We start from the raw sequence: 55,562 nt of genomic DNA on the forward strand, positions 1-55,562 counted from the left end.
TGCGATCTTGCGGTCCGACACGGAAGACGACGAGCGTAGCCTCGAGGCAGCGGAATGAACGGAGGCCATGATGGCCGACATTATGTGAGCATGGGGCTCGCGGGCATCCTCGGACTTGTGGTGATCGCGACTCTCCTTGTCGCGGTGGTCCTGCTGCTGCGGATGAAGGGAATAGTCTACGTCGCCGTTGCGTCGCTCGAGTCGGCCATGTCGAACAGCGACCTTCTCGATCTTCGGCCCTCGTTCGTCGTCCATGCCGCAGGCCTCGTCGTATTTCGTGACGACGGGACTGTCGGTGCACAAGCCGCAGGGAATGACCCGATACGGATGGCGCAGACACCACCCGCCGCGAGCGGGCCGCCATTTCGCGTCCTTGGTTTGAAGTCCTCCTCCCTAGAATCCCAGTGGCGGCGCATAGAAGCATCGCACCGTGTCTTCGTTGGGAAACAGGCAGAGGTGGTAGGCGCCGTCCGGCGACTCCCTTGTCTGCGCCTGTGGGATCAGGAAGACGTGTCTGCGCGTCGCCAACCGATGGTCGCCAGGCAGCAGCGTCACTTCGTATCCTTCCTTGCGTGGGCGGACGGTCTTCGACGAAATCCTCTGGCAATCCCCGCTGTCACCGTCTCCATTGCAGCAATAAGGCTCGTAGGTGAAGCCCGACGGCGCATGATGGGCGTGGGCCACGGTGGCGACCGCCATCCCGATCGCCGCAAGTATCATTCGCATGGCGTCCTCGCTTTCATATGCGTCGCGGAACATGGCAGCGCCCACGATCCCGACAGGACACGTCACTCCCTTCCGTCGAAAGGATCGGCCAGCGCCGCCACCGGGCGGCTGATCGGATACTTGATGACGGAGACCTTCTTCGCGAGCTTGACGTCGCCGTTTTGCTTGAGAAGCGCACGGAAGCTCGGGTGCATGCCTCCATCCTGATATGCGAGCGGCGTGAAGCTCTTGGCGGCAAGTTCCTGGTATTTCCGATCGTCGGCGGATGATTTGGCTACGACCGCCGGATCGGATTGATCAATGCGCTCCGGACATGCCGCAAGCGGATCGCCAGGATCGCCGTCCTTGAATTCGGCGTCGAAGACGTACTTCCTGCCGCATGCGGCGACCCTGGGTTCGTGTCGCCGAACCTCAAAGATGTCGTAGCCTTCCTTGAGGTTCCTCCAGAAGGCGAAATTCAAGTCGTCGCGATGTGCGGCCAGGTTCTGCGGCGTCATGCGAAACGGATAGGCCTGGACCTGGAACGCCTGCTGTCCACCCTTCAGGGCCGTCTCGACCACGGCGTAGATTTCGCCGACCCCCTGATCGGTCAGCGCAAAGCAACCCGACGACGAGCAGGCGCCGTGCACCATCAGTGCTTCGCCGGAATAACCAAGGGCAGTCTCCAATCGGTTCGGGTAGCCGAGATTGAAAGAAAGATAGAACTGCGATTTCGGATTGAGGCCTCCCGTGGAGACGCTGTAGAACCCCTCTGGCGCCTGTCGGTCCCCGGTCTTCGTCTTAGGGCCGAGCTTGCCGGACCAGCGACACATCGGATAGGTCTTGAGCAAGGCATAGCTGCCGCTGCCATCGACTTTCCAGACCTCCAGTTCGCTTTCCATCTTGAAGATGCGGACAAGGATCGGACTTTCCGGCTTCATGCCTTTTGCCCGCATGCTGGCCAGCAGCTTCGGCGGTATATCGTGCGAAGCCACGCCGAGATCGTCGAGCGACTGTACGCAGCCGCTCAGGACCACGGCCACGGCCGCAAGCGCTACCCCGCGAAGACGTCGCCGCCCCCAGTCTATTTGATAAAAGACATTCAACAACGAAGATAAGCCACTGACGTGGATTGCAAACATCGACATGCGCAAGGTCATGCCCTTCCCTTTGGTCTGGAATTCGAGCGAACGGAGATCAGACGGAAGCGATGGGGGGACGCTGCTCGACAGGCTCGAGAGCGCCCGCAAATGCAACGGAAGCGATGACGCCAAACACTACGGCGTCGGGCTGCGAATGAAGGTTTTCTGGAGCTTGTGCGACGATGCCGTCCTGCTGGCAGTGTGCCCCCGAAACAGATCGGCCGTCGCCGCGATGGTGTCCGTCGGAGGTCGCCTCGACACTGACGACAACCGGGTCTGCGTGGGCACGATCGACAGGTGCAGCTACGCAGGGTGCGGCAAGCGAACCCAGCAGCATCATGGTCGCGACAAGGACGTTGATCAGTAGGCGCATCGACTCGTTCTTGAGCAGGAGCATTCCTGCTTCAGCGGCGTCATCATGGTGAAGTTCGCGTTTCCGGTCAACGAGAAGGCCCATTTGTTCATCCTGCCCGTCGGCTATCCCATGGCTTGCGGCTTGCCAACACGCCAACCGTCTTCCAATGTCTGTCCGCTGGAGTGTTACACGTGAGGATCGGATTTTGGCTACCGGTACAGTAAAGTGGTTCAATCAGGACAAGGGTTTCGGCTTCATCCAACCGGACGACGGATCGACCGACGCATTCGTCCATATATCGGCTGTTCAGCGTTCGGGTCTGTCCGGATTGAAGGAAGGCCAGAAGGTCAGCTACGAGATCGTTCAGGACCGGCGGTCAGGAAAGTCTTCTGCTGAAAACCTCAAGGTCCTTTAGGCGAACGGCCGTCGACCAGCATGTTCGAACGGCCGACGTCTTTCGCGGGCCGCCACGGCCGGCAAAAAGAAGCGCGCCCGTGCCAATATCGCTCTTGTTCGAGAGCATCGTCTCCGCACGAAGCGAGGGGTGCGGTTCCGTGCCTAGGAAAGGGCCACGTCGGGTCGCAATGATTGCGTCGGTCGTCGTCGCCTTTCTCGCAGCGAACGCGCTACACGCGCTCTTCGATGGCTAGAAACGACGAGATGGTTCCGCCGTCATCGACCTTGGTGCGAAGACTGCACAGACCAAGCTTGACCCGTCAGCAATAAACGCGGCCATCGCGACTGCCGGATATCCCTCCAGTTTCAGGCAGATCTGACTGTTGCCAGACCTCGCGATCAAGGCGCAGCCTCACTCGAATCCTCGTCCTCAGTCCATCCTGAACCTGGCGTGGCAGGTCGTGCAGGTCTGGAGCATGAGGTGGAACGCATGTTCCGCCGGCATCGCCGACAGCTCCTGCTCGTTGCGTACGTGGGTGCCGAGTGGGCCGCCGCCCATGGCCTCTCCAGGCTTCATGCGCATGCCGGCGGGCATCGGTCCGGGGTTTTTCTCCGCCGCGGCGTCGAGCGCGACAGCGTAGTCGCGCAGGTCGTTCGCAATGCGGTCGAACCGGTCGCGCTCTTCGAGGATGCTCGGCCTGGCCTTCGACTGCGGGCTTGCGGTCTCGGACGCGAAATGTCCCGAGAGAACGACCCCCGACCTGTCGCGGATGGTGTCGGCCGCCCACCTGAACTCGGCGGCCTTGTAGATCGCCGGATCCTTGAACATGCCCGAGATCGTCTTCGCGGCCGCGGCCATGGCCTTCATGTCCGCCTGCCGAAGGGCGACGACGTCCTCGGCGGCAGGCGACGGGACAGCCGTCATCAGGGCCGCTCCCACGACGGAGAGCAGTCCGAACCTGTTCAGGTAAGTAGTCTGTCTCATAAAAGCTGCGTTCCGGATCGGCCCCATGCCACTTGCGACGGGTATCCGTTGCTTCACCGGATATCCGCTCTCATCTGGGCAGGAAGAGGGCGAGCGCCCTCCCCGATCAAGCCGCCATCTTGCGGCAGCTGTCGGCGCAGTGGTGGCAGGCGTCGACGCAGCTCTGCATGTCGCCGATCCGCTCGTACTCGTCGGCGCGACTTGCCGATGAGGAAGCGTTAACCGCTGCCGGTTAGTCTGCGCCTCTCGCTCGGAGAGGATCGATGAAAGGCGGCTATTCGCTGGCCCAGATAGGACTTCACTGGCTGGTCGCCCTCCTGGTGCCGGTCCAGTACCTGACGGGCGGCAGCATCGAGAGAACCCACCACGCCGTCCACATGGGCATGACGCCGTCGTACTGGGACGTCGTCCAGCACCACCTCCACAACTACGCGGGCATGGCGATCGGCCTGCTGATGGGCATACGGCTGGGTCTTCGCATACTTCAGCCGCCCGAGACCGACGCGCCCGGCTCATGGACCGGGCGGGCCGCCACGGCGCTTCATCACGCCTTCTACGCAGCAATCATCGGACAGGCCTGCATGGGGTTCGTCGCAAGCTACCTCTGGTTCGGGATCGCGCCGTACCACGTCGTGGGGTCGAGGATCATCCTGGCGATGGTCGCGCTGCATCTCACCGCGGCGGCCTGGCACACGCTAGTCGCCCGTGACGAGGCGGTCGATCGGATGGTGTTCCCGCGCCGAAAGCGGTCAGCCCAAGAACTCTAAAGTGGCCAGCGTCAACACGACGTAGCGGCCCGTCTTGGCCACGAACACGAGGATCGTGAACGGAAGCAGCGGCTCCCTGAGCACTCCGGCGACAACCGTGAGAGCGTCTCCAAACACCGGCATCCAGGACAAGAGCAGCGTCCATTTCCCGTATTTCCTGTACCAGCGGGACGAACGTTCGAGCACGTCCTCCCCGACCGGAAACCAGCGCCGGTCCCGAAACCTTTCGACGCCGCGGCCGAGGAACCAATTGACGATGCTTCCAAGCGTGTTTCCGACACTGGCGACGGCGAGCAGAACCGGGACGGAGAACTTGCCCGTGAGAAGAAGACCGACCAGTACGGGCTCCGACTGCATCGGCAATATCGTGGCCGCGTCCAACGCTGCGATGAAAAGGCCGAGGTAGGATGCGAGATCGATCATTGTCAGAAAGGAACAGCCCCTATTGACCTTACTACCGTTGGAAGCCCTAGCTGTGCACAACGTGATGTTCGCGCCACATAAAGGACTCGAACATCGACGAGACATAGGTCCTAATTGAAATCGCGCTGCTTTGCATGTAGCTCGTTGGGAATGGGCAAGATGTACCGAATCACAGTGAGCAGGCTGCTCGTGATGATGCGGCTGGTGATCATCGTATCACTGGCGGGGTACTCGCTGTCGAATGCCAACGCCGCGATGCACGGCTCTTCATTCCCCGATCTGAAAGCCGTCGTCGCGGACGTGTCACCCTCCCGCGAGGCTCACGACATGACGGAAGCGGCCCATCACGACCACTCGCTTGGCGACGTATCTGATGATGGCGATAGCGCTTCGAAGCTTGTCAAGCAGGAATGCTGCAAGGATTTCTGCGGCGGGCTTGGCATCATTTGTGAAGGCCCCGACGTCGGCGGACCGGTCGTGACGTCGATCCGGCAGTTCGTCGACGACCGGACGACCGTGGGCGAACTGCCGCCCCTCCACCGTCCCCCGAATATCTGAATAGAGACGCACCCGCTTGATCGGGTCCAGTCGGTCGCCTGCCTTTGCTTAGGCGAGCGCCCGTAGGCTATCTCTTATTCGGAAATTACATAATGAAACCCTCGCTTTTCGTGGTGGGGCTGCCGCTTGTCATCGGCGGCTGCGCATCCACGCTGCCTCCCGACGTGGTGGCATCCTCCGCTGCAGTCGAACAGCCGTTCGCGCGCCCGGCCGCATACCGCTCACCGATTGCGGGCTATGTCGCCAGGCAGCCCGTCGATCCCAAGCCATGGCGCAGACAGAACGACCTGCAGTCTCCAGCCAATGGAGACGCCCCATGATCGACCCTAGAAGAACCATGGTGGCACTGGCATTCCCGCTGGTGCTGAGCGGCTGCGTCACAGGCGCCGAGTATTCCAGCAAGGAGGCGGGCTTCACCTCCGTCTCAAACAAGACCACCACTGTCACGGCGAAAGAGACCGTCTGGATCCAGAACCAGAACCAGGCCCGGTCGGCCGCCGCGCAGGTCAGAAGCCTGCTCGCTCGAAAGAAGACCCTCGACGTCGAGACGGCCGTCCAGATCGCCCTGCTCAACAACAGGGGCCTTCAGGCGGCCTACGCCGATCTCGGCGATAGCGCGGCCGATGCCTGGCAGTCGACGATGTTCATCAATCCGACCGTCTCCATCGGCACGACGGGCATGGGGACGCCGGAACTGGGGGCGTTCAAGACCATCGAGGGGATGATCACGACGAACATCCTGGCGCTCGCGACGAGGAACCGGGACATAGCGATCGCCGACACCCGTTTCCGGCAGGCGCAGTTGAGCGCGGCCGTAAGAACGCTCCAGGTCGCCGCCGACACGCGACGTGCTTGGATCGGAGCGGCGGCGGCCTGGGAGAACGTCGGGCAGCTCCAGCGCGCCCAGGCGGCGGCCGACGCCGCTTCCGAGCTCGCGGAGAAGCTGGGCGAGACCGGCGCGATGACCAAGGGCGCCCAGGCACGCGAACATGTGTTCGTCGCCGAACTTGCCGGAGAAACCGCCAAGGCCCGCCTGGCGGCACGACTCACCAAGGAGGAACTGACGCGGCTCATGGGCCTTTGGGGCACCGACCTGGACTACCAGGTTCCAAACAGCCTGCCGCCGTTACCCAGGTCCGTCGTCAGACGCGACACCATCGAGGCCGAAGCACTCCGAAACCGGATAGACCTCCAGGTGGCGAAGCTCGAACTCGAAGCCACCGCCAGGTCGTACGGTCTGACTGAAGCGACCCGCTATGTCACCGACCTCGAGATCTTGACGGGCTTCGAAACGGAACGGGAAATCGAGGACGACGAGAGAAAGACGAGGACGACCGCCCAGGTCGAGCTGGAGTTCGCCATCCCGATCTTTGACACCGGCAAGGCCCGCATGCGCAAGGCCGAGGTGGCATACATGCGCGCGGCCAACCAGCTCGCAGAGAAGGCCGTCAACGTCCGCTCGGAAGCACGCTCCGCGTACGAGGCGTACCGCTCGAACTACGACATCGCGCGGCACTACCGCAACAGCGTCGTGCCGCTGCGCACCAAGGTCGAGGAGGAGTCCCTGCTGACCTACAACGGCATGATCACCAACACCTTCGAGCTGCTGACCGACACCCGCGAAAAGATCAACTCCCTCCTGCTCTCCGTCAACGCCAAGCGCGACTTCTGGCTGGCCGATGCCAACCTCGCGCCTGCGATCTACGGCGGCGGCGCGACGAACGCGTCGGCAGAGCCCGAGGTCGTCGCTGCTTCCGAAAGCAGCGGCGGCGGCCATTGAGAAAGGAACCCACCATGTTCAACAGACGACAACTGTTCGGTGCGAGCGCGGCCCTGCTGGCGGCGGGAGCCTGGACGAAGACGCAGGCGATGGGCCTGCCCGACGCCCCGACAATGGAATCGGCCGACATGCAGCCGCCGCTCCACCCGACCTCGGGTCCGGACTACCAGCCGGTCGTCACCCTCAACGGCTGGACCCTGCCCCACCGGATGAACAACGGCGTCAAGGAGTTTCATCTGCTCGCTGAACCAGTCGAGCGCGAGATGGCCGACGGCATGACAGCCTATCTCTGGGGCTACAACGGCCAGTCTCCGGGTCCAACGATCGAGGCAGTCGAAGGCGACCGCGTCCGCATCTTCGTCACCAACAAGCTCCCGGAGCACACGACGATCCACTGGCACGGCATGCTCGTGCCGTCGGGCATGGACGGCGTCGGCGGGCTGACGCAGCCGCACATTCCGGTCGGCAAGACCTATGTCTACGAGTTCGACCTCGTGAAGTCCGGCACCTTCATGTACCACCCGCATTCCGACGAGATGGTGCAGATGGCCATGGGCATGATGGGCTTCTTCGTCGTCCATCCCAAAGACCCGAAGTTCATGCCGGTCGACCGCGACTTCGTCTTCCTGCTCAACGCCTATGACATCGATCCCGGCTCCTACGTGCCTCGGATCATGGAGATGACCGACTTCAACATGTGGTGCTGGAACAGCCGCGTGTTTCCGGACATCAGCCCCCTCGTCGTTTCCAAGAACGACAGGGTGCGGGTCCGCGTCGGGAACCTGACGATGACGAACCATCCAATCCACATGCATGGCTACGACTTCGAAGTGACATGTACCGACGGCGGCTGGGTGCGGCCGGAAGCGCGGTGGCCCGAGGTGAGCATCGACATCCCGGTCGGCGCAATGCGCGCCTACGAGTTCGACGCCAAATACCTCGGCGACTGGGCGATCCACTGCCACAAGTCGCACCACACGATGAACGCGATGGGTCACGACATCCCGACCTTCATCGGCGCGGACAAGTCGAAGGTCGCCGAGAAGATCAAGAAGCTGCAGCCGGAATACATGCCCATGGGCACCAAGGGCATGGCCGACATGGGCGAAATGGAAATGCCCATCCCCGAGAACACCGTGCCCATGATGACCGGCTGGGGGCCGCACGGCCCGATCGAGATGGGCGGCATGTTCTCGGTCGTGAAGGTCCGCGAGGGCATCTCGGCGGACGATTACTCAGATCCCGGCTGGTACGAAAACCCGCCCGGAACGCAGGCCTGGGAGTGGACCGGCGAGCTGCCGGACGCGACCAAGGCCAAAGACGCGAAAACGCAAATCACGCCAAAGCCGACAAACGGCTGAGGCTCAATCTCAAATATTCAAAAAAGGATCTACGCATGAGGAACTATGTACTGGCACTGGCGCTCGTCGCTCTCGCAACCCCAGCACTCGCTTCCGGCAATCACGCTGGCGGCCACGGTGAGAAAATGGCAGTCGGCGAGCCTGGCGACAAGGCCAAGGCGACACAGACGATCCGCGTCACGATGAAGGAAACCGACGACGGCAAGATGGTATTCACTCCGCCCGTCCTCAACGTCCGCAAGGGGCAGACGGTCAAGATCGCGATCAAGAATGCCGGCACCGTCGACCACGAGTTCGTGCTCGATCAGGAAGACAAGATTCTCGAGCACAAGGCGGTCATGGAGAAGTTTCCCGAGATGGAACATGACGATCCAAACTCGATTCGCCTACCTGCCGGCCAATCCGGCGAGATCGTCTGGAAGTTCACCACCGACGGCGCATTCAAGTTCGCCTGCCTGATCCCCGGCCACTACGAAGCCGGCATGCACGGCGATGTCACCGTCGCTGGGAAGTAATCCTCAAATAAAAGGAGTCACGAAGATGAAATCCGCAATGATCAAAATCGGCGTAGCCACCCTGCTTTGTGCCAGCGCGGCATTCGGTGCGTTCGCCCAGGAATTCACCAAGGGCGTCGTCAACAAGGTCGACGCCAAGGCAAGGAAGGTCACCATCAAGCATGAAGACCTGAAGAACCTCGACATGCCTGCGATGACGATGGTCTTCCGCGTCGAGGACCCGGCTCTGCTCCAAAAGCTGAAGGAAGGCTCAAGCATCGAGTTCGTTGCCGAACGCGTGAATGGCAAGCTGACCGTCACCGAAGTAAAATAGCGAGACTCCTGCCGCCCGGATCCAACCGGGCGGCAGGACATCGAGGAGTTGAGACGATGCACAGGAGAAGCTTCATCGCAATGGCGGCATCCGCCCTGGCGTTCCTCGGCGGAGGGGCCCTCGCCGCCGCGCCGGCGAAGATGACGGTCTACAGGGATCCGAACTGCGGCTGCTGTCATGAATGGTCGAAGGCAATGGCCGCGGCAGGATTTTCCGTCGACGCCCGCGACACCGACAACCTTGCCGCGGTCAAGGCGCGGCTGGGCGTGCCTGCCGACTTGGAGGGCTGCCACACCGCCGTTGTCGAGGAATACTACCTCGAGGGACATGTGCCGCTCGAGGCCGTCCAGCGGCTGCTGCGGGAGCGGCCGCCAGTCCGAGGGCTGGCCGTACCGGGGATGCCGCCTGGTTCGTTGGGAATGGGCGACGACCCGCAGGCGCCCTATGACGTCTATGCTATTCCGTCAGGGACCGAAGCGCCATACGTGTTCATGGAGGTCCGCCCCCGAAAGGGCTGACGCCTCGATCGATCAAACCATGCCGTACGGCCGTTCAGGACACCTGAGCGGTGCAGAGCGCAGCCCAGAGATCATGCTTCCAGTCAGTTCCCGGCCGCGCCGAAACGTCGATCGCATAGTCGGCGGAATTGATCCGTACCATGGCGGGCGAAAGGCAGCGCACGCTCGCCTTGTGCCTTCCTCCGTCCCGATAGAGTACAGCCCCGCCACCGTCGAATTCCGACAGCGTGATGACGACGTCGTAATCGAAGGCCGGATCGCGGGAGGGACCGCCCTTCGCCAGACTGAGGCTGACCGACCGGCTGCCGCTAAGAGAAGCGGTGTGGAAGACGGCAAGCCCGGACGCCGCCGACATCGATGCGGACTGCGCGCAAAGGATCAGGGACAGAAGGACGCGACGCATCTCCCCCTCCCGTGGATGATGCACTTCGATCCTATCATATCAGCGGAGGCTACGCGACTATTCACAGAACCTGCGAAAACGGATCCGCCGGCTCCGCTAAGGCCGCATGAACGCGTGAATTTCCTCGGTCGTGACCTTGCCGTCCTTGTTCGCGTCCACGCTGTCGAATATCCGCTTATGGATCGCCGTCACCTCCTCGAAGGACAGCGCGCCGTCCCCGTCGGCGTCGGCGACCGCGAACATAATCTTCATCATGTGTCCGTGCATCGCCATCATCGGTCTGCCGCCCATCATGCCGGACATCATGCCGGTTCGACCGGGCATGGCTCCCGGGCCCTGCCCCGTCGTTCCATCGTCCGCGTCGGACGGCGGGGTTGCCTGTGCCGGCGTCGCAGGATGATGCGGGTCGGCATCCGTCTGCGCAAGCGTGAGACCAGTTCCGCCGGCCGCGATCAGCGCGGCCAGCACGGCCGCCTTTGGCAATCTTGTCATCGTCATGTCCGTTCTCCTCTTGCGTGGTCTTCTTCCACCTGCGTGAGCTTGCGCGCCCTGGCGATGCCCTGAAGGTCGCCCTTCAGCAGCGTGACACCCGCGCTCTCGATCGCCTCGTCGGTTCCCGTGCCCATGGCGGTACCGACGTCGGCGGCGGCGAGCGCCGGGGCGTCGTTGACCCCGTCGCCGGCCATCGCGACGACGCGGCCTGCCGCGGGCGCAAGCACAAGCGCGAGTGCGACCAGGAAGGCCAGCCCTGCGTTCATCCATGCGAACCTGCGGCGGTCGGCGGCTATGTGCGCGCGCTCCGCTCCCCTGCTCAGCCGAAACACCGGCTGATGAAATTGAAGATCGCGGCGATCGATGCTCCTGCATAGGCGCCGAAGATGACGCTTTGAAGGAGGCCCGGCGCCAGGCTTCGAAGATCGAAGCCCGTCAAGCACTGGGACCGAAACATGAGCAGGCGTCGCCGGGGATGTCTCGGACTGGACATGCAAGATTGTGTTCGCCATTGAACGACCCTCCGCCGGCTGCATATGCAGCCACCTTGACGAGCGAACAATGAGCCTGCCCGCATGCTTCTTTGATTTAAATCAAGAATGCGAAAACATCGCCGGGCTGCTGCATGAAGGTGCGCGGCCGGAGCCGCTTGCTGTCAGCCTGGCCTTCCTCGGATGGCCCGCGCAATCCTCAATTCGCCGAGCGGAGCTCCGACTATTAAGAGTTCGTTGACCATAACGTGGCTTTACTAAGCGCGATGGATGCGGACGTTCCCGCACGTCGTCGAGTGTTTTGTGTGGGACGGGATTGATCGTGTCGAAGTATCCAGTGAAAGGATTCTCGGGTGGAACCTTGGGCGGCGGGGTTGCGGCACTGCTGTCGCGTGTAGAACGGCTCGTCGCACAGACCATCCTGCCGGCTCTGTTCGCGCTGCCTGCGCTAGCCGGCTCTGCATCATTAGCCTCCGCGGAAGATCGTGCGCTGAAGCTGTTCTTCACCCATACGGGCGAGAAGGCCACGATTATCTATAAGCGCGACGGAAGGTTCGACCCAAAGGGCCTGTCTCAGATAAATCGGTTCCTGCGCGACTGGCGAAGGAACGAACCAACCCGGATGGATCCGCGGCTGCTTGACCTGGTCTGGGAGGTGTACAAGCGCAGCGGCGCGAAGGACTATATCCACATCGTCTCCGCCTACCGTTCTCCGGCAACCAACAACATGCTCCGCAACCGCTCGCGCACGACCGGTGTCGCCAAGAAGAGCCAGCACATGCTTGGCAAGGCCATGGACTTTTACGTTCCCGGCGTGAAGCTTTCGACGCTGCGTGCCCTTGCAATGCAGATGCAGGTCGGCGGTGTCGGATACTACCCAACCTCGGGTTCGCCCTTCGTGCATCTCGACGTCGGCAACGTCCGGGCTTGGCCCCGGATGTCTCGGCAAGAACTCGTTCGAATATTCCCGAGCGGGCAGACGATGCATCTTCCAGCGGATGGCCGCCCACTGCCGGGATATAACCAGGCAGTTGCGAACTACAAGAAGCGCGTCGGCCACGCCTCCATCCAGATCGCCAGCACTACCGGAGAAGAAGACGACGACGCAGGCGCGGCAGCCACGTCGAGCCGCGACTCCGCGGACAGAAGCCTCGTGACAGCGCTCCTGCCCACGCCTCGGAGCCGCGCATTGAATGGGCTGGCCCTGCAGGCCGACGCGTTCGGGCGGGACGACGAACGGTCCCCCGTGGATCTTTCATCACGACCGATTCCGATACCGGCGATGCGGCCGACCGCTCGGGGCGGCGACGCGGGTATCGATGCCAAGCTGGAGACTGCATCGATCGGCCCGATCGACGCGCCTCCGGATAGACGGACATCTGCATTGCCGACCTATTCCGGCTTCGAACCTTTCGCTGCCATGCGCGAGGCCTTGCAGAAGGGGGCGGACGTGATCGCTTCCCTGCCAATGACTGCTTCCTGGGAAGACACAGGTTCGTTCGGATCGACCTCAGGCGCGGCGCTGATGAAATGGGCGCTGCATACTCCTGGCGAGATGATTGGAATGAGAGCGCCTCGCGTGTCCCGCCGCACGGTTCAGCATTACCCGGATGCCGCGGCATCCGATGGGGCAATCATTCCTGTCGCCGCCACAGACCAGTTCGATGCCAACCGGTTTGCGTCGCCCCCAAAGGGCTGACCGCAACCTCTCGAACGGCAGCGTTATCTCAATTTTCCGCTATTCGGTAGCAACGGCCATCACCGTGGCCCGAGTGAGCGGTAGGAATCCCGCGACCTGGCGCCTCGCTCCTCGGACGTTTTGGCCGGAAGCAGGTGCACCTGTCGGCCGCCAACGACTTGCGTTGCCGCCATGTTCAAGATCTCTCGTCAAGCGGCACCGCATAAAGCTCTAGTCGCCTTCGAACGACTCGATATCCCATCTGCGCGGCTATTTTCTTCAAGAGCATTGAGGCGAGGTTCGGAAAACTCAATGATCTTGCCGGTCGAAATGTCGATGAGATGGTCGTGGGGCGTGGCGACTTCGTATCGCGCTTTTCCCGATCCAAAATGTTGCTCGGCAACGACGCCAGCCGCGACCAGATGGCCCAAATTCCTGTAGAGGGTCGCCAGGGACACGCGCCTCCCTCGTGCCCACAGGCGTTCATGCAGCGAACCGACATCCCGGTGATCCGGTCGGGTGATCAACGCTTCGAGGATTTCGCGCAAGTTCGCGGTCACTCGCAGTCCGCCCTGCTGGCATCGGTTCTCGAGTTCGGCTAGCGACAGATCGTCCATTCTCACACCACGAAGTCCATGATGCACTTTGCGTTGGGGTCCGCAATGATCAACGCAGTCAATACTTTAGCGGCCACCAGCCGCGCCCGGGCACCCAAGGCTCCCGTTTTCTGCTTGCTTGCTGTGCGTATGCTGGGCGCAGAGACCTCGGAAATTAAACGGCGATCATCTGAGGGATCGCTTTACAGGTGTCGCTTGGGCGTGAACCGCTTCATGGCCTCCAAAGTTTCAGGACTGACGTGATGCTCAATACCCTCCGCATCCATCCGCGCCGTCTCTATGCTGACGCCGATAGAGCAGAGAAACAATTCCACGATCTGATGCCTCTCGCGACTGACGCGCGCCAATTCCTTGCCGGTACCCGTCAGGAAAACACCCCGATACGGGCGCTGCTGGATATAACCTTCCGCAATCAGCCGCTTCAGCATCTTGGCGACCGTCGGCTGCGCAACGCCCAGGCGCTGGGCAATATCCACCTGCCGCGCCTCGCCGCAGTCGGCGAGAAGGTCGGCGATGAGCTCGACGTAATCTTCCACGAGTTCGCTGCGGCGGTTGTTCCGCGCCTGCCGGAAGCTTTCCATCTGGGTGTCGGCTGCGACAAGCGCAGTCTCAATTTCGATCGACTGACGAAGCTTCTCGTTCAATTCAATTCCGCCTGCTCATAATTTTTCTCGAGCATTACGCTAACATAGCAACGGCTATATTTCCAATCTTCATTTGCCTGCGGGCCGGGAAATATAGCTCTTGCTATATTCCTGTTATAATGCTTTATTTCATTTAAATTGCTAATTGGAGCTTCTTCTAAAATGTCGAAGTGGGCACAGACGGCCTTGAGCAGGAGAAGCCTCCTCGGAGGCGGGATCGCAACACTCGGTGCCACGAGCATCTGCACCGTCAACACGGCGGCTCAACAGGCCCATTCCGGCGATCATGGTGCCGCGGTGTCCGCCATGAAGAGCGGCGACATTGCTCCTGCCCACCATTCCGCGCACGGCGCGATGATCACCGTTGGAAATGTCGACAATGCCCGCAACGGGTTCGATCCGACGAGCATGCTCACCGACTGGTATACGGGCGAGTTGAGCGATCTGCCCGATGGGCGCAAGCTGCGCCGCTTCGAAATCACCGTCGAAGAAAAGGAAATCGAAATCGCACCCGGCGTCATGTTTCCCGCCTGGACCTATAACGGCCGCGTCCCCGGTCCCGCCCTTCGGGCGACTGAGGGGGAGCGGCTGAGCATCAAGCTCATCAATAACGGCTCGCATCCTCATTCCTTGCATTTCCACGGCATCCACTCGTCACGTATGGACGGCGTCCCTGGAGCCGGCGTCATCGGCCCTGGCGAGGAGTTCGTCTACGAGTTCGACGCCAAGCCCTTCGGCTGTCACCTCTATCACTGCCACGCCCTGCCGCTTGCCCGGCACATCCACAAGGGCATGTACGGCCTCTTCGTGATCGATCCCGATCCATCGCTCCACTCCGACAACGCCGAGGTGGCGAAGTCCCGCCTGCATGGCTCGCCGGAAAATGCCGAATGGCAGGAACTGGCGATGGTCATGAACGCCTTCGACACCAATTTCGACGGCGAGAACGAGTTCTATGCCTGCAACACCATCGCCCATTGCTACGCCAAGGAGCCGATCAGGATCGAAAAAGGCCGGCCGGTGCGCATCTATCTGGTGAACATCACGGAGTTCGACCCGATCAACTCGTTCCATCTCCATGGGAACTTCTTCGACTACTACGACACGGGAACGACGCTGACGCCGACGCTGCGGACGGTCGACCTCATCACGCAATGCCAGGCCCAGCGCGGCATCCTGGAGTTCACCTTCAAGGAGCATGAAGCCGGGCTTTACATGTTCCACGCCCACCAATCCGAATTCACCGAGCTCGGCTGGATGGGCATGTTCGATGTTGTGGAGACGCTGTCATGAATGAGACCCCGCGCAACTTCCTGCCCGTCTCCACGGTCGCGCCGAGCCGCCAGCATCTTCTGTGGCTTCTTTTACCGTTGGTCGTGTTGGCCGCCGCAGTGCTATGGCTGTTGCAGAGCGACCCGCTGCGAGGCTTCAACAACGGCGCACCGCCGGTCGAAACCCTGAGCGTCGAGCGCACCGTGCTCGATCAGGACGGCTTGCGGATGCTCGTCCGCGCCGGCGGATCGGAGCCGATGACGATCGCGCAGGTACAGGTCGACGCTGCCTACTGGCAGTTCAAGCAGCAACCTGCCGGAACGATCTCCCGCGGCGACACGGCCTGGGTGGCGCTCCCCTTCCCTTGGGTTCTCGGCGAAGCGCACAAGGTCACGTTCGTCACCAACACGGGCGCCACCTTCGATCATGAGATCCCGGTTGCCGTCCCGACGCCCAAGGCCAGCCAAGGCGCGTTGGTGTCTCAAGCCGTCCTTGGTGCCTTCGTCGGAATCCTGCCCGTCGCGATCGGATTGCTTTGCTACCCGGCGCTTCGTGGCGCCGGCCGTGGCACGATGACCTTTCTGCTGGCCATGACGGTCGGGCTGCTCGCCTTCCTGCTTGTCGACACGATGATCGAGGCGCTGGAATTTGCGAACCGGTCGGCTGCGATCTTCCAGGGAAGCGTCATGGTCGTCCTGGTTGCGGCAGCAAGTTTCCTGGCGCTGGTCGCGGTCGGCCGTCGCCACGGCTCTCCGACGGGCCTCGCGCTCGCGACATATATCGCCCTCGGTATCGGACTGCACAATTTCGGCGAAGGTCTCGCCATTGGCGCGGCTTTCGCGGCCGGCGCGGCGGGACTCGGAACGTTCCTGGTGCTCGGTTTCGCCCTCCACAATATCACCGAGGGCATCGGCATCGCCGTTCCTATCCTGAAGATCCGGCCAAAGCTCGTTCACTTTGTGGGCCTGACGCTGCTGGCCGGCGGTCCTGCTGTTCTCGGCATCTGGCTCGGCAGCTTGGCCGTCGCCCCGCACTGGACCGCAATCGCCCTGGCGATTGGCGCCGGCGCTATCGCGCAGGTTATCGTCGAAGTCACGGCGTTGCTCGCAAGGAACGGCAACCGTGGGGACTACGCGCAGGTCCTCAGCCCTACAGCGTTCGGCGGCATCGCGGCCGGACTGGCGTTCATGTATGTGACCGCCATGCTCGTCAAGATCTGACGCCAACCGCCAACAACTGCAGCACGCTTCTCAAAGGCGCGTGATGTCTTTGCCTGGCTAGGGGTGGTTGCGCGCCAAGACTCGACGGAGGCAAGCAGGATCTGTCTCCGACGCATGATCATCCACGGCAAGAGATCATGCTTGATGCACCTTGATCGCAGCAAGGACCGCCCTCGGACCTGGATTGATGTGCTTCGATCGCGTCTTCCGTTCGTTTCCCGGCGAGGAAAAATAACCGGAAAACTCTAACCAAAAACGGTCCAGTTTGAAGGGTTCGGATCAGGACTTGACTGCGCCCGCGGTCAAGCCGGCGATGATATGCTTCTGCGCCAGGAAGAAGACGATGATGGTCGGCATGATCGTCAAGGTGATGAAGGCGAGCACCAACTGCCAGGCGGTGCCAAACTCGCCGCGATAAACCATAATGCCGAGCGGCCAGGGATACATCGTTTCCGAGTTCAGCATGATCAGCGGCAGGATGTAGCTGTTCCAGCTGCCGACGAAGGAGATGATGCTGACGGTTGCGATGATCGGCCGCGAGAGGGGCAGCGAGATGTGCCAGAAAAACCGGATGTAGCCACATCCGTCGACGATGGCGGCCTGGAACAATTCTTCCGGAAGGTTGCGAAAATAATTCCGGAACAGGAGAATGCTCATGCCGAGGCCGAAGGAGACCTGCGGCAGGACAACACCCCAGTATGAATTCAACAGGCCAAGGTCACGGATCCGGATGAAGAGGGGCAGGATGGCAGTCGCAGCCGGGAACATCAGGCCAATCAGGAAATAGTTGAGCAGGAAGCCGGCGCCGAAGAACTTTACGTGCGCGAAGGTGAAGGCAGCCATGGCTGAGACCGAAACGGTCAGACAGACGCTCAATGTCGCGATGATCAGCGAATTCATCATCTGCCGCCAGTAGCGATCGCCGAAGAGAATGTCGGTGTAGTTCTCCGGATGCCATGCGACAGGCAACCCGAAGGGGTTGGTGCGCAGGTCGCCGAGATCCTTGAAGCCGCCAAGCGCTGTCGTCAGCAGCGGCACCAACACGATCGCGGCGATGATCGTCAGCGAGACGTAGAGGTAGATCTTTGTGCCGGTCGCAATCCGGGCGGTTGAGGCCATGTCAGTCATTGCGCATGAATATCCGTTTGTAACCGAAGGCAAGCGTCACGCAGATCACGAACAGGACGACGCCGACGGCACTGCCGAGGCCGACCTGCATGCGCGTGACGCCGAAGTTGAACAGGAAGGTGACCATGGTCTGCGTTGCGTTGAACGGCCCGCCGCCCGTCAGCGGCATGATGAGGTCGAAGAGCTGCAGCGAGCCGACGACTGCGAAGAAGACGGACAGGCGGACGGTCGAGCCAAGAAGCGGCAGTGTGATATAGCGGAACCGCTGCCAGCCGCTCGCGCCGTCGATTTCGGCAGCCTCCAGCACGCTCTTGTCAAGCGACTGCAGCCCTGCGATGAAGAGCATCATGTGGAAGCCGAAGTACTTCCAGACGACGACCGCCAGCACTGCATAAATCGCCAGGTCCTTGTCGGCCAGGACATAGGGGGTCTCGACGCCGATGAGGTGGGCAGCGGAGGCAAACAAGCCATAGTCGCCGTCATAGACGAAGCGCCAGATGAGGCCCGCTGCCACCTCAGCCAGGACGTAGGGCAGGAAGAAGATCAAGCGGAAGAGAACCACGCCGGCGATCCGGTGGGCCAGCATCATCGCCAGCCAGATGGCGAGCGGTATCTGGATCAGGATCGAAATAACGATGATCAGGGCATTGTTCTTCAACGCCGTCAGGAAGGCGCTGTTCTTGAATAGCACCTCGAAATTTCGCATTCCGACGAACTGCGTCGGCAGACCGTAACCATCCCACTTGTAAAGGCTGTACCAGGCCGCCTCCCCCATCGGCAGGATGACGAAGATCGTAAACAGCAGCAGTGCTGGCGGCAGGAACAGAAGCAGGACCGGCAGGCGCCGCGCCAGGCTGGGGTCCTTGCTGCGCGCCGACGACCTGACAGTCGGGCGCGCACGGACGAGGCTTGTCGCGCTGATGGTGGTCATGGAGGCCGATCCCCTTGATTCAGATTGAGGGCGGCGCGGATACTTGCTCCGCGCCGAGATAGTCTTGGTCAGAGTTGATCCTGCTCGAAGGCTTCCTGGATCTGCTGAGCGCCATCGGCAGGGCTCATCTGGCCAGATACGATGGCAACGGAGACATCGTTGACCACACGGCCAACGGACGGGCCGAGATCCTGATCGAAGAAGTTCTGGTGCCACGTCGAATGTGCGAGCTGTTCGGCGGCTTGATGCATCAACGGATTGGTCACTCCGTCCTCAGCGCCGACGGCGACCGGGATGAGCATGCCGGCCTTGGCCATTTCGCGCTCGTTTTCGGCGTTTGTCAGATAGGCAAGAAAATCAAGCGTTTCGGGTGGAGCCTTCTTCGTGACCGCCCAGCCGTTCAAGCCGCCGAGCGTGTCGGTTATAGCACCAGAACCGCCGGAGACGGCAGGGAACGCGAAGCGGCCGATATTGTCGGGATCGAGGCCCTTTGCGTCGCCGGAATTGGTGCGTTGGTTGGCAGCGGTGTTTTCGAAACCGAGGATCATCGCGGCCTTGCCGTCACCGAAGACGCCAAGCGCCTGCGGCCAGGTCGCACCGAGGTAGCCCGGCTGGAACGGCTCGAGCTTGCCGAGTTCAGCAAGTTGTTCGCCCGCCTTGATGATGGCCGGATCGTTGAAGCCTTCGCCCTGCCCGTTCTTGGCCGCATCGAAGACCTTCTGGCCACCGTCGCGCATGACCAGGTAGCTCCAGTAGAAATGGATCGGCCATTTTTCGCCGCCGCCACCTGCAATCGGCACGATGCCGGCATCCTTGAGCTTTTTGACGGCAGCGAGATAATCGTCCCACGACTTGATGGACGCTGCGTCGACGCCCGCCTTTGCAAACATCTGCTTGTTATAGAAGAAGGAAACCGTGCCCATCTTGTAGGGAACTGCACCGATCTTGCCCTCGAAGCTCAGGCCGTTGATCGATGCCGGATTATAGCTCTTCAGCCAGGCGCCATCCTTGGCCTTCATGGCTTCGGTCAAGTCCATCAGTGTACCGGTGGCAAGCTGCTGCTTCAGCACGCCGCCGCCCCAACTGAAAAATAGATCCGGGGCATCGCTCGATTGCAGCAGCGTCGGAAGCTTCGCCTTGAAGGCTTCGTTTTCCAGAAACTGCATCTCAATCTTTACGCCAGGATGCTCAGCCTCGTATTTTTCAGCGATCTTTTTCCAAACCGCCAGATAGTTCGGGTCGATTTCAAGATGCAGCCACTTGACGGTCGTGTCGGCTGCGGCACTTCCCGCAGCAATCAGGAGCGCCAGCCCAGTGGCCGCGGAGCGGGCAATGAAACGGCTGCGAAGCAAGGCCTTTGCCTTCATATGGTCAAACATGATTTCTCCTCCAGTAAGGGCAAAAATCGTCCTCTTCAATTTTTCCCTTATGCGGATTAAATCATCGGGAGGTTTTGGCGAATGTCAACTCCCCCGGCTGAAATTGGCAGATTTGCCTTGACAGGTAGGGTCGCCGACGCGCTATTTAATTCGCATACCGTTGAAAATATAAGCCCCGCGCCTTGCGGGATACTGAAGAGCCGGCAAGACCACATGAAGACCGCAGATCCCGAATTGATGCGCGCGATCAACCGCTTGAACGTGCTGGATACGATCCGCCGTCACGGCCCGATATCGCGTGTCGAGATCAGCGAGCGAACCCAGTTGTCAACAACGACGGTGTCAGCGATCACGGCCTCGCTGCTCGATGACGGTCTCATCCTGCCGCGCCACGAGGGGGATATTCGCAACGAGGCGGCCCGCGGCAGACCGCGCGTCATGCTCGAACTCAATCCGGATGCAGCAAGAGTGGTTGGCGCGAAGATTGCGGCCAACCGCCTCGTTTTCGTCGTGACTGATTTTCGCGGAGACGTGCTGTCGAAACTCACTCTTCCCATTCGCATCGATCGTCAGCCGATCGGGGTCATCGCCGACCTCGTCGAGGATGGTGTGCGCCGTTGCGTGGTCGATGCCGGGCTATCGCTCGAGGATGTCGATACTGTTTGCCTTGGTCTTCCCGGTGTGATCGAGCACCGCACCGGCCATGTCCGCAGTAGCCCGATCTTTCGCGACATGAATGTCGACTTTGCCAGCGAAATGACTGCCCGGCTCAATACCTCGACCATCGTGGAAAGCGATGCACATGCGATCACGCTTGCCCACCACTGGTTTGGCAAGGCGCGCGATCTGGAGGACATGGTATTGATCTCCCTGGAGCAAACACTTGGACTGGGCGTGCTCCACGACAATCAGCTTTTTCGTGGCGCCGGCGGCCTCAGCCACAATCTTGGCGATTTGGTGCTCGGCATGGGGCCGCGCGGCATCGTGCGACTGTCGAGCCAGGCCGGCGAAAGCGAGATTCTCGGTGAGCAACCGGCCAGCGGCCGGTTCGCCGAGGCCATCCGGCTTGGACGGGGAATGACGCATGCCCAGGCGCTTATCAAGGCCGAAGACAACACCTTGATCAACGCCGCAATCCGCGCCGGCGAAGCCGTCGGTGTGGCAATCGCCAATATCGTTACCTTGTTTGCGCCGCCGCGGGTTATCCTTGTCGGCTCCAGCCTCGCACTCGGGGAGCCGTTTCTCGACAGCCTGCGAAACGCCTATGCGCTCGCCGTTCCGCCGTCTCTGAAGGGTGTTGCCGAACTCGTCTTCGACGATTCGACCGACGACTTCTGGGCGCAAGGGGCCGCCGCTGTGGCGCTTTACGAACTCTACGAGTCGCCGTGGAACACCACCGGTCCGGCGCTCTAAGCTGCAAATTCACGACATCCAACGGGAGGAAATCATGGAACGAGTCGGTATCGGCATCATTGGGTGCGGCAACATCTCCGGCGCCTATCTGAAGGCGATGGCGTCCTTTCCTATCCTTGACGTCCGCGCCGTGGCTGACCTCAACCACGATATGGCTGTGGCAAAGGCCGCCGAGTTCGACGTGCCCGCAAAAAAGATCGATGAACTGTTTGCCGACCCGAAGGTCGAGATCATCGTCAATCTGACGGTACCCAAGGCACATGTCGCGGTTGGTCTGCAGGCGCTCGAGGCGGGTAAGCACGCCTATTCGGAAAAGCCGCTTGGTATCAACTTCGCGGAAGGCAAACGACTTGCGGAGGCCGCAAAAGCCAAGGGTTTGCGCATCGGTGCTGCGCCCGACACCTTTCTGGGCGGCGGACACCAGACCGCACGCACACTCATCGATCAAGGCGTCATTGGCCAACCGGTCGGCGGAACGGCGACCTTCATGTGCCCGGGCCACGAGCGCTGGCATCCAAATCCGGCCTTTTATTACGAGGTCGGCGGCGGACCGATGCTCGACATGGGGCCCTATTACATCACAGATCTCGTCAATCTTTTCGGACCGGTCGCACAAGTGGCCGGCTTTGCGGTCACGCCGCGCAAAGAGCGCGTCATCACCAGCGAACCGAGAAACGGCGACCATATTCCGGTGCATGTTCCCACCCATGTCGCCGGTCTCATGGCCTTCGCCAATGGCGCGGTCGTACAGATCAGCATGAGCTTCGACGTCGCCGGCCACAAGCACGTGCCGCTCGAAATTTACGGGACCGAAGGCACGCTGATTGTGCCTGATCCCAACCACTTCGGCGGTGACGTGGAACTGCTGAAGAAGGGTGGGGCATTTGAGCAGCAGCCACTGACAGCACCATATGGCGACGGCAACTATCGCTCGATCGGTGTCGCGGATCTCGCCCACGCCATCCGCTCGAACCGGCCGCATCGTGCCAACGGCGATCTGGCTCTGCATGTCCTTGAGGTGATGGAAGCCTTCCACACGGCCTCTAAGAGCGGACGCACGGTCGCCATCACCACTCAAACCGAGCGGCCCATGCCGCTGTCCCAGTCGCTCGTCGACGGGCGCTTGGCCAAGTAATCATCAGGAGGAAGAGTATGCGTGAAGCACTGATCGTCTGGGGCGGATGGAGTGGCCACGAGCCGCAGGAATGCGCCGCAATTATCAAGGACATGCTGGAGGAGGATGGGTTCAAGGTCTACGTCGAGCACACGACCGAGGCCTTTGCAGACCCCTCTGTCCATGATCTCAGCCTCGTTGTGCCGATCGTGACGATGTCGAAGATCGAAAAGGAAGAGATCAAGAACCTTGCGGCTGCGATCGAGGGTGGCGTCGGCATTGCCGGCTACCATGGCGGCGCTGGCGACAGCTTCCGTGAATGCGTCGAATACCAGTTCATCATCGGCGGCCAGTGGGTCGCACATCCCGGCAATATCATCGACTACACGGTCAACATCACCCGGCCCGACGATCCTGTCATGGAGGGCATCAGCGACTTCCCCTACACCTCCGAGCAGTACTACATGCATGTCGATCCTTCGAACGAGGTGCTGGCGACGACGAGGTTCACCGGCGACCACGCCTACTGGATCGACGGCGTGGTGATGCCCGTCGCCTGGAAGCGCAAATACGGCAAGGGACGTGTCTTTTATTCCTCGCTTGGCCATCAGGCCAAGGAATTCTCGGTGCCTGAGATGAAGACGATTTTCCGACGCGGTGCGAACTGGGCAGCACGCTGAGCGGCCAGTTCATAAAAATGCCGGCGCCATATTCTGTAGCGCCGGCATTTTATCAAGATCGCGTACGAATTCCGGGCATAGGTCAGCCATAGCGGCCGAGACCCAGTCCCTCGGTCGATATTTGCGGTTTTGCCCTGTTGATAAGATCCGTCAGCACACGGCCGGAGCCGCAGGCCATCGTCCAGCCAAGCGTGCCATGCCCGGAATTCAGGTAGAGGTTGTCGTAGGCCGTTTTGCCGATGATTGGCGTTCCATCGGGTGTCATCGGGCGCAGGCCGCACCAGAACTGCGCCTTGCTCTGATCCCCTGCTCCACCGAACAGATCCTCAACTGAATGTGCAAGTGTTTCCTTACGAGTCGGCGGCAAGTCCTTGTTGAAACGGGCGATTTCGGCCATGCCTCCTATACGGATCCGATCACCGAGACGGGTGATGGCAATCTTGAAGGTTTCGTCCATGATCGTCGAAACAGGCGCCCGGCTCTCGTCGACGATCGGAACCGTGATTGAGTATCCCTTCACCGGGTATATTGGTACCTTCAGTCCGAGCGGCTTCAACAAGATTGGCGTGAAACTGCCAAAGGCGGCCACGAAGACGTCGCTGTCAAACGCGCCGTGCGAGGTTTCCACTGCCCTGATCCGGTTGTTCTCGATGCGCAGCTTGTGGACGTCTGCGCCGTAGATGAAGCGCACGCCCAATGCCTTTGCACGCTTTGCGAGTTCATTTGTAAATTTGAAACAGTCGCCCGTTTCATCGTTGGGCAGACGCAAACCGCCGACGATCTTATGCTTCACCGGCGCCAGTCCCGGCTCGGCCGCGACGCATCCAGCCGGATCGAGTACCTGGAACGGCACGCCGTCTTTAGTGAGAACCTCGATGTCCTTGGTGATCGAATCGAGCTGCTTTTGCGTGCGAAAGAGCTGTAGTGTCCCTTGCATCCGCTCGTCGTAGGGGATGCCGGTCTCGCCACGGAGCTCGATCAGGCAATCGCGACTGTATTCGGCAAGACGGACCATCCGGCTCTTGTTGATGGCGTAGCGCGCTGAAGTGCAGTTGCGCAGCATTGCCGTCACCCAGGCCCAGGTGGCTGGGTCGAATGTTGGACGTATGATCAACGGCGCATGCTTCATGAAAAGCCATTTGACGGCCTTCTGAGGAATTCCGGGCGCTGCCCAGGGCGATGCATAACCGGGCGAGATCTCACCGGCATTGGCGTAGCTGGTCTCCAGAGCCGGTCCGCCCTGGCGCTCCAACACTGTTACCTCGTGTCCCGATTTCGCCAGATAGTAGGCAGTGGTAATGCCGATGACGCCGGCACCAAGCACGGTGATCTTCATAGTGAACCCCAGAAAAGTCAGATCAGATGTAACGATGGCCCAAATGGGTGGGAGTTTTTGAAGGAGATGGTATCGGTGTCTTCAGCCATCATCGCCAAACTTTGATGTTTGCCAAGTATCACCGGTGTACTGAGAACAGTTTGCCTTTTCCGCCAGCACATTGATGCCGATTGCTATGCTGCCATCGACACGCGTCCCATGCTCGGCAACAGCCCCTCTCGACGGCGCCAAGGTCGATTGAAGAACGCCGCATCCGTCGTCGGTGGCGAGCGTAACATTGACGGTGTTGCTGTTCATGAACCGGCCCAAAATTGCACGCGGCAAGGATATCGGCCAGTGAACGAATTTTTCGTTCAATTCTTCATAGAAACAAACAATTGCGGCTGCGTTCTTGCAATTTTCTTCAAGCTATTGAACGTTTCGTGCGGCGATCGATTACAGGAGATAGCTGATGAAGCGCTCTGCGGCTGGCGGCAGACTAGAGCGGCTGCGGGTCAACAGATAGAGCGAGCGGACGAGCCGAAAATCGGCAATCGCGCGAAAGACAATTTCATCGCTCTGGATGACCTTCGCTGCCTGCTGTGGCAACAGCGCCACGCCGGCGTTGCGGCTGATCAAGGTCAACTGCGCAATGGTGCTGAACGTTTGGATACGGCCGATCGTCAGGCTCGGCGGCAATTCGGGGCAATCGGCAAGCATCCTTGCAATGCCGGCCTGTCCGTCGAGCGCGATCACATCTTCCGGATTGATATCGGCCAAGATAACCGGACGCGACGACCGTGCAAGCTGATGATCTCTGTGGCAGACGAGACCAAACGGGTCCTCGCTGATCTTTCTTCCCTCCAATTCGGCCGATTCAAAGCCCGGTCCAGCCAGCGCGAAATCAAGCGTTCTGTTCACCACCATGCCCGCCAGCCGTTCGGCCACGTCATCATGGACGATAATGTCAATGGCCGGATGGTCGATGCGAAACGTCCTAATCGCCTCCGATAGTGGGGCCAGGACGGCCGACGGTGCGGCGCCAATTGCCACACGGCCACGTTTGAGACCGCCGACCTGTCTGAGGTTGGTCAGCGAAAGCTCGAAACGATCGAGAAGATCGCGCGCGCCCTCCAGAAACGCCTGGCCAGCTTCTGTTGCTCTCACAGGGCGCGTCTTTCGGTCGAAGATCGCCGTCCCGCACTCCAGCTCAAGCATCCGGATCGTCTCGGTCAGGGCCGAGGGCACGACGCCAAGCCGTTGCGCTGCCCGGCTGAAGGATCCCTCCTCCATCACCGTTAGCGCTGCGCGAAGATGGCGAAGGCCTATATTCGTATTTTCCGAAAAAACTTTCATATCTTTCTAATTATACGAACTGCTTGTTTGTGGTTCAATGCAGGATCCCTCGATTTCTCCGGACCTACCGCGATGCTGAACCAGACTATAAGGAAAATTTCCTATCGTGTTGCTCTTCAACGGCTTCCTGCATTACTTTCTGACGCAGGATTTCGGGGCGACACCGCCGCCGATGCCGCACTGCTCGCGGCCATGTCCACGGACAACAGCATTTACACCATGATGCCGGATATCGTCGTTGCTCCGCGCGATGCCGAGGATGTTCAACGGTTGATGCGCGTCCTTGAAGCCGAGGATCTGTGTGATGTTCCGGTAACAGCACGCGGAGGAGGCACCGGCACCAACGGCCAGAGCCTGAACGCCGGCATCATCGTCGATTTTCAAAAATACATGAACCGCCTCCTTAACGTGAACGTTGAGGAGCAGTGGGTGGAGGTTGAACCGGGCATCGTTCTCGACGAGTTGAACGCCCAATTGGTGGGAACTGGTCTGTTCTTCGCGCCCACGACCTCGACGGCAAGCCGCTGTACGATCGGCGGCATGGTGAGCACGGATGCATCCGGAAAAGGGTCGAGGCGCTACGGCAAGACCAGCGACAACGTGCTTGGAATGGAGATCGTCCTCGATGGCGGCCGAACACTGGACAGTGATGCGCCGACACCTGATTGGGCAAAGACAATGCTCTTGGAGATTGAAGCGGCATGTAGGTCGGGTCGCGATGCTCTGCTTGGCCGGGTCCCGGCACTTTCGCGCAGGTTTACGGGCTATGATCTCGAACGGGCGAAGCCGCCTAAAGGCGACCTCGAATGGTGGCGCCTGCCGATCGGTGCGGAGGGTACGCTCGGCCTCGTCACACGGGTGCGCTTGCGCCTGTTGCGCAAGCCAAAATTCAAGCGATTGGTTGTCATCGGCTTTAAGACATTCGCTGCGGCACTGGATGCTGGTAGCGCCCTCCTCGCGCATGATCCGTTGGCAATTGAAGTCATGGACGAATGGGTACAGGGTCTGGCCGACAAGGCCGGAATTCTGCAAGCACTGCCTGCCAGCCTGCGGGCTCGCGACGGTCAGCCGATCGCCTACAATTTCGTCGAGTTCGTCGGGGACGACGAGGCAGATCTGATACGGCGGGTCGAAGCCCTGCGGGAGCGCGCGCTGACGCTTGCCGGCGCAATCGCAAGCCACGTAGCGGTTGACGATATCGAAATGGCAGCACTCTGGCAGGTCAGGGCGGCAAGTGTTGGCTTGCTCGGTAAGGTCAGTGGCACGCGCCGACCGATTGCCTTTGTCGAGGACTGCGTGGTGCCTGTCGAAAACCTTGCAGCCTTTGTCAAGGACTTCACAGCGCTGCTGAACAGACACGGCTTGAACTATGGCATGTACGGGCACGTTGATGTCGGCTGCCTGCATATCCGTCCCGCGCTCGATATCGATCGCGAGGAAGACCGGGTCATCATGAAGGCGATCTCGGATGGCGTCTTCGACTTGACGCGCCGGCATGGCGGTATTTTCTGGGGAGAGCATGGCAAGGGCGTGCGTGGCGCCTACTTGGCAGAGTTCGTCGGTGCTGCCGCATATGATGCGTTTGGCCGGGTCAAACGCGCGTTCGATCCGCGGCATCGTTTCAATCCGGGAAAGCTCGTCGGTGATCCGGGGTCCCTGATGGGCATTGGGACAACCCCGTTTCGCAGCGTCAACACCGACGAGAACGATCCTCTCAGCCTTGCCTTCAAGTGCAATGGCAATGCTCAGTGTTTGAGCTATCAGCGCAGCAATGTCATGTGCCCCTCGTTCAAGGCGACGCGGGACCTGCGCCACTCTCCGAAGGGCCGCGCCGACGCTCTAAGGCATTGGCACCAGGCGCACAGGCAAGGTCATGCGACCAAAGAGCTGGAGAGCGATGTCCTGTCCGCACTCGACGGATGCCTCGGCTGCAAGGCCTGCGCCACGAGCTGTCCGGTGCAGGTCGACATACCAGAGATGAAATCGCACTTCCTCGAGCGGTTTTATCGGAAACGCCGGCGATCGCTGGCCGATAGGGTAGCGCTGTTGCTGGAGGAATACTCGCCGGTTTTGGCCCGGCACAGGAAGCTGGCGGCGGTTTTTGCAAGGGTGTTCAACCCGCTCATGGAGAAGGTCACGGGTCTGCATGACCTTCCCCTCATTGCCTTTAATGATGTGGGCATAGGCGGGTATCAGACGTTTTGCGCCGAGGTGATCGCGCAGCGCCAATGGCATGAAGATACGGTCTTCGTCTGGCAGGATCCGTTTACGGCCCTCTTCGACAGCCAGGCCGCGATGGCACTTGCGGACGGCCTTCGTGGCTTTGGCTATCGCCCTGTCTTCGTCTCCATGCTGCCGGGCGGAAAGGCGGCCCACGTGCTCGGCGACAGAACCCGCTTTTTCAGGCAGGCACGCAAGCTGCGATCCGCGATCGACGTGGTTGCGGCATGTGGTCGACCGATGGTAGGGGTCGATCCGGCCTTCATCATGATGGTCCGCCAGGAATACCTAAAGGCTGGCCTGACAGGCCAACCGCTGCAGTTGGTCCAGGAGTTCCTGAACGAGGAGATCGCCCGCGGGCGTGTCCTGCCAAAACTCGCCACGGCAAGGCTGCCGCCTAAATTGCTCCTTCATTGCAGTGAAAGCGTCGGCGCCGGAGCAATGGCCTGGAAGAAGCTTTTTGCCGCACTCGGTGCGTCGATTGACGTTGCGGCAACCGGGTGCTGCGGTATGGCCGGTTTGTTCGGCCATCAGCAGCGGCACCAGGCTCTCAGCAGGCGCACGTTTGACCTTTCCTGGTCGGGGCAATTGCAGGGCGAACGGGAGGCAATGGTCTCCGGTTTCTCGTGCCGTTGCCAGACGAAGCGATTCTCTTCTATTCGGGGCGAACATCCTATGCGATGGATGGCCGATGCAATCGGCGCTGAGTGACAAGACGGCGCGGCGCGGCGCGAATAGATGAGGTGGTAATGTATGAGATTGATGCCATCGACCGGAAAATCATCCGGCAGTTGCGCCTGAACTCGCGTATCTCCAATGTCGATCTTGGCAAGGAGGTCGGCCTGTCCGCCTCGGCTTGCCTGCGCCGTATTTCACTCATGGAAAAGGCAGGAATAATAATTGGTTATACGGCGCTTATTGATGTACTTGGTGAGGACGCCATTGCCGTGATCATCCAGATCACTCTGGAGCGCCAGACAGAGGAGTATCTGAACCGCTTTGAAGCGGCTGTCCGCAAATATCCGGAAATTCGCGAATGTTTCCTGATGACGGGCGGCTCAGATTATCTCTTGCGTATCGACGTCGAGAGCGCCGGTGCCTTCGAAAGGATCCACAAGGAGATCCTCTCCGTCCTGCCCGGTGTGCTGCGTATCAATTCCAGTTTCTCCATCCGCAATGTGCTGTCGGCGCGTCAGAAATAGATGCTGAGGGCCCGAAGCGGAGCGGCCTCCCGCAAGGTCTCTGGAGCGACTTACGCCATAAGGATCGCAAGACGGCGAAGCGCGTGAATGCTAGCTTTATGCCGGACCCGTCGGATTTGGATAGCAGCATGTATGACCATTGCATTATTGGAGGCGGCATCGTCGGCTTAGCGGTTGCCATGGCGCTGCAGGAAAGAACACCTGGCGCCAGCATCGTCGTCTTGGAGAAAGAGGCCGAACTTGCCAAGCACCAGACGGGTCACAACAGTGGTGTTATCCATGCCGGGATCTATTATGCCCCAGGCTCACTGAAGGCGAAACTCTGCCGTGAAGGTGCGGAGGCGACAAAGCGCTTTTGCAATGAAAATCGGATCGCCTTCGAAACCTGCGGGAAGTTGCTGGTTGCGACCGATGATGCGGAGATGCAGCGGATGGAGGCGCTCGAGGACAGGGCGCGACACAACGGCATCGACTATACCAGATTGTCGACCGCAAAACTGAGAGCCGACGAGCCCCATATCGCCGGTCTCGGCGCCCTTCTCGTTCACTCCACGGGCATCGTCGATTACGCGATTGTGTGCCATGCCATGGCACGAAAGATCGAGGAACAAGGCGGTGAAATCAGGCGCGGCGTGGCGGTCAGGGCGATTCACGAACACGAAAACGGGGTACGCATCGAAAGCGCGTCCGGAGCTATCGAAGCCTGCAGACTGATTGCCTGCGCTGGCCTCCAGTCCGACCGCATTGCTTTGATGGCCGGCGTGAAGATCGATCATCGGATCGTGCCGTTCCGCGGCGAATACTACGCATTGCCCGCATCCAAGGCGAAGGTGACGCAGCGCCTGATCTATCCGATCCCCGATCCAGACTTGCCGTTCCTCGGAATCCACCTGACGCGAACGATTGACGGCGGCATGACGGTTGGACCGAACGCCGTACTTGGCTTCGCGCGCGAAGGCTATGTCAAGGGCAGCTTTGCGCTCAAGGACGTCGGCAGCATGGCTGCATTCGCCGGCTTCTGGAAAATGGCGCGGAAAAACTGGCGTTCGGCGATTTCCGAATTTGCCAATTCCGCATCGCGGGCACGCTACCTCAAAGAGTGCCGGAAATATTGCCCCTCGCTGACAATTGATGACCTGCAAAAGCCACAGGCTGGCATTCGCGCGCAGGCGGTCATGGCCGACGGAAGCCTGGTGCATGACTTCCTCTTCAAGCAGACGGAACGAATGCTGCATGTCTGCAACGCTCCCTCGCCCGCAGCGACCTCGGCCATCCCGATCGGCCGCATGATCGTGGATCGGCTGCTCGAAGGCGGTACCACAACGATTAGCGCATCGCCTGCCCGTGAGGAGGCCCGGGCTTAGGCTTTCAGAGGCTGGATCGGGCTCTTGGGCATCAAGAGATGGGGAGGCCGCCCTCGACCGGAAGCGATACCGTCCATCTCTGGAGATCCAGGGAGATGTTGCTGATAGCGGCCGGATCCTTGGAAATTCCACTTGTCCTGGAGACTTTCTTGACGACGCTCGCGCACAAGCACGCCTCCTCCTTTGTTGGCAAAGACGTCGGATTTATGTCTCACTCCGGGAGCGGCCCACCCGACGGGCCGGGCCTGGCCGATCGATCTAGTAGTCCATGCCGCCTGCCGACATCGGCGGGTACTGTACATCCTTCCTCGGCTTTTCGGCGACCATTGCCTCGGTGGTAATCAGTAGGCCGGCGATCGAGGCGGCATCCTGCAGCGCGGTGCGAACGACCTTGACCGGGTCGATCACGCCCTGATCGTAGAGATCACCGAACTCGTTGGTCTGGGCGTTCCAGCCGTAGCCAAAATCGGTCTTCTCACGCAGCTTGCCGACGATGATCGAACCCTCGGCACCTGCATTCTCGGCGATCTGGCGCACCGGCGCCTCGATTGCACGGCGGACGATGTCGATGCCGTGTCTCTGGTCGGCATTCTCGGTCTGAACGGTGTCCAGTGCTTTGACGGCTCTCAACAACGCAACACCACCGCCGGGCAGCACGCCCTCCTCGACGGCCGCGCGCGTGGCATGCATGGCGTCGTCGACGCGGTCCTTGCGTTCCTTCACCTCGACCTCGGTCGAGCCGCCGACGCGGATGACGGCCACGCCGCCGGCAAGCTTGGCCAGCCGCTCCTGCAGCTTTTCGCGATCGTAGTCCGACGTGGTTTCCTCGATCTGCGCCCTGATCTGCGCGACCCGGCCCTGAATCTCCGTCTTCGAGCCTGCGCCGTCGACGATCGTCGTGTTTTCCTTTTCGACGACGACCTTCTTGGCGCCGCCAAGCATGTTGAGGGTCACATTCTCGAGCTTGATACCGAGGTCCTCAGAGACTGCGGTCCCGCCTGTTAGGATCGCTATGTCCTCCAGCATCGCCTTGCGGCGGTCGCCGAACCCTGGAGCCTTGACGGCAGCAACCTTCAGGCCGCCGCGCAGCTTGTTGACGACGAGCGTCGCCAGCGCCTCGCCTTCGACGTCCTCTGCAATGATAAGCAAAGGCTTCCCGGACTGAACCACGGCCTCGAGGACCGGCAGCAACGCCTGCAGGTTCGAAAGCTTCTTTTCGTGGATCAGGAGGTAGGGTTCCTCGAGCTCAACCCGCATCTTCTCTGGGTTGGTGACAAAATACGGCGAGAGATAACCACGGTCGAACTGCATGCCTTCGACGACTTCCAACTCTGTCACGGCGGTCTTGGCTTCCTCGACGGTGATGACGCCTTCGTTGCCGACCTTTGCCATTGCTTCTGCAAGGAAGCGGCCAATCTCGGCGTCGCCATTGGCCGAGATGGTGCCCACCTGGGCGATCTCATCGTTCCTGGTAACTTTACGGGCGTTCTTCTGCAGCTCCTCGACCACAGCTTCGACTGCTTTGTCGATACCGCGCTTCAGGTCCATCGGGTTCATCCCCGACGCCACGGCCTTCGCACCCTCCTTGACGATCGCCTGGGCGAGAATTGTCGCGGTGGTGGTGCCGTCACCAGCGATGTCGCTGGTCTTCGAGGCAACTTCGCGCACCATCTGTGCACCCATGTTCTCGAACTTGTCCTCCAGCTCGACTTCCTTGGCAACAGTGACGCCGTCCTTGGTGATCCGGGGTGCGCCGTACGACTTGTCGATAACAACATTGCGCCCCTTGGGGCCGAGCGTAACCTTAACCGCATTGGCGAGGATATCGACACCGGCCAGCATCTTCTCGCGGGCGTCGGAATGGAACTTCACTTCCTTGGCAGCCATTTTTCTACTCCTTCCTCAGGCAGCATTCCTTGTAAGCAGGGGGCGGTATCGACCCTACGCCGCATTTCTCGCAGCGGCGTCGACCTCGATCACGCCCATCACGTCAGATTCCTGCATGATCAGGAGATCCTCGCCATTGAGCTTGATTTCGGTGCCCGACCATTTGCCAAACAGGATGCGATCGCCCACCTTCACATCGAGGGGTCGCAATTGCCCATTGTCGTCGCGCGCACCGGGGCCGGCGGCAACGACCTCACCTTCCTGTGGCTTTTCCTTCGCCGTGTCTGGGATGATGATGCCGCCGGCCGTTTTCTCCTCGGCCTCGATGCGGCGAACCAGGATTCGGTCATGCAAGGGACGGAACGTCATGTCGCTCTCCTCAGGGACAAACAGATTTTCCCTCCGCGCCGCATAGGGAGCGAAGCCGACGCGGGGCTCCGATCCTTTCGCCATCGCGTTCAGATCGATCTGGTTTATGATTTTTGGAGTTTCAAGAGGGGAGTTGAAATTTTTTAGCACTCTAGCCTATCGAGTGCTAACCGGTCTGAATTGATACAGCTGTTTCACGTCGCCGGCGGTTTGGACGCGTACCGCGTCGCCATGGTGGTGGGTTTTGCCGAGACGAGCTGACGATCACCCATGAGAGCCGTTTGGGCGCAGATTTGGAAAACGGGCTCCCGGATTTTTGCCGCTGAGTGTCCCCGGAACGTAAGCCGCCCACGATGGGCCCTTTGCCTTGACGAGATCACGATTCACTCGGCCAACTCACCGTCGGACTTGGTCACCTCACTTTCGAGGTGTTCGAAGAGAAACGGATTGATCATATCCCAAGGTCCTCTGCGATTTTTCTTTATCACCGAAACGGCCTCCGCCAGCCGCTGCTCCGAAAAAGTCGAAAATTGGTCAACGCTCGAACATTCGCGGAGCAAACTATCAGCATTGCGTATCTCTTCTAGCTTCGGAGGCTGCGCTTGGTAGCCGACTTGAAGCTTTATGCTTTGAGAAGCCATCACCGGCAAATGCAACCTTCGATATACCGGAAGGGTCTGTGACATGATTTCATCCTGGATTATGCCAGCATCTAGGACGTACTCACTCGGAATATTGGCCTGTACATAGAACTTATGATCTTGCATGCAGTGCCCAAGCTTCAACATCGTATACGTGTATAGGCCCTGCGTGATCACGTTCCAATCAAGCCCCTGGAGCCAAGTCAGATCCCCTGGCTTGTAGCAGCCAACATTTATAAGACCGCCGACATAGTCGCCAGCAAAGTATCCACCGACCGTGGCCACGCCATACCAAAAGGTCTTGTTCGTCGCGACTGACCGGACGAACCGTATCCCTTCCAATCGATCACTCTGGAACGCTCTCCACGAAAAAAGTACTTCCCCGGCCGTTATCGCCACTGGAGCACCAGCGGAGAGACCATAGAGTTCTTTATCGCGCTCTGAAAACCATGTGATCATGGTCGAGGCAAGGGGGCTCGAGATCGGGTTGACGTTGTACTGCCGCGTAGCGACGTCATACTGAATCTGCGAATACTCGCCTTCACAACTATAGTTTATCAGCACTTTCCCTTGGTCATCAACAGATAGACTGAAGTATCCATCATCGATGTCTTTCAGCGGATTAGTTTTCCAGTCTCTTGACACCCTCACTGCGACGCCAATCGCGAACAGGGAAACGGAGATCGCAACGAATAGTAAGCAGAAGTTCAGGATTCTAAGGCGCTTAGCTCGATCAGACATGATGAACACCTCGAACTCCGGCAGGAAGTATCGGCACTATAATATATTTACCGTACACGAGACAGTTCGGCTTGAGAGGGTGATGGAGCAGCTTATTCTCGTTCAAGTACGTCAATCGCACGGCGCTGCTGGCCTAAGGGCCTGGACGAACAACACCTTCCCGGAATGCGCGACATGCAAGCGCACAAGCGCTGGCGGCCTCCATCATAAAGCAGGTGCGATAGAAACTGCCCCCATTACCTTCCCGCTACCCCTTGGTTGGGCTAGTACCCGGTCATCTCCAGGTAACCCCTGCCACTGACACTGCCCTCGAAGGAGATCGGGCCTTCCCAGTACGGGACGGACGTTGACATCCACGCATGATCGTTCAGAGGATGGGTGGTGACGTCAAAGCCGCGACTGGGAATCTGGACGTTCCAAGAAACAGGAATTTGACGCCCTGCGACTTTGGCGGTTCGCACGGGAACGATCTTGAGAGCTGCCGCCGGCAAAGGGTCCGGTCGCCCGTCGGCGGTGATCCAGGTAGCCGAGGTAAATCCCTCTCCATCATTTCGCAGACGGAAGCCCATGAGCTTCTCACCTGTATCGAGATGTAGCGAGAACCAGTCCCAACCGGTCTGGTCTTGCGCAAGCGGCTGTGACGACCACTCGCGGTCAAGCCAAGCCTTCCCCGTCACCTCTACATTCCCGGCCGGTAGCGAAAGCGAGCCGGTCACCGCATAGAACGGTTGCGAATAGTAGTAGCTGGCCTGTCCCTTCGCTGACTTCAGCGAATAGCCGTTATCGCCCTGTGGCACCAGCGGGCCTGTGGCCATTAGGCGGAGTTTGTAGCCGAATTCCTCTGTGGTCGCAGTCAGGCTGAGGTCGGCCAGTTGATCCGCTCCCGGGGCGGCATGTCCCTTCATCTGCCAGTCATCGATCCAGGCCGAGAACGGCGCCGCGACAACCCCAGCCTGCCCCACTCCCCCGCGTGAAATACGTTCTGCGACGAAGTGGTTCTGTGAAGTGGTGACGGCTGCGTGACCCATCCAGAGCTGTGGGCTCGACCACTCGTTGGCCTCACCCGGAGCAAGCGCTGACCGGAAAAGGGTCCACTGCGCTCCGTATTGGGTTCCGTCGGGGGCTTCAAGATTGGCCGTTAGATACCACCACTCTATCCGGAAGTCCGGATGTGGGCCGTGGTCGGCGGGGAAACGGAACGGTAGGCCTGGCTTCGGCACCGAAAACCCTTCGGCCGGCGAGCCAAGGTCACCAAAACCCTCGGAGGCCGCTTGGCTCCCGGACAAGCTGGCCATGGTCGTCACCGCAAAAGCGATCACAGTCGATCTAACGCTCATTGGCAAATACCTTCAAAAGTTCCGACGGTGCGAGTCCCGCCAGCCGGCGAAGCGGAATCAATACGGAAACGACCGCAGCGGCGAGCGCGACTAGACCGAGGCGAACCCACTCATAGGGAAAGATAGACATAGGCAGACGCCAGCCGAAGGCTTCGACGTTGACCACCGCCAGAAGCACCCACGCCAGCGCCAGGCCGAGTGGCAAAGCGGCAACAAATGTCGCCAGCCAGAGGACCAGCGTCCTTAGAATTTCAAGAAGAGCGAGATCACGTCTCGTAACCCCCAAGGCCCACACGGGCGCAAGCTGCGGGAGCCGCATTTCTGAAAGCGTGAGGAGGCTCGAGAACATAGCCAACGCTGCAACCCCAAGCGTGAATATGCTCAACGCGCCAGTAACCGAGAATGTGCGATCGAAGATCCGCCGTGACTGTTCCTTCAGTGCCGCTTGATCGACGACGTTATCCGGTGGTAGTCCGAATTCGTCCGAGAGCCTCGATCGTAGGTCCGCAACCTGATCAGGCTGGATCCGCAGACCGTAGCGCAGGCGCGAGACCTGCGGGTAGCGAGAGATCAGGGCGTCTATTCCGGTGATGACCTGGCCTTTTGGGTTTCCGTAGTCCGAATAGACACCGACAACCGCCGCCCTCCAGCCGCTCGCCAAATCCAGCTGATCGCCGATGCGGAGCCGCTCCCGCCTCCAGAACTGTTCGTTGACCAGCACCCCTTGACCAGACGCCACCCGATCCCAGACACCCGGCATGCCAACGATCAGGGGCCAGTGCTTCCTGTAGGTCGGATCGTCAACGACACCGAAGATCTGGATCGGCTGCCCCCGGATCTCGGCATCTACGCTGGAGATCGGCAACACCGATTCCACCTTCGTTGCGAGCCATTTCCTGAGCCTGTCTGCCTCGCCCTCGTTCCGGGCAGAAACGTAAAGCTCGGCGGCGAGACGTTGGTCGAGCCAGCCAACGAAGGTGAGCCGGAAGCTCGACACCATGGTTCCGACGCCAACGTTTGCCGCCAGCGCAAGAAGCAATGCCATGAGCGCAAGGGAAAGTCCGGGGAGCTGCTGCCGCGCGTCGGCCCAGAACCACGTGACCAGCGCACGCGACGACGCCCGCTGCATTAAGGTGAGGAATCCGGAGAGCACGGTGGGGAGAAGTAGCGACGCCCCGAGCAGAAGACAGCCAAGAACGCCAAAGCCCGCCTCGAGTCCTTCAGCCCACAGAAGAAGAGCTCCCGAGAGGGCTAGCAAAGCCGCTGCGGCCAGCACCTGAAACCGCCGCCCCGCTTGCCACGATCGCCCCCAGGTCTGGGGCTGGGCGGCCGCGAGCAAAGGCACCCTCGTCAAGCGCAACAGGCTCTGTGCCGACGAAACCAATGTTCCGGCCATCGCGATGGCAAAACCAGAAACCCACCACTCCGGACGCAGGGAAAGCGTGCCAGGCACACTGGCTCCGTAGAGTCCTTCGAGGGTCGCGGCCACTCCGGGGAGCAGCAGCGACGCGACCAGATATCCGATCGCGACGCCGACAGCCCCGGCAAAAAGCGCGAAAAGGACAAGCTCGCCGAGCAGCAGAGCCGCAAGCGCACGCAACGAAACTCCAAGGCAGCGAAGCGTCCTGAAGGTCGGCCGCCGTTGTTCGAAGGCGAGACCGATCGTCGAGTACACGATGAACAGCCCCACCGCGAAGGCGAGAAAACCGAAGGCCGTCAAGTTGAGATGGAAGCTCTCGGTAAGATGCTCGACGTCGGTTTGTGCATTCGGCTCGCGAACTGAGAGCGTTGGAACAAGCTTTTCAAGCGGCTCCAGACCGGATCGTTGGTTTTCGGCGATCACAATCCGACTGAGTTCGCCCTCTCTTCCTAATAGCTTTTGGGCCAAGCCGATGTCGATGAAGGCGGCGCCGTCCAGCATGCGATCCGAAACACGCAGTGCGAGATCCGTTTGTCCTCGCATTTTTTCCGCTGTACCTGGAGAGACGAACAGCATGCCCGGAGGCGTGATGAAGGAAAGCAAGTCTCCGGCATTTCCCAGGTCGACGATGTTAGTCTGGGCGGGCATCGTCAGTGGCTCGATGCCGATCACCCTTAACCGGGTGACTCCGAACCGATAGTCTCCCTCCAAAACTGGTGACACGTTCCAGCCCGCCCGTCTGAGCCGCACGAACGCGGACTGAGGAATCGAGCTGCCGTTTGGAGAAACCAGGTTCGCCAACCCGTTCTGGTCGAGCACAACCGCGGCGCGGGTGTAGCTCGCGCGGGCTTCTGCGTTGATCGCCTGCACTCCGGACCACAGGGCCGTCGCCAGCGCCAGGCCGGACAAGAGAGCGCCGAGCTGCAGCGGTCGTCGTCGCCAGTGGGACAGAAGTGCCGTGGCTGCGGTCCACATCTTCATTCGATCGTCCCGGACCGCAAATGCACCTGCCGGTCGAGCCTATCCGCCAGCCGTTGCGAGTGTGTCACCAGGAGCAGTGTCGATCCGGTTTCCTTCGACAGCGAGAGCATCAGTTCCAGGACAGCGTCTCCGTTGGCCTCGTCCAGGTTTCCTGTGGGTTCGTCCGCCAAGACCAAGCCGGGACGCGCGGCTAGGGTTCGTCCAATCGCCACCCGCTGCTGCTGTCCGATGGAAAGCTGCTCGGGATATCTGGTGAGCAATGTCCCGATTCCGAGGCGCGCCACGAGTTCATCTTCCCACGGCGGATCGTGGCGTCCCGCGAGCTTGGCGTGGAAAGCGATGTTCGCGGCCACGTCTAGTGACGGGACAAGGTTGAACTGCTGAAATACGAGGCCGACTTCTGTCCGCCTGTAGGCAGCACGTTCCCCGTCGTTCAGCTTGGAAATGTCTCGCCCCCCGATCGCGATCTCGCCTGAGTCCGGTCGCTCGAGGCCGGCTACGAGATGCAGGAGCGTGCTCTTTCCGCTACCGGACTCCCCCGTCAGGGCGACTCTGTCTCCCGCGCCGAGATCGAGATCGATCCCTCTCAAGACTTCAAGCCGCCCTTCGGCAGTCTCATAGGATTTCCTAAGATTGCGGAGAGCGATCACAATAGCGGCCAAGATTAGGACGATTGCACATATTTAACTCTCCACAGCCGCTTGGAAAGGCCTACGGTGAGGAGATGCGAATACGGACGTCGAACGTCAGGCTCTTCGCAAAACGGCTCGTCTCCCGAAGGATATAAAGCTGTTTTTGGGGCCGTCTTAGCACCTTTTCTGGGATGGGCTTGGAGCCATGGAGAAGCGGGGGCCGATGCCCCACTTGAAAAAAAGTCGACGTCACATGGCGTCGCGCGAGTCCGGTGATTGCGAACGTTGATACATCGTCAGCGCCCACTGCGTTCGAAGCACGTCCAGATACAAGATGTAAACGTCACCCTCGCTGCCCCTGACCTTGAAGTATCGGTAGTCGGCGCCATGCCACTGATCGAGGTTTTCGCCCACTTCGACCTGCCGGCCGTTGAGGTAGAATCGTCGGAGCTTTTCGACACCACCTTCGTCCACGAAGGTTTCGACCTGAACTTGCATGGCGCGCTCGCTGTTCTCTCGGCCGAAAGGCGGCGGAGCGCGCCTCCTGCCAGTCGAAGCGGGATCGTTCTTGGATAAATAGCTGAGGGTGGACGAGAAGAAAGGTGCACGGCGCCCCTCGCCGCATGTCTGGACGCTGTAGGACTGCTTGGGACGCCCTCCACCTGTTTTGCGCCGGGTTACGTGGGATGCCGCGATCGACATCAAACGGTGCGCCAACATCAATTGCAAGAGAGGCCATTCCGCCTATCTCACGAACGGTTCCGATCTGGAAAAAAGCCTTGCGACGTCTGCTGATCGTATCGATCCCGCGACCCGGCGAGTAAGGCCGGGGACAAGATAGAGGATCGCGGCCATCGTCACGACGCCAGTGAACCCGACATGCATTGCAAGCATTGCGGCGAGGATCGCGCTCAGCACCGCCGCACAGCCATTGATCCCCCACGCCTCATCAACAGGCAATTCGGGGTCTATTCTGTCTGAAGCAGCAACCACGATCCCGTTCCGCACCCACTCCCGCCGTTGCGGGAAGACGATCGAGCCGATCAGCGAGAGGCGTTCTCCAGTCAGACATGCCCCATCGAGACCGCAGTGGGCACGCCTTGCACTGAGATTAAAGAGATCGAGAATGGCATCCAGGCGGGCTGCTATGCGGCCAGCGATAGCCTCGCACCTTCAGGTGAGCCTTCATGTCGAATGGGCCTTTTTGCGCGAAGATGCGTATGCGGGACCGCTGGCGGTGCCCGCTTCCGGTCGCTGCGCGACTCCATCGATACGAGCCTTATGTGGGTGCAGTCATGCTCTCACGCTGAATAAATCGGCTGCGGATGACATTTCGCATCTTTGGCTTTTGCTCCGATCGGCCAATGGCTGCCAGCAAGAGTGCGACCGCCGCCTGCCCCATTTCCTCTACCGGCTGCTCGATTGTTGAAAGCGGCGGCGAGCAGAATGCGCAAACGGGCGAACCGTCGAAGGAGACGATAGAGAGGTCGCCCGGGATCGTCAGGCCAAGACGTTGCATCCGGCTCATGAAGGAAATTGCCATATCGTCGCTGGTCGCGATTACCGCGGTCGGTTTATCCGCAAGATCAGCAAAATCACCAGCCGCTTGCACCCCGATGTCGAAACCTTGCTGATAATCCAGATTGCCGCCCGATCGGACCACGGCAGATTCTGACAATCCTGCTTCCTTCAACGCCTCAATGACGCCACTATAACGCTCGACGTCGTGATAGTTGCCCTTAGGGCCGGCAAGGTAGAGAAAACGGCGATGGCCAAGACGGATAAGGTGGGCGGTCACTTCCCGCACAGCCTCGCGGTCGTTCGTCACCACGCTCGGCAATCCCACATCGCTCATATCGAGCAGCAAGGAGACAATCGGCAGGCTGGCATTCGCAAGAGATCGTCCGTCGACCTCGGGCAGTTTCGACGATAGGATGATGGCGCCGCGAACGGTGCCGCCAAAGGCCAGATCGAGAATGTGCCGTTCCGACTCTACGTCACGGTCCAGGTTGGCAATCATCAGATTGTAGTCGTTCTGGATTAGAGCTTTGTTGATGCTTTGCAGCACCTGCGGGATGATCTGGGACACGCCGTAGTAGAGCGACCCCGGCAGAATGATCATGATGATGTTTGACTTGCCAACCCTCAAGCTGCGGGCCATGGCATTCGGTGTATAACCCAGTTGCTTGGCAGCCGCATCGATCTTGCGGCGCGTTTTTTCATTGACTCGTCCAGGATTGGCGAGCGCGCGGCTGACTGTCGATATTGCCACGCCCGCCAGGCGAGCGACATCCGCCATCAAAGGTCCTGATTGCTCTTCCACCGGCATAGCTTTGTTTCTTTTCACTTTTTCACTCTCATCCCGATGCCTGTCGCGCCGAATCCTAAGGCACTCGCGATCATTTAGCAAACGATTGCCAAAAACCACTTGCATAAAAAAGCGACTTGTCTAGTATCTGAGCACGGCAAACGATTGCCAACTGCAGAGCATTGAAATCATTGTGAATTACTTGCTGCGGATACCAGTTCGGCAGCCGACCCCCTGTGCCTGGAGAGCGGATAGCGTCATGACCTCAACCGAACGGCTTCGCTTTGGTGTCGATCTCGTCACCTTTTTCCACACCGATTTCTGGGGCGTGGAGGATTATGACGGCATCGTCGCCTTAGCCCGTAGCGAGCCGCGCGCCTTCTGGGACAAGATTCTCGATGCCGTACAAGCCTCCGGCGTCACCGGCGTCGAACTCACCTTCTCGCCCTTCAACTGGCAGGATGCGACGAAGACCTACGGTTCGGTCGAAGCATTCGCCGCCGAACTGTCCAGGCGGGGGTTGACGCTGGCGAGCGGTTTCTTCGCAGAACTCGAGGCGGCCGGCGATTTCACCGAAGCCGGAGCCCAAGCCGCCATCATCGAAAAGGCCGAGAAATACGCCGAATTCCTCAAGGCCTGCGGCAGCGACATCATGGTCATCGGCGCGCCGCTGCGCCAGACGCTTGGCGCCCAGCCTGTACGGTTTTTCGATTTCGAGCAGGCGCGCAAGATCGCCGATTTTCTCAATCGGCTCGGCGCGGTTCTCCACGCCAAGGGTGTTCGGCTGGCGCTCCATACCGAAGCCCATTCGATCTTTGCCGCCGCGCGCGATGTCGACCTGCTGATGCTGCTGACGGACCCGGCCTATGTGCATATGTGCCCGGACACGGCGCATATCATCGTCGCCGGCTCCGATCCGCTGCAACTCGTCGATCGCCATCATGAGCGCGTCATCATTGCCCATTGGAAGGATGCGCTCGGCCCGATGCCGGCCGACACGCCGATCGACGAACATATCCATGATCGCCACCGTCCCTATTTCTGCGGCTTCGGTCTCGGCCGTGTCGATTGGCCGGGCTGGATCAGGCTCTTGCGCGACCGCAGCTACGAAGGTTGGGCCATTCTCGAGCTGGACGCCGCACCCGACCCCGTCGACGACATCGCCAACGGGCTGACCCTCGTACGGCAAGCACTTCTGCCGATCTATCGCTGATATCCATGAACCCAAGACCATAGCCCCGCCAAGAGGGCTTTCTCAAAGAGGTGGAACGATGAAAGACACGATGAAACTCTTCCTGCTGGGCGCTGCGCTCTCGATAACCGTCGCCCCCGTTTACGCCGAAGACAAGCCAAAAGCCGAAGTGATGACCTCATGGACATCCGGCGGAGAGGCGGCGGCTCTTGATGTCATCAAGCGGGAGTTCGAAAAGCGTGGCGGGGCCTGGAAGGATTCCTCCATTGCGGGCTTCGGCGCAGCCGATGCCGCCTTCCAGAACCGCCTGGTTGCGGGTGATCCGCCCACCGCCAAACAGGCGGTCATCGGCCTTGCCAATGCCGATTTCGTCAATCAGGGCCTCCTGAACCCGATCGACGACGTCGCCGAAGCCGGCAAATGGACAAATGCCCTGCCGAAGTCGATCGCCGATCTCGTTTCCTACAATGGTAAGGTCTATCTTGCACCGACCGGTGCCCACGGCGAAAGCTGGGTATTCTATTCCAAGGAGGCCTTCGCCAAGGCGGGCGTGAGCGAGGAACCGGAGACCTGGGACGAATTCTTCACTGCCCTCGACAAGCTCAAGGCTGCCGGCGTGCAGCCGGTCGCCTGGGGTGGCCAATCCTGGCAGGAATCCAAGGTCTTCAATATGATCCTGCTCACCCAGGTCGGCATAGACGGCTTCCTGAAGATCTATGTCGACAAGGACAAGGACGAGGTGTCGACCGAAGGCGTGAAAAAGACGCTCGACATTCTCGGAAAGCTGCGGGCCTATGTCGATGAAGGTGCACCTGGCCGCAACTGGAACGACGCCACCGCCATGGTCATCACCGGCAAGGCGGGCGTGCAGTTCATGGGCGACTGGGCCAAGGGCGAATTCATCGCCGCCAGCAAGGAGCTGGGCAAGGACTATGGCTGCATGCTCGCGCCGCAGTCGCCGGGCATGGTCTATGTCGCTGACGCCTTCTCCTTCCCGAAGATCGCTGACGCAGCCTCCCAGAAGGGCCAGACCCTGCTTGCCGAAATTGCCATGGACCCCACCGTGCAGGTCGAATTCTCGCTCAAGAAGGGTTCCGTGCCGATGCGCACCGACGTCGACCAGTCGAGCCTCGACGTCTGCGCCAAGAAGGGGCTGGAGCTGATGAGCGCAGGCAAGATCGTGCCGGACCAGGCGCTGATCCTTTCGCCGCAGCAGGCCGGCGCGCTCAACGACTACGTTGATGAGTTCTGGACCAACCCTTCCGAGGACAGCACCTCCGGCGCCGAGAAATTCTTCGCGATCTTCGAATAGGGCCACGTGGCAGGCCGATTGGAAAGAAGAACGCCGATCGGCCCTGCACATTCCGTTTGAGAAAGTTTGCTCATGCAAGCCAGGCGCAGACGTTCCCCTGCCGCGACCATCGCGCTCCTGCCGACATGGATCGCAGCGATCTTCATCTACATCGGCACCATGGTTTGGTCCGTGAGGCTGTCGTTCACGGATTCGACCATCTTTCCATCATCCAACTATGTGGGCTTTGCCCAATATGCCAAGCTGTTCCGGACGTCGAGATGGCTCGCATCCCTGGAAAATGTCTTAATTTTCGGCGTGCTCTATGTTGCCGGCTGTCTCGCCCTCGGCTTCGTGCTGGCGGCCTCGCTTGACCGCAAGGTGCGCTTCGAAGCGGTGTTCCGCACCATTTTCCTCTATCCCTATGCCATGTCCTTCGTGGTCACTGGCCTCGTCTGGCAATGGATGCTGAACCCGACCTTGGGCATTCAGGCAAGCGTCAGGGCGTTGGGCTGGCAGAGTTTCGTATTCGACTGGATCGTTAGTCGCGACATGGCGATCTATACCGTCGTCTTCGCCGGCGTCTGGCAAGGGGCCGGTCTCGTCATGGTGATTGCGCTCTCCGGCATGCGCGCCATCGGCGAAGAACAGTGGAAGGCCGCGCAAATCGACGGTATCCCAGTCTGGCGCATCTATCTGTCGATCGTGCTGCCGCAGCTCGGTCCCGCGCTTGCGGCATCGGGGATGCTACTCTCCATGGGCGTGATCAAGACCTATGACCTCGTCGTGGCCTTGACTGGCGGTGGGCCGGGCAATGCGACAGAGGTGCCGGCGAAATTCATCATGGACAATCTGTTCGAGCGTCAGAATCTCGGTCTGGCAAGCGCCGGCGCCACGGTGCTAGTGCTCTCCGTCATCATGGCTGTCGTCCCGTTTCGTTATGCGCTCTCCATGCGCGCCAGAAGAAGGGGGGCGCACTGATGGCCACTCTTCACGCCCGCGGGCCGAAACCCTCGCGGCTCACCATCGGCCGCATCGGACTATACGCCTTCCTGATCCTTGCGGCGCTGTTCTTCCTGCTGCCGCTCTACACGATGCTCGTCACCTCCTTGAAGACGATGGAGGAGATCCGTCAGGGGCGCATCTTCGCCGTGCCTGAAATCATCGGTTTCAACGCCTGGAAAACTGCCTGGTCGGGGGCCTGCATGGGCACGCAGTGCCTGGGCGTGCGCATCGGCTTCTGGAACTCGGTGAAAATCACCGTGCCGGCGGTCGCCTTTTCCGTCTTCATCGGCGCGATCAACGGCTATGCGCTCTCCTTCTGGCGACCGAGAGGTTCCGGCCTGCTGTTCGGGCTTCTGATGGCCGGCGGCCTGATCCCCTATCAGATCTTCCTCTATCCCTTGGTGCGCCTGCTTGCCAATCTGAGCCTCTACAACTCCGTGGCGGGCGTCGTCCTCGTCCATGTCATTTTCGGCCTGCCCTTGGTCACGCTGCTGTTCCGCAACTATTTCGTGGCGATCCCCGAAGAGCTCTGCAAGGCCGCTCGCGTCGACGGTGCCGGCTTCTGGCGCATCTTCCTCGAGATCATGCTGCCCATGTCGGTCCCGATGGTCGTCGTCGCCTCCATCTTCCAGTTCACCGGCATCTGGAACGACTTCCTGATCGGACTGGTCTTTGCCGGGCGGGACAATCTGCCGATGACGGTTCAGCTCAACAACATCGTCAACACGACCATGGGCGAGCGCGCCTACAATGTGAACATGGCCGCCACCATCCTGACCGCCGTCGTTCCGCTCGCCATCTATTTCTTCTCCGGCCGCTGGTTCGTGCGCGGCGTCGCCGCCGGCGCAGTCAAGGGATAATGCCATGCAGCCTGCCGTCTCCGTAAAGGACCTCAAGATCGCCTATGGCGATCACACCGTCATCGAAAAACTATCCATCGATATCGCGCCACGCGAATTCCTCGTGCTGCTTGGGCCGTCGGGTTGCGGAAAATCGACGCTACTGAACGCCATCGCGGGGCTACAGGACATTACCGACGGCGAGATGTGGATTTCCGGCAAAAATGTCACCTGGGACGAGCCGAAGGACCGCGGCATCGGCATGGTCTTCCAGTCCTATGCACTTTATCCCCGCATGACGGTCCGCAAGAACCTGTCCTTCGGCCTGCGTGTCGCGGGCCTGCCCAAAGCCGAAATCGACGCGCGCATCGCCCGCACGGCTTCGCTTCTGCATCTCGACACGCTGCTCGACCGCCGGCCATCGGAGCTGTCCGGGGGCCAGCGCCAGCGCGTCGCGATCGGTCGCGCCCTGGTGCGGGAGGTGGACGTCTTCCTGTTCGACGAACCACTCTCCAACCTTGACGCCAAGCTGCGCAACGAATTGCGCGTGGAGATCAAGAAACTGCATCAGAGCCTCGGCAACACGATGATCTACGTGACGCACGACCAGGTCGAGGCGCTCACGCTTGCCGATCGCATCGCCGTCATGAAGGACGGCGTGATCCAGCAGTTCGCCACTCCGTCCGAAATCTACCATCGCCCGGCCAATCTCTTCGTCGCAGGCTTCATCGGCGCGCCGGCGATGAATTTCATCGAGGGGAGGATCGTCGTCGACACCGGCACGCCCACCTTCGAAAGCAACGGGCTGAAGATCAATCTTTCCGGCTATCCCTTGCTGACCTCCATCAAGGCAGGCCCCGCCACGCTCGGCATCCGGCCGGAACATCTCGCGCCCGACGGCGCGGAAAGGGGGTGGCCGACCATTCCGGGCACCGTCTCCGTTGTCGAGCCTATGGGCGCCGACACGGTGATCTGGTTCGACTGGGCCGGCGACAGCCTGTCCAGCCGGGTGATGGGCGATGTGACTTTTGTACCGAACACGCGGATCGCGCCTGGTCTCGATATTGCCAAGGCCTCTCTTTTCGACGCCGACGGCGTCCGCCTCTAGCACCGCTTTCAGATCATACGGAAATTGCTCATGTCTCAGACTGTCTACGATGCGTTGGTGATCGGCTCCGGCGCAGCAGGCTCCTTCGCCGCCAAGGAATTGACGGCACAAGGCCTGTCGGTGCTGCTGCTCGAGGCAGGCCGTGCCGTGACGCACGATGACTTCGATCCTGCTCGCAAGAAAGCACCGGCCAGCAGCATCAATATCTGGGAGCGGGCGCGCGCGACGATTAAGGGGCAACCCATCCAGGCACGCGCGGCCTTCTTTACCGAACGCTTCAGCCATTTCTTCGTCAACGACCGGAAGAACCCCTATACGACGCCGAGGGATGCGCCGTTCCTGTGGATTCGGGGCCGTCAGGCTGGCGGGCGCCTGCACAGCTTCGGCCGTGTCTTGCTGCGCTGGACCGATGATGATTTCAAGATCAAGTCGCGAACCGGCAAGGGAGTCGACTGGCCCATTTCCTACGACGAGCTCGAACCCTACTACAACGAAGTCGAATCCTGCCTTGGGCTCTATGGCAATGAGGACGGCGTGGAGACCTTGCCCGACGGCGTCTATGCGCACCCCGCGGGGCTGACGCCAGCCGAAGAGATCTTCAAGGCCGACGTGGAGGCCCGTTGGCCAGAGCGGCGCGTTGTCTCCTGGCGCTATGTCGCTCCCGACGCCGAGCGCACGCCGAAGCCCTTGCGAGAGGCGCAGGCGACCGGCCGCCTCACCATCCGCCATAACGCCATCGTACGCCGGATCACGACGGATGACGGAGGCGGCCAGGCGGCCGGTGCGGAATTCATCGACGCCGTGACGGGCAAAGTAGAGATTGCCCGTGCGGCACTGGTGGTGCTTTCGGCATCACCCATAGAAAGCGTCCGGCTGCTTCTCAATTCGGTATCCGCCAGACATCCCGAGGGACTGGGCAATCGCTCAGGCACGCTCGGGCGCTATTTTATGGACCAGCTTCCCTGTCTCGCCTTCGGCTCCTTCCAAAAGGCCAAAGGCTGGGCCCATGATGCTTCCGCACCGACCGATCCATTCTATAACCCCTCAGGGGGCATTTTCATTCCGCGTTTCGGCAAGAATGACCCCAGCCGCGGCGATTTCGATTTCCAAGGCAGCGTGGGGCGGGCACCGACACCGGACAATCAGCCGTCCCGGCTCGCTTTCTTCGGTTTCGGCCGCATGCTGCCCTATGCCGACAATCGCATCACGCTCGATGTCAGGCGCAAGGACGCCTGGAACATTCCCGTTCCGCACATACGCTGCGCCATGCACGATGAGGAACATGCCCTGCTGGCGCAACAGGAAAAGACCATGATCGACCTGGTACATACCGTCGGGGGTGAACTGGAGTTCATCGGCTCCCCCGCAGGCCTCAGAGAAATGGGCCGCGGCGCCTTTCCCGATGCCGATCCGTTCAGCCGCTTCATGTTCCGCAGATGGTTCGGCAAGACCATGTGCATGGGAGCGGCGATCCACGAAACCGGCGGCGCGCGAATGGGGGACACCCCAGAGAATTCGGTCCTCAATCCCTACAATCAGCTCTGGGATGCGCCAAATGTCATCGTCGCGGACGCCAGCGCCTTTCCCGGCAGCGGCATCGCCGGGACAACACTCACGGTCATGGCATTGACGATCCGCGCCTGCCGGAATCTCATTGACCAGCACCGAACAGGTCGCGTGTAGAAACTATTTGGCGACCAAAGTGCACTTCTGCGCCTTGAAGGGATCTGAACCGCTGCCCCACCTTGATCGAACCGGCCGTCGCCCTCGCGACATGGTGTTCAACGACTCGGTTGTTTTCACATCGACCAGAGAATCGAAAGGGGAGCGGCGTGCAACTTCTCTCCAAACGGGGTCACGCCAATTCGAACCCGGCGCCGACCCCAGCCGCGGCCGACATCGATACGCCAGAATCGAGCCTGATCCGAGCCGGCATCTTCGGCCGGAACCGTGTTATGTCGCGCCAATCAGGCGGGCTTGAAGAAGATCGAGCTTTACGTGTCCGTAGATCCGGCGCTTTGCCGGCTTGAGCTTGGTAGTCTGCCCCTCGGTTTGTCCATTGGACCATGGTGAGACGATCGCTGCCCAGACTGCCTGTATATCTTTCGCCACGCCATTGCCAAAGGAGGAAACAGACTGTCGCGGGCACGATCGATCCACGACACGAGCTGGCTTTCTGCCTTGCGCCGGATCATCAGATGGAAGTCGGGCGGTCCTTGACGCGACCTGGGATATCCGCAATTTACCTCAGTCATCTCTGGAGCCTGAGGTACATTCGGTCGGGATGGTGAAATGCTTCCCTCGGCGGATATTCCCGAGAAATGCACTGGCTTTGCGGGATTGTAGCCAATTGCAAAAGCCATAGCCTTTGGCATACGCGGGATTTTCGACAGCTCGCCAATTCCGTGCATATTGAACTGCAAAACCATGTACCCCCCAGTCTCGGAACTGGTCGACATGTGTGAGTTCATGCGCCCAAGCGGAGACGTTAGCGGCCGCCTTAGCTTCGCGAAACACAACTACGTCGATCAGCGTGACCGCGTCTGCAAAGCCTCCCTCTAGCAGGAGAGCAAGGTTTAGAGAGCCGCCGTTGCCGATCTTGTACCGGACACGGTTCATCGAGTCTTCGGTCGCGTAGCCGGTCAGTTGCTGTCGAATATAGGGAGGGATCGGCATTGATCCGCTGATCGCGTTGTTACGACTCCACACAATAGCTTTTTCCAGCATTGGCCCAGTCAGAACATCGGCTTGCAGCTCATTGAGAGCGGCGGCGATGCTGTTAATGGTGTTCGCGACTGCATTCGATGAGTCTGGAATGCCTAAATCCATCAGCACAGGATCACTGCTGTCCACACGGTTATGCTTTGAGGTGAAACTTGGGCTAGCAGTCCCCTCGCGGGCAAACGTGTTCGACGACGGCACGAGCGTCCAGAACAAGATCGCGATAGAGAAGATGATGGAAAGGCCGAGTTGGGAAATTGTCGCGGTTGTGGTTCGGTCAATTGGCATAACCAGGTCCCTCGGCCGATATCCTATCATACCGACTGAATAGCGAAAATAAGCAAGATCGACGCAAAAGCGCTCGAAGAGGCGCAGTTGAAGCCGCATTAGGACTTCGCGACGCACAATCCTTCGTCCAACTGATTACCGCACAATTGCTTGGCATTGATCGCGTGCGATATCCAACATTCTCGGCAGCGACGCGGCGCGGGATTTGCGGCGGCTGCTCATCGTTGGAGCCACGACCGTCGTCCGCTGGGCGAGGCGACGCGGCGCGCCGGGCTGGTACCTGGCTGGCAAGAATGCTTCTGACGAAACCGCCAAAGCTGATTGCAGTCGCTCAGGCCAGCAAATTGGCGCGTATCGCCTGGGCTCTCATGGCCCGCGGGGGCGCAGCGCAAGACCCGGCTCGTTACGTGCTGGCATCGGGTCGAGCGGACGTTTCGGTTGCGCTGGATCACAACGTTTACGCGGGCGCGAACGAATGGGCGCATCTGCGCGCGGCAATGGTTTGGAGCGCGGAAGTGTGGCGATGTATCATCGTCACGAAATGTAAAGGAGAGTTGTTTTGCTTGAGAGCCTCGATGGTGAGGCGTATTGTCCGCGCGTTGCCCGCTCTAGGGCACTGCTCATCAATCTGGGCCCTGCCCTTGTGGGGCTCTTTTTTCAGCTCGCTCCTCGCGACTCGGCAATATCATCCGGCGAGATGTGAAGCCGAAGCTCAGGGGCAGCTATCACAAGGGCTGCCCAGGCATCGGCTGCCTCCACGTGAAATTCAAGAGATTCCATCGAGGTCATAAGCGCACGATGGAACGACGGCGCATTCGACCAACTCCATTGGTGGCTCAGGAGCATGGCGGCGAGATCTCCGACTGTATCAGCGTGTCGATAGCGGCCGGTGTTGCCTTCAAATTCGACATCTATCGGGCTGATATAAACGGGGACCTCGCCAGCCACGCCCCCAATCTCCCTTGGCAATCTTATAAATTAGTAAATTGCCGATCCGTTTTGTCCAGTGCAATGAGCTGACTGAACGCTTGACTGCCCCACAGAAAAGAACAAAATAGGAACATTATGAGTGATGGCTCGCGGACTGGTGTCCGATGGAGGCCGTCGTCACGCAAGAATGGAGGTCCTTACTTATGCTGATGCGTCTTCCAAAGCGGACCACGGATGCAGAAACAGCTTTTAACGATTGGTGGACTGCGCAGTCCAAGGAATTCAAGGGAAGCCATGACAAGGGCGACCTGCAGCGAGGCTTCAAGGCGGGGTTTGCGGCCGGTCGTAGGAAGAAGGTTCGCCGCTTTACCTTCACGGCGGGGAAAATGAGGGTTACGGTGTGGGCCGCGAACCAAGGAACAGCAAAGGCGCTGGCATCTCAGGAAGCAGACAGGAGAGCAGCCGCGGTTGGGATTTCCCCACCACGAGCCGGTTGGACACTGCGTTTGGTCGCGAGCGCCGGACCATGAGCCGTGGTAGGCAGGAAGCAGCGGATATCGCTGAAGCGCTTGGGAACCATTTCAAGGAGCAGGTCGCCGACACTGAACGAGCAGCAGCCTAAAGCGAAGATTGTCTGCTGGTAGCTTGCGCTCCTCTGTCCTCGGCGGAGCTGTGCGTCGTGGTCAGTAGTGCCGTTTTGCCGATGCTCAAGAAACCCACCCGATCTCTTGATCGGACAATCAATCGACAGATGATGGGTCGTGCAAAGTTTGAGTTGACCGTTTTCGATGGCAAGGCGACACTTGCAACCTGCAGCAAGGCAGGAGGAAAAGAATGATGGACGAGCCAGACCGCTGGCGCCACATGGCAAGCGCGCCGAAAGACGGAAGTCGGATCCTCGTCACGATCTACCCGTCCGAACAGGGGCCGGCAGCCGTTGACCTCGCGTATTGGTCGAATGGCGATCAGTTCGGTGCAGAAGGCTGGCGCGCCTCTGATTCCTCACCGGGCCGCATCATTGGATACGCCGAGCCGGAATTGAAGTGCTGGATGCCGATGCCCTCGGCCAATCTCAATCGCACTTCGATGCCCTCACCCTGGGAAGGCGACGACGCCCTGCAGCTCGACGGGTCAGGAATTTAAGAACGCGCGCCGCTTGCTTGCCTCTCTGTTCCTAAGGCACTGACGCCAAGCGCGATCAAGGCGCTGCGCGAGAAAAATCATGTGAGTCAGCCAGTTTTGCGGCATCAGGTAGCAAAGACCACCGGAGGGCATCGACCGCGGTCCAAGTTCGCGCTCGACGATGGCAGAGGTGAAAGCTGCCGCGCGCCATCGCTTTGAATCTCCACGACACGAACGCTAACTGTGCTTTCGATTGTCCACACGGATCGTGCCGATGAAGACCAAATCGAAATCTGGTCCTACATGCTGTTGAAAACATAGTCGCACCAGATCGAGTTCTCGATGCGATTGAGGCCCGCTGGCAGCATCTTGCACGACACGCTTACTCGGGCGTGGCGCGCGACGATATCGCACCGGGTATTCGGTATCTGGTCTCAGGCGAGTATCTAACTCTTTATCGGCTCACCGGCGGCGCAGTCGAAATCATCCGAGTGCTGCACGGGCGCCGAAAGATCTCCCCCAAGTCGTTGTTTAAGGGCTGGCCTCGTAGCGGCGAGCTTACCGGGGCACTTCAGCTCGAACACTGCGCCGCGCGGACCAACTCGCATCTCCGTCATGAATGACGTCGCCTGGAGTGGCACGTCGATATCGTGGCCGACGAGCACGATTGGCCGTTAAACACCGCGATGTCCGAGAAGCAGGAGCTTGATGTCGCAGGCCATGCTCCATTGTCGTAACCTCCAGCCGGTTTCGATGAGCAACCTGCATCCCGATAATCCGAGGCGATCACGCCGAAGCCTCTCTTTACCAGAAGCGGCGTGACCTTGCGCCACAGATGGCTTGTCTGCGGGAAACCATGAACCATGGAAGGCCGCTTTTGGCCTGCCTCCCTCCGTCCGGAGACGCAACGTCACGTCATCCTTGATGGTTGCGATGGCAGGCGAGAGATCATGCGAGAGTTACCCCTTGCCTCTCGCCTATCAAGAGCAGCTGCAGCTTCAGCTGGCTACCCGCCTCCGATCTTTATCGGACCGAAAACCGAACCCGCCTGGCGATGCGTTCTTGCGACATGAGTTGCACGACAGGCTCCACCACGGGAAACGACTGTCAATTCGGCAAACCGATCATCGGTCTATCGAACGCGTTGTCATCCAATCGTTCCTGAGCGAAGGGAATGATTGACCACTGCCACTTCCCCCAGCCGCAGAAATGGACGCCGCTGCAAGTTTTGGGATCGGAAGCTAACGACACGCAGCGCGTAAGGCATTAGAAAAGAAGCATAATAGCGCATGGCAAGAGGCTGAGTGCATGACGAATGCACTTGTGGTGCAACAAGGCAAACCGTGAGGGGCGCATCAATGAAAGCTATCCGTCTGATAATGCGAGCCGCGAATGATCCCTGCCGAGCTCTTGATCGCGAGGAGGTACTCGCGGCGGCGTTTCGCGATTTCGTGCAAAGGACCCTCGCGGCGGGGTGGAATGAACCGGAGGTCGCCCTGACTTTGGCTGATATCGCCGATGACTACGTCATGGCACTCGCTCGGCGGGCTGCGGTAAACTAGTATCAAGTACCGACGCGCGTCGCGGGAAGCGAGCGCGAAGACTGCCGCAACCCTTCGGCTCTCCCGACTGCCGCTTAGCAGATCTGCAGAGCGGCAGTCGGATCTGGCAGCGTAGGAAAAGGTTCACGCACTGGTCAGTACCATTTTACTTGAGAGCAGCCTACTCCCGGGCGACGGCTGCCGGGCCTGATCCACGAGCAGTCATTCTATGCAACGGCGGCCACGACCCGAAGCTGCGCGTGAAAGCAGCTTCGGGGACTACTTTCCGTCAAGCCACTCCTGCAGTTCTGCCTCAGCCCGCTCCAGAGCGCTGTAGTTCAGGAGTTTGCGCAGGAAAGCGACGGTGACGGCGCGGGCGCGGAGATTGAAGCGGCCGTCCTCATGGTCATCGCCGGCGCTCTGGTAGACGTCGAGCTTGTCGTAGAGTTGCTGCAAGCGGTTCTGCACGCTGCGCAGCGAGAGGCTCCGACGTTTGGCGATGGCCCGGTCCGTGAGACCCAGCGCGATATCGACGAGGATCTCGTATTCGGAATCGGTGAAGCCGTTCGTCTGGCCGAGGCTCTTTTGCTGCAGGCCCCGCACCTCGCGGTCGATGACGCACTGGCTCTCGATGAAGATCGAGCGTAGCGCAAGCTTCAGCCGCTCGTCGGAGGCAGATTTGAGCACATAGCCATAGGCGGCGCCGTCCGGCACGATGCGGGAGACGCCGCGCACATAGGCCTCGTCCGAGTAATTCGACCAGAACAGGATGCGGGTCTCCGGCCGCTCCTTCCAGATCGTGCGCGCCGCCTCGATGCCGTTGCGGCTGGCCATCTGCAGGTCCATGACGATATGCGCCGACTTGTGGTCGCGGGCAAGCTTCTCGCCGACGGTTCCGTTCTCCGCCTCGATCACCGTGTCGCATTCTGGCAGGGCAGCGTTGACCGCCTCGTGCAGATAGGACCGGTGCAGCGGGTCGTCCTCGACGATCAGAACCTTCATCATGCCCCTCTCCTCAGTTTGGCCCGCTCGCCGGGTCGTGCGGCACGAGCGGCAGCACGACCCGCACAACAGTCCCGCGATTGTTGTGACCTGGCCCGGTCGTGAAGCGCGCCGAGATCAGCCGCGCACGGGTCTTCATGTTGTCGATGCCTCCGCCAATCCGTCCCCGCGCCTTGGCGAGCCCGGTCCCGTCATCGGAGACTTCGATCGACAGCCGTTCGTCGTCGGCCCCGAGCCGCACCATGATAGCCAGGGGGGCGGCATGACGCACCGCATTGTTGATCGCCTCCTGCGCGATCCGGAATAAGGCAATGCTGACGGTCGGCTCCAGTCGCTCCAGCGCGCCATTCGTCTCGTCGACGAGGCCCCATTCGATGCCCGATCCCGTGTCGCGGGTCGATCGGTCCAGATGATGCTCGATCGCTTGGGAAAGGCCGAAGAGCTGCAGCACGGAGGGTTTTGCCTGCTCGATGATCTGCCGCAGATCCTGCATGCAATGCTGGAGAGAACGTGACACGGGCTCCAGCGCCTCGGGCGCAACCTCGCCGTTGCGCGACAGCCGATCGATCCGGCGGGCGAGCCGTGTCAGGTCGGCGAGCGTCTGGTCGTGCAGGTCCATGCCGATCCGCTGACGCTCCTGCTCCAGTGCTTCGGTAAGCTTCAGCGCGCCTTGCCGCAACCCCTCCTCGCGGGCGCGCGCCTCCGCCTCCACGATGGCCGACCGTTGGGCCTGCTCAGCCGCCTGCAGCGCGAAGAAATAGGGCGTCAGCAGGTCGGCGATGATGCGGGCGCGTTCGATATCCTCCATTGTATAGACGCTCGCCCTTTGCGATGAACAGGAGAGCGCCGCGATGATCGTGCCCTGCACCTTCATCGGTACATGCAAACGGCTCCTCAGCGACTGTTCGACGATCGGCCGCTTGAATGCGCCCTCGAAGTGGAAACGCGGGTCCGTCATGGCGTCTTCCGCCAGGAGAAAGTCCACCTCGCCCCAGAGCAGCGAGCGGATGGGGCTGTTGACCACAGGCGCACCAGCAAGGTCGCCCCAGGCGGTCTCGATGCCAGTCTCGTAGGCCGTGTGATAGTTACCGTCCTCAAGCAGCACACAGACATCGAGATGGTCGTGCGGGATGATATGGGCGACCTCGGCCGCGACGGAACGGATGGCCGAGCGGAAGTCTAGCTGGCCCGCGAGCAGCCGGGAAATGCCGAGATAGTGGTCGAACATGGCTGCGGGTGCGAGATGCAGCATCGTCAGTTCCTCCCCGAGATGGCAGGCTCCTCAACCCGCCGCGATCGCTTCGCAGTAAGCGCCAGCGGAAGCGCCGCCGTCTTGCGTAAACCCGCAGCTTGTTAGGCAAAACCCGCAAACGACTTGCCGCCTTGCCCCTGTACAGGCCGGTCGATCTCCCGCATCCTGCCCTTACTGAGAGGAGGATGCTCAGTGCAAGAACAATTTTCACTCGAACC

The 55,562-nt window shown here is 60.3% G+C and carries 56 protein-coding genes and 6 pseudogenes (1 of these 62 cut by a window edge); 31 read left to right on the top strand and 31 right to left on the bottom strand.

Going from position 1 to position 55,562, the window contains the following annotated elements; genetic code table 11:
- Positions 1 to 58, top strand: partial view of a CusA/CzcA family heavy metal efflux RND transporter gene (locus FHT71_RS09880; protein WP_132591403.1) — the 3' end only. It extends 3,119 nt beyond the left edge of the window; only the last 58 of its 3,177 coding nucleotides appear in the window; its start codon lies beyond the left edge, outside the window; it ends in the stop codon at positions 56 to 58.
- A gap of 335 nt (positions 59 to 393) precedes the next feature.
- Here FHT71_RS09880 and FHT71_RS09885 read toward each other — a convergent pair whose 3' ends face one another.
- The 3 genes from FHT71_RS09885 to FHT71_RS09895 all read right to left on the bottom strand — a co-directional run bounded on the left by FHT71_RS09885 (position 394) and on the right by FHT71_RS09895 (position 2,304).
- Positions 394 to 726, bottom strand: coding sequence for a hypothetical protein (locus tag FHT71_RS09885; protein ID WP_132591435.1), 333 nt, complete (start codon positions 724 to 726; stop codon positions 394 to 396).
- A 62-nt stretch (positions 727 to 788) separates the two neighbouring features.
- Complete coding sequence (locus FHT71_RS09890) at positions 789 to 1,865, bottom strand: murein L,D-transpeptidase family protein (RefSeq protein ID WP_132591401.1); 1,077 nt, start codon at positions 1,863 to 1,865, stop codon at positions 789 to 791.
- Positions 1,866 to 1,902: 37 nt separating this feature from the next.
- The gene (locus tag FHT71_RS09895; protein ID WP_132591399.1) at positions 1,903 to 2,304 is read right to left on the bottom strand and encodes a hypothetical protein; all 402 of its coding nucleotides are present in this window, start codon (positions 2,302 to 2,304) and stop codon (positions 1,903 to 1,905) included.
- A gap of 103 nt (positions 2,305 to 2,407) precedes the next feature.
- Here FHT71_RS09895 and FHT71_RS09900 point away from each other — a divergent pair, with 103 nt between their 5' ends.
- Positions 2,408 to 2,617: a cold-shock protein gene (locus FHT71_RS09900; protein ID WP_007788011.1), complete on the top strand. Its 210-nt coding sequence runs from the start codon at positions 2,408 to 2,410 to the stop codon at positions 2,615 to 2,617.
- Positions 2,618 to 3,028: 411 nt separating this feature from the next.
- On the opposite strand, the gene FHT71_RS09905 is transcribed toward FHT71_RS09900, so the two are convergent.
- Positions 3,029 to 3,583, bottom strand: a complete 555-nt coding sequence (locus tag FHT71_RS09905; protein WP_132591397.1) for a cytochrome c — start codon at positions 3,581 to 3,583, stop codon at positions 3,029 to 3,031.
- A 106-nt stretch (positions 3,584 to 3,689) separates the two neighbouring features.
- Positions 3,690 to 3,779, bottom strand: a pseudogene (locus FHT71_RS31565) (four-helix bundle copper-binding protein); the annotation flags it as partial.
- A gap of 67 nt (positions 3,780 to 3,846) precedes the next feature.
- Here FHT71_RS31565 and FHT71_RS09915 point away from each other — a divergent pair.
- Positions 3,847 to 4,350, top strand: a complete 504-nt coding sequence (locus FHT71_RS09915) for a cytochrome b/b6 domain-containing protein (protein WP_132591395.1) — start codon at positions 3,847 to 3,849, stop codon at positions 4,348 to 4,350.
- On the opposite strand, the gene FHT71_RS09920 is transcribed toward FHT71_RS09915, so the two are convergent.
- The gene (locus FHT71_RS09920) at positions 4,333 to 4,773 is read right to left on the bottom strand and encodes a YqaA family protein (RefSeq protein ID WP_132591393.1); all 441 of its coding nucleotides are present in this window, start codon (positions 4,771 to 4,773) and stop codon (positions 4,333 to 4,335) included. The two genes, FHT71_RS09915 and FHT71_RS09920, sit on opposite strands and share 18 nt — an antisense overlap.
- A 159-nt stretch (positions 4,774 to 4,932) precedes the next feature.
- On the opposite strand from FHT71_RS09920, the gene FHT71_RS09925 reads away from it, so the two are divergent.
- From FHT71_RS09925 to FHT71_RS09955, 7 genes are all read left to right on the top strand, one after another.
- Positions 4,933 to 5,331, top strand: a complete 399-nt coding sequence (locus FHT71_RS09925; protein ID WP_132591391.1) for a hypothetical protein — start codon at positions 4,933 to 4,935, stop codon at positions 5,329 to 5,331.
- 92 nt (positions 5,332 to 5,423) lie between these two features.
- Positions 5,424 to 5,651: a hypothetical protein gene (locus FHT71_RS09930; protein WP_007787990.1), complete on the top strand. Its 228-nt coding sequence runs from the start codon at positions 5,424 to 5,426 to the stop codon at positions 5,649 to 5,651.
- A complete protein-coding gene (locus FHT71_RS09935) occupies positions 5,648 to 7,111 on the top strand; it encodes a TolC family protein (RefSeq protein ID WP_132591389.1) in 1,464 nt (487 codons plus the stop codon). The genes FHT71_RS09930 and FHT71_RS09935 overlap by 4 nt, the downstream gene beginning before the upstream one ends.
- A 14-nt stretch (positions 7,112 to 7,125) precedes the next feature.
- Entirely contained in the window at positions 7,126 to 8,472 is a 1,347-nt protein-coding gene (locus FHT71_RS09940) for a copper oxidase (RefSeq protein ID WP_132591387.1), read from the top strand.
- Positions 8,473 to 8,507: 35 nt separating this feature from the next.
- A complete protein-coding gene (locus FHT71_RS09945) occupies positions 8,508 to 8,987 on the top strand; it encodes a plastocyanin/azurin family copper-binding protein (RefSeq protein WP_183719591.1) in 480 nt (159 codons plus the stop codon).
- Between the two features lie 25 nt (positions 8,988 to 9,012).
- Positions 9,013 to 9,300: a copper-binding protein gene (locus FHT71_RS09950; RefSeq protein ID WP_132591385.1), complete on the top strand. Its 288-nt coding sequence runs from the start codon at positions 9,013 to 9,015 to the stop codon at positions 9,298 to 9,300.
- A 56-nt stretch (positions 9,301 to 9,356) separates the two neighbouring features.
- Complete coding sequence (locus FHT71_RS09955) at positions 9,357 to 9,818, top strand: DUF411 domain-containing protein (RefSeq protein ID WP_132591383.1); 462 nt, start codon at positions 9,357 to 9,359, stop codon at positions 9,816 to 9,818.
- Between the two features lie 34 nt (positions 9,819 to 9,852).
- Here FHT71_RS09955 and FHT71_RS09960 read toward each other — a convergent pair whose 3' ends face one another.
- From FHT71_RS09960 to FHT71_RS09970, 3 genes and pseudogenes are all read right to left on the bottom strand, one after another.
- Positions 9,853 to 10,221, bottom strand: a complete 369-nt coding sequence (locus FHT71_RS09960) for a hypothetical protein (RefSeq protein ID WP_183719593.1) — start codon at positions 10,219 to 10,221, stop codon at positions 9,853 to 9,855.
- Positions 10,222 to 10,317: 96 nt separating this feature from the next.
- Positions 10,318 to 10,719, bottom strand: coding sequence for an EF-hand domain-containing protein (locus tag FHT71_RS09965; protein WP_132591379.1), 402 nt, complete (start codon positions 10,717 to 10,719; stop codon positions 10,318 to 10,320).
- 35 nt (positions 10,720 to 10,754) lie between these two features.
- Positions 10,755 to 10,922, bottom strand: a pseudogene (locus FHT71_RS09970) (HAD hydrolase family protein); the annotation flags it as partial.
- 598 nt (positions 10,923 to 11,520) lie between these two features.
- Here FHT71_RS09970 and FHT71_RS09980 point away from each other — a divergent pair.
- Positions 11,521 to 12,903: a DUF882 domain-containing protein gene (locus FHT71_RS09980; RefSeq protein WP_183719595.1), complete on the top strand. Its 1,383-nt coding sequence runs from the start codon at positions 11,521 to 11,523 to the stop codon at positions 12,901 to 12,903.
- A gap of 188 nt (positions 12,904 to 13,091) precedes the next feature.
- Here FHT71_RS09980 and FHT71_RS09985 read toward each other — a convergent pair whose 3' ends face one another.
- Together FHT71_RS09985 and mntR are read right to left on the bottom strand one after the other, a co-directional pair.
- Positions 13,092 to 13,499, bottom strand: a complete 408-nt coding sequence (locus tag FHT71_RS09985; RefSeq protein WP_207911676.1) for a Fur family transcriptional regulator — start codon at positions 13,497 to 13,499, stop codon at positions 13,092 to 13,094.
- A 182-nt stretch (positions 13,500 to 13,681) separates the two neighbouring features.
- On the bottom strand, positions 13,682 to 14,143 hold the full coding sequence (gene mntR / locus FHT71_RS09990) for a manganese-binding transcriptional regulator MntR (protein ID WP_183719597.1): 462 nt from the start codon (positions 14,141 to 14,143) through the stop codon (positions 13,682 to 13,684).
- 162 nt (positions 14,144 to 14,305) lie between these two features.
- On the opposite strand from mntR, the gene FHT71_RS09995 reads away from it, so the two are divergent.
- Entirely contained in the window at positions 14,306 to 15,436 is a 1,131-nt protein-coding gene (locus tag FHT71_RS09995; protein ID WP_183719599.1) for a multicopper oxidase domain-containing protein, read from the top strand.
- On the top strand, positions 15,433 to 16,635 hold the full coding sequence (locus FHT71_RS10000; protein WP_183719601.1) for a metal transporter: 1,203 nt from the start codon (positions 15,433 to 15,435) through the stop codon (positions 16,633 to 16,635). Before FHT71_RS09995 ends, FHT71_RS10000 begins: the two co-directional genes overlap by 4 nt.
- A 279-nt stretch (positions 16,636 to 16,914) precedes the next feature.
- Here the strand turns inward: FHT71_RS10000 and FHT71_RS10005 are convergent, their stop codons facing one another.
- The 3 genes from FHT71_RS10005 to FHT71_RS10015 form a co-directional block, all read right to left on the bottom strand.
- On the bottom strand, positions 16,915 to 17,763 hold the full coding sequence (locus tag FHT71_RS10005) for a carbohydrate ABC transporter permease (RefSeq protein ID WP_132591363.1): 849 nt from the start codon (positions 17,761 to 17,763) through the stop codon (positions 16,915 to 16,917).
- A complete protein-coding gene (locus FHT71_RS10010; protein ID WP_132591361.1) occupies positions 17,756 to 18,694 on the bottom strand; it encodes a sugar ABC transporter permease in 939 nt (312 codons plus the stop codon). Before FHT71_RS10010 ends, FHT71_RS10005 begins: the two co-directional genes overlap by 8 nt.
- Before the next feature lie 68 nt (positions 18,695 to 18,762).
- Complete coding sequence (locus FHT71_RS10015) at positions 18,763 to 20,073, bottom strand: extracellular solute-binding protein (protein ID WP_132591359.1); 1,311 nt, start codon at positions 20,071 to 20,073, stop codon at positions 18,763 to 18,765.
- Positions 20,074 to 20,286: 213 nt separating this feature from the next.
- Between FHT71_RS10015 and FHT71_RS10020 the strand changes: the two genes are divergently transcribed.
- From FHT71_RS10020 to FHT71_RS10030, 3 genes are read left to right on the top strand one after another with little or no spacing between them, the layout of a single operon-like run.
- A complete protein-coding gene (locus FHT71_RS10020) occupies positions 20,287 to 21,486 on the top strand; it encodes an ROK family transcriptional regulator (protein ID WP_037081455.1) in 1,200 nt (399 codons plus the stop codon).
- 34 nt (positions 21,487 to 21,520) lie between these two features.
- The gene (locus FHT71_RS10025; protein ID WP_132591357.1) at positions 21,521 to 22,621 is read left to right on the top strand and encodes a Gfo/Idh/MocA family oxidoreductase; all 1,101 of its coding nucleotides are present in this window, start codon (positions 21,521 to 21,523) and stop codon (positions 22,619 to 22,621) included.
- Between the two features lie 17 nt (positions 22,622 to 22,638).
- Positions 22,639 to 23,280, top strand: coding sequence for a ThuA domain-containing protein (locus FHT71_RS10030; RefSeq protein ID WP_007787952.1), 642 nt, complete (start codon positions 22,639 to 22,641; stop codon positions 23,278 to 23,280).
- 82 nt (positions 23,281 to 23,362) lie between these two features.
- Here the strand turns inward: FHT71_RS10030 and FHT71_RS10035 are convergent, their stop codons facing one another.
- The 3 genes from FHT71_RS10035 to FHT71_RS10045 form a co-directional block, all read right to left on the bottom strand.
- Positions 23,363 to 24,616 carry a D-amino acid dehydrogenase gene (locus tag FHT71_RS10035; protein ID WP_132591355.1) on the bottom strand — a complete coding sequence of 418 codons (1,254 nt, stop codon included), beginning with the start codon at positions 24,614 to 24,616 and terminating at the stop codon, positions 23,363 to 23,365.
- 81 nt (positions 24,617 to 24,697) lie between these two features.
- Positions 24,698 to 24,913, bottom strand: coding sequence for a hypothetical protein (locus FHT71_RS10040; protein WP_183719603.1), 216 nt, complete (start codon positions 24,911 to 24,913; stop codon positions 24,698 to 24,700).
- A 138-nt stretch (positions 24,914 to 25,051) separates the two neighbouring features.
- Positions 25,052 to 25,951: a LysR family transcriptional regulator gene (locus FHT71_RS10045; RefSeq protein WP_132591351.1), complete on the bottom strand. Its 900-nt coding sequence runs from the start codon at positions 25,949 to 25,951 to the stop codon at positions 25,052 to 25,054.
- 72 nt (positions 25,952 to 26,023) lie between these two features.
- On the opposite strand from FHT71_RS10045, the gene FHT71_RS10050 reads away from it, so the two are divergent.
- The 3 genes from FHT71_RS10050 (at position 26,024) to lhgO (ending at position 30,737) form a co-directional block, all read left to right on the top strand.
- Positions 26,024 to 28,882, top strand: a complete 2,859-nt coding sequence (locus tag FHT71_RS10050) for an FAD-binding and (Fe-S)-binding domain-containing protein (protein WP_132591349.1) — start codon at positions 26,024 to 26,026, stop codon at positions 28,880 to 28,882.
- A 38-nt stretch (positions 28,883 to 28,920) separates the two neighbouring features.
- The gene (locus tag FHT71_RS10055) at positions 28,921 to 29,373 is read left to right on the top strand and encodes an Lrp/AsnC ligand binding domain-containing protein (RefSeq protein WP_007787944.1); all 453 of its coding nucleotides are present in this window, start codon (positions 28,921 to 28,923) and stop codon (positions 29,371 to 29,373) included.
- A 128-nt stretch (positions 29,374 to 29,501) separates the two neighbouring features.
- Positions 29,502 to 30,737, top strand: coding sequence for an L-2-hydroxyglutarate oxidase (gene lhgO / locus FHT71_RS10060; RefSeq protein ID WP_183719605.1), 1,236 nt, complete (start codon positions 29,502 to 29,504; stop codon positions 30,735 to 30,737).
- A gap of 258 nt (positions 30,738 to 30,995) precedes the next feature.
- Here the strand turns inward: lhgO and groL are convergent, their stop codons facing one another.
- The 8 genes from groL to FHT71_RS10100 form a co-directional block, all read right to left on the bottom strand.
- Positions 30,996 to 32,624, bottom strand: a complete 1,629-nt coding sequence (gene groL / locus FHT71_RS10065; protein ID WP_132591345.1) for a chaperonin GroEL — start codon at positions 32,622 to 32,624, stop codon at positions 30,996 to 30,998.
- Positions 32,625 to 32,678: 54 nt separating this feature from the next.
- Entirely contained in the window at positions 32,679 to 32,993 is a 315-nt protein-coding gene (groES, locus tag FHT71_RS10070; protein WP_037081550.1) for a co-chaperone GroES, read from the bottom strand.
- A 383-nt stretch (positions 32,994 to 33,376) separates the two neighbouring features.
- Positions 33,377 to 34,375: a hypothetical protein gene (locus tag FHT71_RS10075; protein WP_132591343.1), complete on the bottom strand. Its 999-nt coding sequence runs from the start codon at positions 34,373 to 34,375 to the stop codon at positions 33,377 to 33,379.
- A gap of 263 nt (positions 34,376 to 34,638) precedes the next feature.
- Positions 34,639 to 35,712, bottom strand: coding sequence for a lipocalin-like domain-containing protein (locus FHT71_RS10080; protein WP_132591341.1), 1,074 nt, complete (start codon positions 35,710 to 35,712; stop codon positions 34,639 to 34,641).
- Complete coding sequence (locus tag FHT71_RS10085) at positions 35,702 to 38,113, bottom strand: ABC transporter permease (RefSeq protein WP_132591339.1); 2,412 nt, start codon at positions 38,111 to 38,113, stop codon at positions 35,702 to 35,704. Before FHT71_RS10085 ends, FHT71_RS10080 begins: the two co-directional genes overlap by 11 nt.
- A complete protein-coding gene (locus FHT71_RS10090) occupies positions 38,110 to 38,766 on the bottom strand; it encodes an ABC transporter ATP-binding protein (RefSeq protein ID WP_132591433.1) in 657 nt (218 codons plus the stop codon). The genes FHT71_RS10085 and FHT71_RS10090 overlap by 4 nt, the downstream gene beginning before the upstream one ends.
- Before the next feature lie 228 nt (positions 38,767 to 38,994).
- Positions 38,995 to 39,243: a hypothetical protein gene (locus FHT71_RS10095; protein ID WP_007787895.1), complete on the bottom strand. Its 249-nt coding sequence runs from the start codon at positions 39,241 to 39,243 to the stop codon at positions 38,995 to 38,997.
- A 781-nt stretch (positions 39,244 to 40,024) separates the two neighbouring features.
- A complete protein-coding gene (locus tag FHT71_RS10100; RefSeq protein ID WP_132591431.1) occupies positions 40,025 to 41,092 on the bottom strand; it encodes a LacI family DNA-binding transcriptional regulator in 1,068 nt (355 codons plus the stop codon).
- Between the two features lie 220 nt (positions 41,093 to 41,312).
- Here FHT71_RS10100 and FHT71_RS10105 point away from each other — a divergent pair, with 220 nt between their 5' ends.
- The 6 genes from FHT71_RS10105 (at position 41,313) to FHT71_RS10130 (ending at position 48,171) form a co-directional block, all read left to right on the top strand.
- Complete coding sequence (locus FHT71_RS10105; RefSeq protein ID WP_132591337.1) at positions 41,313 to 42,266, top strand: sugar phosphate isomerase/epimerase; 954 nt, start codon at positions 41,313 to 41,315, stop codon at positions 42,264 to 42,266.
- A 58-nt stretch (positions 42,267 to 42,324) separates the two neighbouring features.
- Complete coding sequence (locus FHT71_RS10110) at positions 42,325 to 43,557, top strand: ABC transporter substrate-binding protein (RefSeq protein ID WP_132591335.1); 1,233 nt, start codon at positions 42,325 to 42,327, stop codon at positions 43,555 to 43,557.
- A gap of 72 nt (positions 43,558 to 43,629) precedes the next feature.
- Positions 43,630 to 44,517 (top strand): sugar ABC transporter permease, encoded by an 888-nt coding sequence (locus FHT71_RS10115; RefSeq protein WP_132591333.1) that lies wholly within the window; start codon positions 43,630 to 43,632, stop codon positions 44,515 to 44,517.
- On the top strand, positions 44,517 to 45,401 hold the full coding sequence (locus FHT71_RS10120) for a carbohydrate ABC transporter permease (protein WP_132591331.1): 885 nt from the start codon (positions 44,517 to 44,519) through the stop codon (positions 45,399 to 45,401). The genes FHT71_RS10115 and FHT71_RS10120 overlap by 1 nt, the downstream gene beginning before the upstream one ends.
- Positions 45,402 to 45,405: 4 nt before the next feature.
- Complete coding sequence (locus tag FHT71_RS10125) at positions 45,406 to 46,488, top strand: ATP-binding cassette domain-containing protein (RefSeq protein WP_132591329.1); 1,083 nt, start codon at positions 45,406 to 45,408, stop codon at positions 46,486 to 46,488.
- A 30-nt stretch (positions 46,489 to 46,518) separates the two neighbouring features.
- Positions 46,519 to 48,171, top strand: coding sequence for a GMC family oxidoreductase (locus FHT71_RS10130; protein ID WP_132591327.1), 1,653 nt, complete (start codon positions 46,519 to 46,521; stop codon positions 48,169 to 48,171).
- A 270-nt stretch (positions 48,172 to 48,441) separates the two neighbouring features.
- Here FHT71_RS10130 and FHT71_RS10135 read toward each other — a convergent pair.
- Both FHT71_RS10135 and FHT71_RS10140 read right to left on the bottom strand, forming a co-directional pair.
- A pseudogene (locus FHT71_RS10135) lies at positions 48,442 to 48,659 on the bottom strand (transposase); the annotation flags it as partial.
- A gap of 76 nt (positions 48,660 to 48,735) precedes the next feature.
- The gene (locus FHT71_RS10140; RefSeq protein ID WP_245505496.1) at positions 48,736 to 49,497 is read right to left on the bottom strand and encodes a DUF4157 domain-containing protein; all 762 of its coding nucleotides are present in this window, start codon (positions 49,495 to 49,497) and stop codon (positions 48,736 to 48,738) included.
- A gap of 202 nt (positions 49,498 to 49,699) precedes the next feature.
- Here FHT71_RS10140 and FHT71_RS31570 point away from each other — a divergent pair.
- Positions 49,700 to 49,880: pseudogene (locus FHT71_RS31570) on the top strand (IS110 family transposase); the annotation flags it as partial.
- Here FHT71_RS31570 and FHT71_RS31575 read toward each other — a convergent pair.
- Together FHT71_RS31575 and FHT71_RS10145 are read right to left on the bottom strand one after the other, a co-directional pair.
- Positions 49,867 to 50,022 (bottom strand): annotated as a pseudogene (locus FHT71_RS31575) (ATP-dependent DNA ligase); the annotation flags it as partial. The pseudogenes FHT71_RS31570 and FHT71_RS31575 sit on opposite strands and share 14 nt — an antisense overlap.
- A 132-nt stretch (positions 50,023 to 50,154) precedes the next feature.
- Complete coding sequence (locus FHT71_RS10145) at positions 50,155 to 50,445, bottom strand: DUF982 domain-containing protein (protein WP_132591325.1); 291 nt, start codon at positions 50,443 to 50,445, stop codon at positions 50,155 to 50,157.
- Between the two features lie 185 nt (positions 50,446 to 50,630).
- Here FHT71_RS10145 and FHT71_RS10150 point away from each other — a divergent pair, with 185 nt between their 5' ends.
- The 5 genes and pseudogenes from FHT71_RS10150 to FHT71_RS31580 all read left to right on the top strand — a co-directional run bounded on the left by FHT71_RS10150 (position 50,631) and on the right by FHT71_RS31580 (position 53,111).
- The gene (locus FHT71_RS10150) at positions 50,631 to 50,957 is read left to right on the top strand and encodes a hypothetical protein (protein ID WP_007787869.1); all 327 of its coding nucleotides are present in this window, start codon (positions 50,631 to 50,633) and stop codon (positions 50,955 to 50,957) included.
- A 307-nt stretch (positions 50,958 to 51,264) separates the two neighbouring features.
- Positions 51,265 to 51,570 (top strand): hypothetical protein, encoded by a 306-nt coding sequence (locus FHT71_RS10155; protein ID WP_037081534.1) that lies wholly within the window; start codon positions 51,265 to 51,267, stop codon positions 51,568 to 51,570.
- An 18-nt stretch (positions 51,571 to 51,588) separates the two neighbouring features.
- Positions 51,589 to 51,666: pseudogene (locus tag FHT71_RS32320) on the top strand (transcriptional regulator); the annotation flags it as partial.
- Positions 51,667 to 51,896: 230 nt separating this feature from the next.
- Positions 51,897 to 52,172 (top strand): type II toxin-antitoxin system RelE/ParE family toxin, encoded by a 276-nt coding sequence (locus tag FHT71_RS10160; protein WP_245505498.1) that lies wholly within the window; start codon positions 51,897 to 51,899, stop codon positions 52,170 to 52,172.
- Between the two features lie 735 nt (positions 52,173 to 52,907).
- A complete protein-coding gene (locus tag FHT71_RS31580) occupies positions 52,908 to 53,111 on the top strand; it encodes a hypothetical protein (RefSeq protein ID WP_132591321.1) in 204 nt (67 codons plus the stop codon).
- A gap of 258 nt (positions 53,112 to 53,369) precedes the next feature.
- Here FHT71_RS31580 and FHT71_RS10170 read toward each other — a convergent pair whose 3' ends face one another.
- Together FHT71_RS10170 and FHT71_RS10175 are read right to left on the bottom strand one after the other, a co-directional pair.
- Positions 53,370 to 54,092 carry a response regulator transcription factor gene (locus tag FHT71_RS10170; RefSeq protein WP_132591427.1) on the bottom strand — a complete coding sequence of 241 codons (723 nt, stop codon included), beginning with the start codon at positions 54,090 to 54,092 and terminating at the stop codon, positions 53,370 to 53,372.
- 13 nt (positions 54,093 to 54,105) lie between these two features.
- The gene (locus FHT71_RS10175; RefSeq protein WP_132591319.1) at positions 54,106 to 55,344 is read right to left on the bottom strand and encodes a sensor histidine kinase; all 1,239 of its coding nucleotides are present in this window, start codon (positions 55,342 to 55,344) and stop codon (positions 54,106 to 54,108) included.
- Positions 55,345 to 55,562: the final 218 nt, after the last annotated feature.

Origin of the sequence: Rhizobium sp. BK060, from assembly GCF_014193145.1 — a bacterium.
GTDB lineage: Bacteria > Pseudomonadota > Alphaproteobacteria > Rhizobiales > Rhizobiaceae > Rhizobium.

Coding starts and splice junctions, on each gene's coding strand:
- FHT71_RS09885 (WP_132591435.1), bottom strand. CDS start 726: ATGCGAATGATACTTGCGGCGATCGGGATGGCGGTCGCCACCGTGGCC.
- FHT71_RS09890 (WP_132591401.1), bottom strand. CDS start 1,865: ATGACCTTGCGCATGTCGATGTTTGCAATCCACGTCAGTGGCTTATCT.
- FHT71_RS09895 (WP_132591399.1), bottom strand. CDS start 2,304: ATGGGCCTTCTCGTTGACCGGAAACGCGAACTTCACCATGATGACGCC.
- FHT71_RS09905 (WP_132591397.1), bottom strand. CDS start 3,583: ATGAGACAGACTACTTACCTGAACAGGTTCGGACTGCTCTCCGTCGTG.
- FHT71_RS09915 (WP_132591395.1), top strand. CDS start 3,847: ATGAAAGGCGGCTATTCGCTGGCCCAGATAGGACTTCACTGGCTGGTC.
- FHT71_RS09920 (WP_132591393.1), bottom strand. CDS start 4,773: ATGATCGATCTCGCATCCTACCTCGGCCTTTTCATCGCAGCGTTGGAC.
- FHT71_RS09925 (WP_132591391.1), top strand. CDS start 4,933: ATGTACCGAATCACAGTGAGCAGGCTGCTCGTGATGATGCGGCTGGTG.
- FHT71_RS09930 (WP_007787990.1), top strand. CDS start 5,424: ATGAAACCCTCGCTTTTCGTGGTGGGGCTGCCGCTTGTCATCGGCGGC.
- FHT71_RS09935 (WP_132591389.1), top strand. CDS start 5,648: ATGATCGACCCTAGAAGAACCATGGTGGCACTGGCATTCCCGCTGGTG.
- FHT71_RS09940 (WP_132591387.1), top strand. CDS start 7,126: ATGTTCAACAGACGACAACTGTTCGGTGCGAGCGCGGCCCTGCTGGCG.
- FHT71_RS09945 (WP_183719591.1), top strand. CDS start 8,508: ATGAGGAACTATGTACTGGCACTGGCGCTCGTCGCTCTCGCAACCCCA.
- FHT71_RS09950 (WP_132591385.1), top strand. CDS start 9,013: ATGAAATCCGCAATGATCAAAATCGGCGTAGCCACCCTGCTTTGTGCC.
- FHT71_RS09955 (WP_132591383.1), top strand. CDS start 9,357: ATGCACAGGAGAAGCTTCATCGCAATGGCGGCATCCGCCCTGGCGTTC.
- FHT71_RS09960 (WP_183719593.1), bottom strand. CDS start 10,221: ATGCGTCGCGTCCTTCTGTCCCTGATCCTTTGCGCGCAGTCCGCATCG.
- FHT71_RS09965 (WP_132591379.1), bottom strand. CDS start 10,719: ATGACGATGACAAGATTGCCAAAGGCGGCCGTGCTGGCCGCGCTGATC.
- FHT71_RS09985 (WP_207911676.1), bottom strand. CDS start 13,499: ATGGACGATCTGTCGCTAGCCGAACTCGAGAACCGATGCCAGCAGGGC.
- FHT71_RS09995 (WP_183719599.1), top strand. CDS start 14,306: ATGTCGAAGTGGGCACAGACGGCCTTGAGCAGGAGAAGCCTCCTCGGA.
- FHT71_RS10000 (WP_183719601.1), top strand. CDS start 15,433: ATGAATGAGACCCCGCGCAACTTCCTGCCCGTCTCCACGGTCGCGCCG.
- FHT71_RS10005 (WP_132591363.1), bottom strand. CDS start 17,763: ATGACTGACATGGCCTCAACCGCCCGGATTGCGACCGGCACAAAGATC.
- FHT71_RS10010 (WP_132591361.1), bottom strand. CDS start 18,694: ATGACCACCATCAGCGCGACAAGCCTCGTCCGTGCGCGCCCGACTGTC.
- FHT71_RS10015 (WP_132591359.1), bottom strand. CDS start 20,073: ATGTTTGACCATATGAAGGCAAAGGCCTTGCTTCGCAGCCGTTTCATT.
- FHT71_RS10020 (WP_037081455.1), top strand. CDS start 20,287: ATGAAGACCGCAGATCCCGAATTGATGCGCGCGATCAACCGCTTGAAC.
- FHT71_RS10025 (WP_132591357.1), top strand. CDS start 21,521: ATGGAACGAGTCGGTATCGGCATCATTGGGTGCGGCAACATCTCCGGC.
- FHT71_RS10030 (WP_007787952.1), top strand. CDS start 22,639: ATGCGTGAAGCACTGATCGTCTGGGGCGGATGGAGTGGCCACGAGCCG.
- FHT71_RS10035 (WP_132591355.1), bottom strand. CDS start 24,616: ATGAAGATCACCGTGCTTGGTGCCGGCGTCATCGGCATTACCACTGCC.
- FHT71_RS10040 (WP_183719603.1), bottom strand. CDS start 24,913: ATGAACAGCAACACCGTCAATGTTACGCTCGCCACCGACGACGGATGC.
- FHT71_RS10045 (WP_132591351.1), bottom strand. CDS start 25,951: ATGAAAGTTTTTTCGGAAAATACGAATATAGGCCTTCGCCATCTTCGC.
- FHT71_RS10050 (WP_132591349.1), top strand. CDS start 26,024: ATGCTGAACCAGACTATAAGGAAAATTTCCTATCGTGTTGCTCTTCAA.
- FHT71_RS10055 (WP_007787944.1), top strand. CDS start 28,921: ATGTATGAGATTGATGCCATCGACCGGAAAATCATCCGGCAGTTGCGC.
- lhgO (WP_183719605.1), top strand. CDS start 29,502: ATGTATGACCATTGCATTATTGGAGGCGGCATCGTCGGCTTAGCGGTT.
- groL (WP_132591345.1), bottom strand. CDS start 32,624: ATGGCTGCCAAGGAAGTGAAGTTCCATTCCGACGCCCGCGAGAAGATG.
- groES (WP_037081550.1), bottom strand. CDS start 32,993: ATGACGTTCCGTCCCTTGCATGACCGAATCCTGGTTCGCCGCATCGAG.
- FHT71_RS10075 (WP_132591343.1), bottom strand. CDS start 34,375: ATGTCTGATCGAGCTAAGCGCCTTAGAATCCTGAACTTCTGCTTACTA.
- FHT71_RS10080 (WP_132591341.1), bottom strand. CDS start 35,712: ATGAGCGTTAGATCGACTGTGATCGCTTTTGCGGTGACGACCATGGCC.
- FHT71_RS10085 (WP_132591339.1), bottom strand. CDS start 38,113: ATGAAGATGTGGACCGCAGCCACGGCACTTCTGTCCCACTGGCGACGA.
- FHT71_RS10095 (WP_007787895.1), bottom strand. CDS start 39,243: ATGCAAGTTCAGGTCGAAACCTTCGTGGACGAAGGTGGTGTCGAAAAG.
- FHT71_RS10105 (WP_132591337.1), top strand. CDS start 41,313: ATGACCTCAACCGAACGGCTTCGCTTTGGTGTCGATCTCGTCACCTTT.
- FHT71_RS10110 (WP_132591335.1), top strand. CDS start 42,325: ATGAAAGACACGATGAAACTCTTCCTGCTGGGCGCTGCGCTCTCGATA.
- FHT71_RS10115 (WP_132591333.1), top strand. CDS start 43,630: ATGCAAGCCAGGCGCAGACGTTCCCCTGCCGCGACCATCGCGCTCCTG.
- FHT71_RS10120 (WP_132591331.1), top strand. CDS start 44,517: ATGGCCACTCTTCACGCCCGCGGGCCGAAACCCTCGCGGCTCACCATC.
- FHT71_RS10125 (WP_132591329.1), top strand. CDS start 45,406: ATGCAGCCTGCCGTCTCCGTAAAGGACCTCAAGATCGCCTATGGCGAT.
- FHT71_RS10130 (WP_132591327.1), top strand. CDS start 46,519: ATGTCTCAGACTGTCTACGATGCGTTGGTGATCGGCTCCGGCGCAGCA.
- FHT71_RS10140 (WP_245505496.1), bottom strand. CDS start 49,497: ATGCCAATTGACCGAACCACAACCGCGACAATTTCCCAACTCGGCCTT.
- FHT71_RS10150 (WP_007787869.1), top strand. CDS start 50,631: ATGCTGATGCGTCTTCCAAAGCGGACCACGGATGCAGAAACAGCTTTT.
- FHT71_RS10155 (WP_037081534.1), top strand. CDS start 51,265: ATGGACGAGCCAGACCGCTGGCGCCACATGGCAAGCGCGCCGAAAGAC.
- FHT71_RS31580 (WP_132591321.1), top strand. CDS start 52,908: ATGAAAGCTATCCGTCTGATAATGCGAGCCGCGAATGATCCCTGCCGA.
- FHT71_RS10170 (WP_132591427.1), bottom strand. CDS start 54,092: ATGAAGGTTCTGATCGTCGAGGACGACCCGCTGCACCGGTCCTATCTG.
- FHT71_RS10175 (WP_132591319.1), bottom strand. CDS start 55,344: ATGCTGCATCTCGCACCCGCAGCCATGTTCGACCACTATCTCGGCATT.